General features: G+C 59.3%; 60 protein-coding genes and 2 pseudogenes (1 of these 62 only partly in view). 51 read left to right on the top strand and 11 right to left on the bottom strand.

Annotated elements, in window-relative coordinates:
* Together AC07RO_RS18960 and AC07RO_RS18955 are read right to left on the bottom strand one after the other, a co-directional pair.
* On the bottom strand, window positions 1-552 hold the 5' portion of the coding sequence (locus tag AC07RO_RS18960) for a phage portal protein (RefSeq protein ID WP_495086805.1). It extends 489 nt beyond the left edge of the window; 552 of the gene's 1041 nt are visible here — the first part of the coding sequence; its start codon is at window positions 550-552; its stop codon lies beyond the left edge, outside the window.
* Window positions 552-2312, bottom strand: a complete 1761-nt coding sequence (locus AC07RO_RS18955; protein WP_495086804.1) for a terminase ATPase subunit family protein — start codon at window positions 2310-2312, stop codon at window positions 552-554. The genes AC07RO_RS18960 and AC07RO_RS18955 overlap by 1 nt, the downstream gene beginning before the upstream one ends.
* A gap of 155 nt (window positions 2313-2467) precedes the next feature.
* Here AC07RO_RS18955 and AC07RO_RS18950 point away from each other — a divergent pair, with 155 nt between their 5' ends.
* From AC07RO_RS18950 to AC07RO_RS18830, 25 genes and pseudogenes are all read left to right on the top strand, one after another.
* Window positions 2468-3334, top strand: a complete 867-nt coding sequence (locus tag AC07RO_RS18950; protein WP_495086803.1) for a GPO family capsid scaffolding protein — start codon at window positions 2468-2470, stop codon at window positions 3332-3334.
* 37 nt (window positions 3335-3371) lie between these two features.
* On the top strand, window positions 3372-4376 hold the full coding sequence (locus AC07RO_RS18945) for a phage major capsid protein, P2 family (RefSeq protein WP_110950443.1): 1005 nt from the start codon (window positions 3372-3374) through the stop codon (window positions 4374-4376).
* Window positions 4377-4378: 2 nt separating this feature from the next.
* On the top strand, window positions 4379-5083 hold the full coding sequence (gene gpM / locus AC07RO_RS18940; RefSeq protein ID WP_495086802.1) for a phage terminase small subunit: 705 nt from the start codon (window positions 4379-4381) through the stop codon (window positions 5081-5083).
* A 99-nt stretch (window positions 5084-5182) separates the two neighbouring features.
* A complete protein-coding gene (locus AC07RO_RS18935; protein WP_192130774.1) occupies window positions 5183-5650 on the top strand; it encodes a head completion/stabilization protein in 468 nt (155 codons plus the stop codon).
* The gene (locus AC07RO_RS18930) at window positions 5650-5862 is read left to right on the top strand and encodes a tail protein X (RefSeq protein ID WP_346628038.1); all 213 of its coding nucleotides are present in this window, start codon (window positions 5650-5652) and stop codon (window positions 5860-5862) included. The genes AC07RO_RS18935 and AC07RO_RS18930 overlap by 1 nt, the downstream gene beginning before the upstream one ends.
* Window positions 5863-5924: 62 nt before the next feature.
* Window positions 5925-6239: a phage holin, lambda family gene (locus tag AC07RO_RS18925; RefSeq protein ID WP_110950439.1), complete on the top strand. Its 315-nt coding sequence runs from the start codon at window positions 5925-5927 to the stop codon at window positions 6237-6239.
* Window positions 6236-7075 carry an N-acetylmuramidase domain-containing protein gene (locus AC07RO_RS18920; RefSeq protein ID WP_495086801.1) on the top strand — a complete coding sequence of 280 codons (840 nt, stop codon included), beginning with the start codon at window positions 6236-6238 and terminating at the stop codon, window positions 7073-7075. The genes AC07RO_RS18925 and AC07RO_RS18920 overlap by 4 nt, the downstream gene beginning before the upstream one ends.
* A complete protein-coding gene (locus tag AC07RO_RS18915) occupies window positions 7072-7278 on the top strand; it encodes a hypothetical protein (protein ID WP_495086800.1) in 207 nt (68 codons plus the stop codon). The genes AC07RO_RS18920 and AC07RO_RS18915 overlap by 4 nt, the downstream gene beginning before the upstream one ends.
* Window positions 7275-7718, top strand: coding sequence for an Rz-like lysis system protein LysB (lysB, locus tag AC07RO_RS18910; protein ID WP_495086799.1), 444 nt, complete (start codon window positions 7275-7277; stop codon window positions 7716-7718). Before AC07RO_RS18915 ends, lysB begins: the two co-directional genes overlap by 4 nt.
* Window positions 7633-7827 (top strand): annotated as a pseudogene (gene lysC / locus AC07RO_RS18905) (Rz1-like lysis system protein LysC); the annotation flags it as partial. The gene lysB and the pseudogene lysC, both read left to right, overlap by 86 nt.
* Window positions 7824-8306 (top strand): phage tail protein, encoded by a 483-nt coding sequence (locus AC07RO_RS18900; protein WP_495086798.1) that lies wholly within the window; start codon window positions 7824-7826, stop codon window positions 8304-8306. The pseudogene lysC and the gene AC07RO_RS18900, both read left to right, overlap by 4 nt.
* Complete coding sequence (locus AC07RO_RS18895; RefSeq protein ID WP_495086797.1) at window positions 8303-8755, top strand: phage virion morphogenesis protein; 453 nt, start codon at window positions 8303-8305, stop codon at window positions 8753-8755. Before AC07RO_RS18900 ends, AC07RO_RS18895 begins: the two co-directional genes overlap by 4 nt.
* 74 nt (window positions 8756-8829) lie before the next feature.
* A complete protein-coding gene (locus AC07RO_RS18890; RefSeq protein ID WP_495086796.1) occupies window positions 8830-9375 on the top strand; it encodes a phage baseplate assembly protein V in 546 nt (181 codons plus the stop codon).
* Complete coding sequence (locus tag AC07RO_RS18885; RefSeq protein ID WP_110950433.1) at window positions 9372-9725, top strand: GPW/gp25 family protein; 354 nt, start codon at window positions 9372-9374, stop codon at window positions 9723-9725. The genes AC07RO_RS18890 and AC07RO_RS18885 overlap by 4 nt, the downstream gene beginning before the upstream one ends.
* Complete coding sequence (locus AC07RO_RS18880) at window positions 9722-10636, top strand: baseplate J/gp47 family protein (protein WP_495086795.1); 915 nt, start codon at window positions 9722-9724, stop codon at window positions 10634-10636. Before AC07RO_RS18885 ends, AC07RO_RS18880 begins: the two co-directional genes overlap by 4 nt.
* The gene (locus tag AC07RO_RS18875) at window positions 10633-11244 is read left to right on the top strand and encodes a phage tail protein I (RefSeq protein ID WP_495086794.1); all 612 of its coding nucleotides are present in this window, start codon (window positions 10633-10635) and stop codon (window positions 11242-11244) included. The genes AC07RO_RS18880 and AC07RO_RS18875 overlap by 4 nt, the downstream gene beginning before the upstream one ends.
* Window positions 11241-14222 carry a phage tail-collar fiber domain-containing protein gene (locus AC07RO_RS18870; protein ID WP_495086793.1) on the top strand — a complete coding sequence of 994 codons (2982 nt, stop codon included), beginning with the start codon at window positions 11241-11243 and terminating at the stop codon, window positions 14220-14222. Before AC07RO_RS18875 ends, AC07RO_RS18870 begins: the two co-directional genes overlap by 4 nt.
* A gap of 22 nt (window positions 14223-14244) precedes the next feature.
* Window positions 14245-14934, top strand: a complete 690-nt coding sequence (locus tag AC07RO_RS18865; RefSeq protein ID WP_495086792.1) for a tail fiber assembly protein — start codon at window positions 14245-14247, stop codon at window positions 14932-14934.
* A gap of 116 nt (window positions 14935-15050) precedes the next feature.
* Window positions 15051-16223: a phage tail sheath protein gene (locus AC07RO_RS18860; RefSeq protein ID WP_346628048.1), complete on the top strand. Its 1173-nt coding sequence runs from the start codon at window positions 15051-15053 to the stop codon at window positions 16221-16223.
* A 50-nt stretch (window positions 16224-16273) separates the two neighbouring features.
* The gene (locus AC07RO_RS18855) at window positions 16274-16789 is read left to right on the top strand and encodes a phage major tail tube protein (RefSeq protein ID WP_192130761.1); all 516 of its coding nucleotides are present in this window, start codon (window positions 16274-16276) and stop codon (window positions 16787-16789) included.
* Window positions 16790-16846: 57 nt separating this feature from the next.
* Window positions 16847-17182: a phage tail assembly protein gene (locus AC07RO_RS18850; protein WP_192130760.1), complete on the top strand. Its 336-nt coding sequence runs from the start codon at window positions 16847-16849 to the stop codon at window positions 17180-17182.
* 8 nt (window positions 17183-17190) lie between these two features.
* Window positions 17191-17310, top strand: coding sequence for a GpE family phage tail protein (locus AC07RO_RS18845; protein WP_495086791.1), 120 nt, complete (start codon window positions 17191-17193; stop codon window positions 17308-17310).
* The gene (locus AC07RO_RS18840; RefSeq protein ID WP_495086790.1) at window positions 17303-20527 is read left to right on the top strand and encodes a phage tail tape measure protein; all 3225 of its coding nucleotides are present in this window, start codon (window positions 17303-17305) and stop codon (window positions 20525-20527) included. Before AC07RO_RS18845 ends, AC07RO_RS18840 begins: the two co-directional genes overlap by 8 nt.
* Before the next feature lie 6 nt (window positions 20528-20533).
* Window positions 20534-20974, top strand: coding sequence for a phage tail protein (locus AC07RO_RS18835; RefSeq protein WP_110950424.1), 441 nt, complete (start codon window positions 20534-20536; stop codon window positions 20972-20974).
* A complete protein-coding gene (locus tag AC07RO_RS18830) occupies window positions 20971-22260 on the top strand; it encodes a phage late control D family protein (RefSeq protein WP_495086789.1) in 1290 nt (429 codons plus the stop codon). Before AC07RO_RS18835 ends, AC07RO_RS18830 begins: the two co-directional genes overlap by 4 nt.
* Before the next feature lie 30 nt (window positions 22261-22290).
* Here AC07RO_RS18830 and AC07RO_RS18825 read toward each other — a convergent pair whose 3' ends face one another.
* Both AC07RO_RS18825 and AC07RO_RS18820 read right to left on the bottom strand, forming a co-directional pair.
* Window positions 22291-22464 carry a hypothetical protein gene (locus AC07RO_RS18825; protein ID WP_346630013.1) on the bottom strand — a complete coding sequence of 58 codons (174 nt, stop codon included), beginning with the start codon at window positions 22462-22464 and terminating at the stop codon, window positions 22291-22293.
* 137 nt (window positions 22465-22601) lie between these two features.
* Window positions 22602-22958: a helix-turn-helix domain-containing protein gene (locus AC07RO_RS18820; RefSeq protein WP_346630012.1), complete on the bottom strand. Its 357-nt coding sequence runs from the start codon at window positions 22956-22958 to the stop codon at window positions 22602-22604.
* A 103-nt stretch (window positions 22959-23061) separates the two neighbouring features.
* On the opposite strand from AC07RO_RS18820, the gene AC07RO_RS18815 reads away from it, so the two are divergent.
* The 19 genes and pseudogenes from AC07RO_RS18815 (at window position 23062) to AC07RO_RS18725 (ending at window position 39465) form a co-directional block, all read left to right on the top strand.
* Window positions 23062-23262: a DNA-binding protein gene (locus tag AC07RO_RS18815; protein ID WP_346628107.1), complete on the top strand. Its 201-nt coding sequence runs from the start codon at window positions 23062-23064 to the stop codon at window positions 23260-23262.
* Between the two features lie 29 nt (window positions 23263-23291).
* Window positions 23292-23765: a YmfL family putative regulatory protein gene (locus AC07RO_RS18810; protein WP_110950421.1), complete on the top strand. Its 474-nt coding sequence runs from the start codon at window positions 23292-23294 to the stop codon at window positions 23763-23765.
* A gap of 76 nt (window positions 23766-23841) precedes the next feature.
* Window positions 23842-24123, top strand: a complete 282-nt coding sequence (locus AC07RO_RS18805; protein ID WP_346628053.1) for an Ogr/Delta-like zinc finger protein — start codon at window positions 23842-23844, stop codon at window positions 24121-24123.
* Window positions 24123-24497 (top strand): hypothetical protein, encoded by a 375-nt coding sequence (locus AC07RO_RS18800; RefSeq protein WP_110950419.1) that lies wholly within the window; start codon window positions 24123-24125, stop codon window positions 24495-24497. The genes AC07RO_RS18805 and AC07RO_RS18800 overlap by 1 nt, the downstream gene beginning before the upstream one ends.
* 64 nt (window positions 24498-24561) lie before the next feature.
* Window positions 24562-24795, top strand: coding sequence for a hypothetical protein (locus tag AC07RO_RS18795; RefSeq protein WP_495086788.1), 234 nt, complete (start codon window positions 24562-24564; stop codon window positions 24793-24795).
* Between the two features lie 2 nt (window positions 24796-24797).
* Window positions 24798-27602 (top strand): toprim domain-containing protein, encoded by a 2805-nt coding sequence (locus AC07RO_RS18790; RefSeq protein ID WP_495086787.1) that lies wholly within the window; start codon window positions 24798-24800, stop codon window positions 27600-27602.
* Window positions 27603-27642: 40 nt separating this feature from the next.
* The gene (locus tag AC07RO_RS18785) at window positions 27643-27939 is read left to right on the top strand and encodes a hypothetical protein (protein WP_495086786.1); all 297 of its coding nucleotides are present in this window, start codon (window positions 27643-27645) and stop codon (window positions 27937-27939) included.
* A gap of 38 nt (window positions 27940-27977) precedes the next feature.
* The gene (locus AC07RO_RS18780) at window positions 27978-28115 is read left to right on the top strand and encodes a hypothetical protein (protein ID WP_495086785.1); all 138 of its coding nucleotides are present in this window, start codon (window positions 27978-27980) and stop codon (window positions 28113-28115) included.
* A gap of 470 nt (window positions 28116-28585) precedes the next feature.
* The gene (locus tag AC07RO_RS18775; protein WP_495086784.1) at window positions 28586-28789 is read left to right on the top strand and encodes a hypothetical protein; all 204 of its coding nucleotides are present in this window, start codon (window positions 28586-28588) and stop codon (window positions 28787-28789) included.
* The gene (locus tag AC07RO_RS18770; protein WP_495086783.1) at window positions 28786-29934 is read left to right on the top strand and encodes a site-specific integrase; all 1149 of its coding nucleotides are present in this window, start codon (window positions 28786-28788) and stop codon (window positions 29932-29934) included. Before AC07RO_RS18775 ends, AC07RO_RS18770 begins: the two co-directional genes overlap by 4 nt.
* A 350-nt stretch (window positions 29935-30284) precedes the next feature.
* Window positions 30285-30938, top strand: a complete 654-nt coding sequence (locus tag AC07RO_RS18765; protein ID WP_495086782.1) for an NYN domain-containing protein — start codon at window positions 30285-30287, stop codon at window positions 30936-30938.
* Between the two features lie 652 nt (window positions 30939-31590).
* Window positions 31591-31881: a DUF6124 family protein gene (locus AC07RO_RS18760; protein ID WP_369318293.1), complete on the top strand. Its 291-nt coding sequence runs from the start codon at window positions 31591-31593 to the stop codon at window positions 31879-31881.
* Between the two features lie 503 nt (window positions 31882-32384).
* Window positions 32385-33332, top strand: a pseudogene (locus tag AC07RO_RS18755) (integrase domain-containing protein).
* An 806-nt stretch (window positions 33333-34138) separates the two neighbouring features.
* Entirely contained in the window at window positions 34139-34873 is a 735-nt protein-coding gene (locus AC07RO_RS18750; RefSeq protein ID WP_495086781.1) for a hypothetical protein, read from the top strand.
* Entirely contained in the window at window positions 34870-35340 is a 471-nt protein-coding gene (locus AC07RO_RS18745; protein WP_495086780.1) for a hypothetical protein, read from the top strand. The genes AC07RO_RS18750 and AC07RO_RS18745 overlap by 4 nt, the downstream gene beginning before the upstream one ends.
* 10 nt (window positions 35341-35350) lie before the next feature.
* The gene (locus tag AC07RO_RS18740; RefSeq protein WP_495086779.1) at window positions 35351-37153 is read left to right on the top strand and encodes a DEAD/DEAH box helicase; all 1803 of its coding nucleotides are present in this window, start codon (window positions 35351-35353) and stop codon (window positions 37151-37153) included.
* Between the two features lie 438 nt (window positions 37154-37591).
* On the top strand, window positions 37592-38083 hold the full coding sequence (locus AC07RO_RS18735; protein ID WP_495086778.1) for a P-loop nucleotide/nucleoside kinase family protein: 492 nt from the start codon (window positions 37592-37594) through the stop codon (window positions 38081-38083).
* Window positions 38084-38254: 171 nt separating this feature from the next.
* Window positions 38255-38575 (top strand): hypothetical protein, encoded by a 321-nt coding sequence (locus AC07RO_RS18730; RefSeq protein ID WP_037016364.1) that lies wholly within the window; start codon window positions 38255-38257, stop codon window positions 38573-38575.
* A 140-nt stretch (window positions 38576-38715) separates the two neighbouring features.
* Window positions 38716-39465 carry a substrate-binding periplasmic protein gene (locus AC07RO_RS18725; protein WP_495086777.1) on the top strand — a complete coding sequence of 250 codons (750 nt, stop codon included), beginning with the start codon at window positions 38716-38718 and terminating at the stop codon, window positions 39463-39465.
* A 36-nt stretch (window positions 39466-39501) separates the two neighbouring features.
* On the opposite strand, the gene AC07RO_RS18720 is transcribed toward AC07RO_RS18725, so the two are convergent.
* From AC07RO_RS18720 to AC07RO_RS18690, 7 genes are all read right to left on the bottom strand, one after another.
* Window positions 39502-40461: a quinone oxidoreductase family protein gene (locus AC07RO_RS18720; protein ID WP_495086776.1), complete on the bottom strand. Its 960-nt coding sequence runs from the start codon at window positions 40459-40461 to the stop codon at window positions 39502-39504.
* 39 nt (window positions 40462-40500) lie between these two features.
* Window positions 40501-40674: a DUF1427 family protein gene (locus tag AC07RO_RS18715; RefSeq protein WP_133773621.1), complete on the bottom strand. Its 174-nt coding sequence runs from the start codon at window positions 40672-40674 to the stop codon at window positions 40501-40503.
* Between the two features lie 133 nt (window positions 40675-40807).
* Window positions 40808-41584, bottom strand: coding sequence for an AraC family transcriptional regulator (locus AC07RO_RS18710; protein ID WP_495086775.1), 777 nt, complete (start codon window positions 41582-41584; stop codon window positions 40808-40810).
* Window positions 41585-41726: 142 nt separating this feature from the next.
* Window positions 41727-42995, bottom strand: a complete 1269-nt coding sequence (locus tag AC07RO_RS18705; RefSeq protein ID WP_495086774.1) for an OprD family porin — start codon at window positions 42993-42995, stop codon at window positions 41727-41729.
* 243 nt (window positions 42996-43238) lie between these two features.
* Entirely contained in the window at window positions 43239-43469 is a 231-nt protein-coding gene (locus AC07RO_RS18700) for a hypothetical protein (protein WP_192171319.1), read from the bottom strand.
* A 180-nt stretch (window positions 43470-43649) separates the two neighbouring features.
* Window positions 43650-44756, bottom strand: a complete 1107-nt coding sequence (aguA, locus tag AC07RO_RS18695) for an agmatine deiminase (RefSeq protein WP_346629470.1) — start codon at window positions 44754-44756, stop codon at window positions 43650-43652.
* 163 nt (window positions 44757-44919) lie between these two features.
* Window positions 44920-47838: an aminotransferase gene (locus tag AC07RO_RS18690; RefSeq protein WP_495086773.1), complete on the bottom strand. Its 2919-nt coding sequence runs from the start codon at window positions 47836-47838 to the stop codon at window positions 44920-44922.
* A gap of 294 nt (window positions 47839-48132) precedes the next feature.
* On the opposite strand from AC07RO_RS18690, the gene rfbB reads away from it, so the two are divergent.
* The 7 genes from rfbB (at window position 48133) to AC07RO_RS18655 (ending at window position 55241) form a co-directional block, all read left to right on the top strand.
* Window positions 48133-49212: a dTDP-glucose 4,6-dehydratase gene (gene rfbB, locus AC07RO_RS18685; RefSeq protein ID WP_346628074.1), complete on the top strand. Its 1080-nt coding sequence runs from the start codon at window positions 48133-48135 to the stop codon at window positions 49210-49212.
* Entirely contained in the window at window positions 49209-50084 is an 876-nt protein-coding gene (gene rfbA / locus AC07RO_RS18680) for a glucose-1-phosphate thymidylyltransferase RfbA (protein ID WP_282365720.1), read from the top strand. Before rfbB ends, rfbA begins: the two co-directional genes overlap by 4 nt.
* Window positions 50081-50626 (top strand): dTDP-4-dehydrorhamnose 3,5-epimerase, encoded by a 546-nt coding sequence (rfbC, locus tag AC07RO_RS18675; protein WP_192171324.1) that lies wholly within the window; start codon window positions 50081-50083, stop codon window positions 50624-50626. The genes rfbA and rfbC overlap by 4 nt, the downstream gene beginning before the upstream one ends.
* The gene (rfbD, locus tag AC07RO_RS18670) at window positions 50623-51504 is read left to right on the top strand and encodes a dTDP-4-dehydrorhamnose reductase (RefSeq protein WP_495086772.1); all 882 of its coding nucleotides are present in this window, start codon (window positions 50623-50625) and stop codon (window positions 51502-51504) included. Before rfbC ends, rfbD begins: the two co-directional genes overlap by 4 nt.
* A gap of 89 nt (window positions 51505-51593) precedes the next feature.
* Window positions 51594-53408: a sensor histidine kinase gene (locus AC07RO_RS18665; RefSeq protein WP_495086771.1), complete on the top strand. Its 1815-nt coding sequence runs from the start codon at window positions 51594-51596 to the stop codon at window positions 53406-53408.
* The gene (locus AC07RO_RS18660; RefSeq protein ID WP_192171327.1) at window positions 53405-54781 is read left to right on the top strand and encodes a sigma-54-dependent transcriptional regulator; all 1377 of its coding nucleotides are present in this window, start codon (window positions 53405-53407) and stop codon (window positions 54779-54781) included. The genes AC07RO_RS18665 and AC07RO_RS18660 overlap by 4 nt, the downstream gene beginning before the upstream one ends.
* Complete coding sequence (locus AC07RO_RS18655; RefSeq protein ID WP_495086770.1) at window positions 54774-55241, top strand: YiiD C-terminal domain-containing protein; 468 nt, start codon at window positions 54774-54776, stop codon at window positions 55239-55241. Before AC07RO_RS18660 ends, AC07RO_RS18655 begins: the two co-directional genes overlap by 8 nt.
* Window positions 55242-55464 lie beyond the last annotated feature (223 nt).

Here is a 55464-nt window from a genome sequence, read left to right as displayed (position 1 = left end):
CGGAAGGCCGTAGATTTCCTGATTGATATCAGCCTCACGCTGATGAAAAACGGTCCCCTTCTTGAACTCGTGTTCATCGCTCCACCCACGAACCTGGTAATAGGTGTCCAGGTCAACGCCGCGCCGCATGTACTTGCCCAAGGCAGGCTGCAGGCCGAGCGTGCTTCGCATCATACTGTCGCGCTTTTCGAGATAGCCGTTGCCGCACCAGAGGAAGTCCAGGGCGAACTGCTCGAACGTTTGCCGTGTGAGCAACTTGTGAGGGATGAAGGTGCGAGCCAGCATATTCCGCTTGAAGTTCAGCCCCGACTGCAGGAACACGCTGGCCCTGGACGACTTCGCAAGACCATCAAGTGACATGGGCGGCTCGTACCATCGCCCGTTTAGCCAGCACTCCAGGTAATCCAGTATTCCCCGCTCATCAAGCACGGGCGTGGGATCGCCGAAAGTGAACGCCTCCATCTTGCCGCCGGCCGCCGGCAGCAGATCCCCCTCGATCGGGGGCTGGGTCGCGGCGCTGGTTGGCGTGTTTCTGCTGCGGCGGTTGCTCATCAGTAAATCTCCATGAAGCCAGTATTCGTTGAGGTCTGGCCCTCAAGCGGTTCGTTCTGCAGTGCGTGGAAGAGCGCCCAGGCGAGATCCGCATGTCCGGTCTCGTCGTTGCGGCCCGCGGTATAAGTGAATTGCCGGCCGCTGGCCGTGATGGTCTTGCGGATCGCCATCAACGACTGCGCCATGTCGGTCCAGCCGGCATCGAATTCGAGGCGCCCCTTGTGAATCACGTCGTATGCCTTGAGCACCAAGCGCGTCTTCACCTCGGGCGAGTAGCTGAACGTGGTGACGTTCGGAAAGAATTGGCGCACCAGCTGGGCCACGCCCGAGCCCATGCCGGTAACGTCGACGCCGATGTAGGTGACCCAGTACCGCAGCGTGACCTGACGGATCGCCTCGGCCTGCGCCGCGAAATCCATCCCCCGGAACTGATGGCGCTCGAGCACGCGGAATTTACCGCCCGGCACAAGCGGCGGAGCAACAACGACCAGGCCGGAGCTGTCGCCTGTTTCCGCCGGGTCATAGCCCACCCAAACCTGCCGATCGGCAAACGGCCGCGACGCGAATGGCTTGTAGTCCTCGGACCACTCGACCCAGCTGTCGACCATGCACGGCTGCAGGACATTGAGCGGGAAGATGCTGGCCCCGTCGTCGACGAACTGACACATGAGCAGATTCGCGAACGCATCCGCGTTGTATTCAAGCCGCAGCTCTTCCAGGTCGAAGAGATCGCAGCCCCGCTGTTCGGCGTCCAGGATGGTGACGATCTGACGCCAGATCCGGTCCTCGCACAGCCTGCCCTGCTGCAGCGCGTCGTGGGACACGTCCAGATTGAGCCGCTGCGCCGCCGGCTTGCCTTTGTTGAACCGCTCACCGGTCCAGAACGTGTACGCCTCATGCGCCATGCTCGATGGCGTTGAAAAGTAGGTGCGTCGGTACTGTTTCTGCATCGCCATGCCGCTGGCGACCTTGTTCAGTTCGTTGAACTTGAACGTCCAGAAAAATTCGTCGAAGTAGAAATTACCGTGATAACCCTGAGCGGTTCGGGCGTTCGTGCCGAGGAAATGCAGCTCGGCGCCGTTGGCAAGAATGATTGGATCGCCAGTCAGTTCAACGCTACACACTTCACGCGCAAACCCTTGAATGTAAGCCTTGAAGATGTGCGCCTGGTTCTTCGAAGCCGACAGGAATATCTGGTTACGGCCAGTAACCAGGGCGTCAATGAATGCCTCCCGGGCAAAGTAGTAAGTCGCGCCGATCTGCCGACTTTTGAGGATTGCCCTGGTGCGCTGATTGCTCGCCCGGTACCAGTCCAACTGATAGCCAAAACACCCGTCCTTGAACGCCTCGGTCAGCTGCTCGATCTGCTCCTCGCTGAACTCGTTGCGCGCCGCCTTCTTCTTCGGTCCCTCGTTACGCTTCGAAAGATTCGGATTGAGATCAGTGTCGGTGCCGCCCGCCTTGTACCGCTCGATGCGAGCCTGCCGTTCCAGCTGACGATGGAGCAGGTCAATTTCCTTGAAGTCCCCGCCGGTCTTTCCGTCTTTCAGGATCAGCTGCACCAGGCGCGCTTCGAGAGCCCCGCCGATCCGCTCGACGTTGTCGGCCCGGTCCCACTCGTCGCGGGTCTTCCAGGCGTGAACGGTCTTTTCTTTCTCCCCCAACATTTCGGCGATCGCGCAGATCCGCAGGCCGGTCCAGTAAAGGAATTTGGCCTGACGGCGGTTATCGCGGATGGGAGTGGCTTCGGTTGTAGTCATGGAGGCGATGCTGACGCCACGCGCGCGTGAAGGCGTAGTGACGGGCCATGTAGCGCCCCGGCTTACAACTGGCGCCGATTGCTCATAAAAGCGCCAATGTCGACGATGCACCTCAACGCAACTGCACCCGCAGCAACGCTTTGAGGACCCGCTCGATGAGTAAGAAATTTCGATCCAAATGGTTTCGCGTCGCCGTAGAAGGCGCGACCACCGACGGCCGCCAGATTGAGCGCCAGTGGCTGGTCGACGCTGCCGAGACCTACAACCCGAACACCTATGCAGCACGCGTCTGGATGGAGCACTACCGCAGTGTTCTGCCTGACAGCCCGTTCCGTGCTTACGGCGACGTGCTGGCAGCGAAGACTGAAGAAGTCGACGTCAACGGCGTGAAGAAGCTGGCCCTGTTCGTCCAGATCGAACCGACGGCGGACCTGATCGCCATGAACAAGGCGCGTCAAAAGCTGTACACCAGCATCGAGATCGCGCCGAAGTTTGCCGACACCGGTCGCGCTTACCTGGACGGGTTGGCCGTCACCGATTCGCCGGCGAGCCTGGGCACTGAAATGCTGACGTTCAGCGCGCAGAACCCGGACGCATCTCCGCTCAAGGCACGCAAGAGCAAGCCGGACAACCTGTTTTCCGAGCTGCTGGAAGCGAAGCTTGAATTCGACGAGATCGAGGAGACACCCGGCCGGTTCGAAGAGCTGTTCTCACGCATCGCCGAACTGCTCGGCGCGACCAAAGAAAAAGACAAGCCGGTGGAAATCGAGAAGCCCGAAACCGACGACGGGAAGTTTTCGAAGCTGAACGACGCCGTGGGTGCGCTTGCCGGCCACGCTGCCGAGCAGTCCCGGTTGTTTACCTCGATCGAGGAAGCCCACAGCTCCCTGCAGGGCAGTTTCGACAAGCTCAGCACCGACTTCAACGACCTGATCAAGCGCTTGGGCGAGACCCAGGACCACAGCCAGACGAGCCGTCCACCCGTAGTCGGCGGCGACGGCGCTGTGCTGACTGCCTACTGATCGAACCGCTCACCCAAAGATTTACCTGGAGAACACCATGCGTAACGAAACACGACTTGCCTTCAACGGCTTCAGCAAGCAGGTGGCACTGCTCAACGCCGTCGCCTCGGCGGCTGAGAAATTCACCGTCACTCCGACGGTGCAACAAACCCTCGAAACCGCCATCCAGGAATCGAGCGATTTCCTGAAACAGATCAACGTCATCGGCGTCGATGAGCAGGAAGGTGAAGCGATCCTGCTGGGCGTGGGCTCGACGATTGCTGGCCGTACCGATACGTCGGTCAAGGCTCGCGATCCGCGCAGCGTTGGCGCGCTGAAGAGCGACACCTACAGCTGCAAGAAGACCGACTTCGACACCTACGTGAAGTATCAACTGCTCGATGCCTGGGCAAAGTTCAAGGATTTCCAGGCACGCTTGTCGGGCGCGATCGTCGGGCAGCAAGCACTCGACCGCATCATGATCGGCTTCAACGGGAAAACCGTTGCCGCCGACACCGACCGCGCCGCCCATCCATTGCTGGAAGATGTAAACATCGGCTGGCTTGAGAAGTACCGCACCAAGGCACCAGAGCGCGTTCTGAGCAGCGGCAAAGTTGCCGGCAAGATCACGATTGGCCCGAACGGCGACTACAAAACCCTCGACGGTTTGGTGTACGACGCGATCCAGTTGCTGGACCCGTGGCACCGCAAGCGCCCAGATCTGGTTGTTTTGGTCGACCGCAACCTGCTGCACTCCAAGTTCCTGGCGAACATTGAAGGCGCAGCAGACAACGAAAACGAGCTGGCTGCAGCCCGCATCCTTGCGAACGGCACGCTGGGAGGTCTGCCCTACGTCGATGCCCCGTTCTTCATTGACGGCGGTGTGTTCGTGACCACCCTCAAGAACCTGTCGATCTACTTCCAGATCGGCGCTCGTCGCCGTATGACCCGCGAAGAACCGGAGCGCGATCGCATCGCGGACTACCAGTCGTCGAACGAGGCTTACGTGGTCGAAGACTTCGGCCTGGGCGCTCTCGTCGAACACATCGAAGAGGCCAAGTAATCATGGGCCTATCTCTCGCTCAACGTCACCGGCTGCAGGCGCTTGCGTCACAGGAAGCCGCTGCTGCTACGCCGTTGGTATCGATGGCGGGCGGGACGGCCTACGAAATGCAGTTGGCCCAGCTTCTCCAGGATCGTCTGCGCCTCAAGCAGATCCAGTCGAATGAAGGGAAAGCCGCGCTGAAGTTGCAGCTTCTGCCGGCCTACATCCCCTACGTCGACGGTGTGTTGTCTGCCGGCAACGGCGCCCAGGACGAAGTGCTGACCACGATCATGATCTGGCGCGTGGACGCCTCGGATTATGCCGGCGCGCTCCAAATTGCAGCGTATGTGTTGCAGCACAACCTGCTCATGCCTGACCGCTTCGAACGCACCACCGGCTGCCTGATTGCTGAAGAAATCGCGGAAGCGGCTTTGAAGGCACAGAAGACCAACGGGACGTTCGACCTCGCCATCTTGCACCGCGCAATGGAGTTGACCGAAGACCACGACATGCCCGACGAGGCCAGGGCGAAGCTGTACCTCGCCACCGGCCGCGCCACTGTGGCAGGTCTGGACGCAGATAACCCCGGCCAACCCGGTCAGGTAATGGCCGGCATTGAGCTGCTCAAACGGGCCATCGAGCTGAACAGCAGCTGCGGTGGCAAAAAAGACCTGGAAGGCGCTGAGCGCCTTCAGAAAAAGATTGCTCCCCCACTAGGGAGCTGACCGAGCGTACCCCGCAACCCCGGCGGCCCGAGGCTGATCAGCAGGTTCTCTCCTTTCCTTGCTGTGACGCCTCGGCCACCGCCGACTTAGGGCAGAAGCATGAGCGGATTCATTGCCACTGGCACAAACACTACTGCCCCGTACCCCATCACGAACGACGGATTCTGGCCGGACATCGATGGCGCCCATGTGCGCGCATCTTTGAGGATCGATGGCAGCGTTACCGACGCGCGTCTTGAGGTAGCGATTGTCAACGCGCTGATTCAAGTGAACGGCGAGTTGAGCGCAGTCAAGAAAGGCTACAAAGCCGAAGGACACGACACGCTGGAAGCGGTACCAGCGGACGAGATCAAGGGCATCAGCCTGCTCGTCCACCTTTATCGCCGATCCATCTATTGCAGTGCCGGCGCCGAACTCACCGAGCGGTACCGCAGCTATGACACCTCGACCGAAGGCAACAAAAACGCTGACGAACTGACGCCGTCAGTTGACGAATACCGCCGCGATGCCCGGTTCGCGATTCGCGATCTGCTGGGTGTTCCGCACTCGACAGTGGAGCTCATCTGATGGCGACGACCGTGTATGCCCAACAGCACGACACCGTCGACGCGCTCTGCTGGCGGGTATACGGCCGCACTGCCGGCGTCACCGAGGCGGTACTGAACGCGAACCCCGGCCTTGCCGATCTGGGCCCCGTCCTGCCGCACGGCACGGCGGTGATCCTCCCAGACGCGGCCCCCCAGGCTCAGGTCCTGCAAATGGTGAATCTATGGGACTGATTCATCACACGACATTCACGGATGAACCCCCCATTCCACCCTCAGATAGCGGATCAAAGCGCATGCCTGACAAACCGGATTCATGGGCCTGGTTCGCTGCCTGGCTCCAACAAAACTGGCCTGCGTTTTACGCAGGTGGACTGGCCGCCGTGATCGCGGCCCTACGAATCATGTACGGCGGCGGCACATGGCGACGGGTTCTGCTGGAGGCTCCTTTGTGCGGGCTGCTGGCCCTTTCGGCGAGCCACGGTCTGTCGCTGCTGGGCATCCCCACGACGACAGGCCCGTTCTTCGGCGGCGTGATTGGCCTGCTGGGCGTTGAAACCACGCGCGCCATTGCCAAATCCTTTCTGAATCGCAAGGTGGAACAAGTATGAGCGTCTTACGTCATGGGGATCGCGGCCAGGAAGTCCGCGTGCTGCAGCAACGCCTGAACCTTAAAGGCGCGGGGCTTAATCCTGACGGCATTTTCGGGAATAGCACGGAGGCTGCAGTGCGCGATTACCAGCGCAAGGTTGGCTTGGTAATCGACGGTATTGCAGGCCAGAAAACTGTCATCGCCTTGTCCGGCGGCGATTGCTCCAACCTCCTGCAGCACGCCTCCCTGGTAAGCGCGGCGGCGAGACTCGGCGTCGACCTCGCCGTAGTGATGGCAGTGAACGAAGTTGAAAGCCAGGGCAGCGGCTTCCTGGATAACGGCAAGCCGAAGATCCTATTCGAGCGCCACATCATGTACCGCCAGCTCGAAACCCCGCGCACGCCTGCAGACGACGCAGCGGCGTTGAAAAAACATGCTGACCAATTAGCTGCGTCCCAGCCCAACCTGGTTAATCCCAAGGCCGGCGGGTATGCCGGCGGATCCGCCGAGCATCAGCGCCTGGCGAACGCGCGATTGATCGACGACGTGTGCGCGTTGGAATCGGCCAGTTGGGGCGTGTTCCAGGTAATGGGGTATCACGCGGTGCGGCTCGGCTATGGCAGCGTCCAGGACTTCGTCACGCGCATGTCCAAGAACGAAAACGAGCAGTTCGAAGCCTTCGTGCGCTTCGTTGAAGCGGACGCGGGGCTGCTGAAGTCGTTGAAGGGCAAGAAGTGGGCGGCGTTCGCCAAGGAATACAACGGCCCGGACTACGCCCGGAATCTGTACGACACCAAGCTCGAACGCGCTTATCAGCGTCACGCGCTCGGTTGCCCTGTGCCGGAGGCGGCATGATCGATCATCACCAGGTCCGCAAGCTGAGCCCCGTCGACGGCGATATCTTCACGCTGCCGGCAGATACCCCCTTTGAACTGGCTCAGCAGCTCGGTGAAGCGATCACGATCGCCAAGCCTGGCATTAAGGCCGTCGTGATCTGCGCCGACCTTCGCCAAGCCGACGAGTCCGTGATGAACGCCGCCGGCTGGTACCGAAAATGAGCACGCTGCGCCAGGCGCTGTACGGGCTGGCGTTGCTCTGCGCTTTGGGGTTGTTGCTCTGGGCCCAGTCCGAGCGGATTGAGGTCGCAGACAAAACCGTCGAGCTGGCCCAAGGCGCCACCACCGCCGCGCTCGGCAGGGCTACCCGCAGCGAAGCTGTGGCCGCCCAAATGACCGGCGCGCTGGATGCGGAGCGGAAGGCGCAAGCGGCGCTGCGCCTCCTGCAGAACGACCTTCGCAAAGCGCTCTCCGATCGGAAGCAGACAATTGAGGACTTGAAACGTGAAAACGAAGAGCTTCGGCTATGGGCTGATCAGCTTCTCCCTGACGCTGCTCGCCGGCTGCGCGACCGCCCCGCCATCACCGGAGCCGCTGCTTATCGAGACTGGTTGTCCGGCAGTCGTGCCGTGCATCCTGCCGGCAACGCGACCGCTCAGTAACGGCGCGCTTCTGGACGACCAGGACGTGATCGAGACGGCGTGGGCGGATTGTGCGGCGCAAGTCGATACCGTCTATCAGCATCAGCTGGAACAGGCCCGAAAACCATGAACAAACACGAATCACTGCGCGCGCACCTGCTCGCGGCAGTTCCGGATCTGGCGCAGAATCCTGACCGGCTGATGATCTTCATCGACAACGGGAAAATCCGGAGTACCGCCGCGTTTGGCCTGTCCTTCGAATACATCTACACGCTCAATCTGATTCTGACCGACTACGCAGGCCACCCGGACGCCGTCGCCATCCCGCTGCTTGCGTGGGTGCTGGTGAACCAGCGTGAACTGATGGAAAACGTCGATCGCAGCAAGGATTCGATCGTTTTCGAGGCGGATGTCCTGGACAACAGCAAGGTCGACCTGTCGATCAAACTGCCGCTAACCGAGCGGGTAATCGTCAAACGCCAGGACGATGGAGCCCTGCAGGTCAGTCATCCGCCCGAGCCCGTCGTTGCCGACGACCCGTTCGACCTCGAAAGCCTCGAGCTCTTCACATCAGACGGGGTGTTCATCACGCGCTGGAACCGCCCATGAGCCAGGACCTTCACGCCCTGGAACAATGGGCCAGCGTACTACTGGCGAAATTAAGCGATTCCGAGCGCCGAAAACTGCTCGGCACGATGGCCCGTGATCTGCGGCGCAGCCAGCAGAAACGGGTGACAGCCCAGCGCAATCCGGACGGCAGCTCGTTTGTTCCTCGCAAGCCCAAGGATCTGCGCGGAAAGAAGGGGCGGGTCAAAACTAAGATGTTCACCAAGCTCAAAACCGCGCGATACCTGCGCACGGAAAACAATGCCGGCGGCTTCTCGATCGGATTTGTCGGTCGCGTCGGGCGTATCGCGCGCATCCACCAGTACGGACTGCGCGACCGGCCGGCCAAAGGTCAAGCAGACGTGCAATACGACAGCCGGGAATTGCTGGGTTTCTCCGGAGACGAACTGGATACGATCCGGAATGCGCTGATCGATCATCTCGCCGGCTAACGCCACCTTGTAGACCCTCCTCCTACACCGTCCCGTGGATGCGGCACGCACGCGCGAGCCGCACCATCTGCGTCATGGACTCCCTCACTGATGTAATTCGACGCCTAGAAAACCTGATCCGCGCCGGCACCATTGCCGCGATCGATCCGGAGCTCCCTCGTTGCCAGGTAAAAACCGGGGGCCTGCTCACGGACTGGTTGCCTTTCTATACGCTGCGTGCCGGCGAGGACAGTGACTGGGATCCGCCAAGCATCAATGAGCAGTGCCTGGTGCTCTCGCTCTCCGGCAATCCAGCCCATGGCTTCGTTATCGCAGGCTTCAACAGCGACCAGTTCCCTGCACCTGATCAGAGCCTCACCCGCCGTCGCCGCCGGTACCGCGACGGCGCGACCGTGGATTACGACACCAAAACCCACACCCTGACCGCAACGCTGCCAGACGGCGGCAAGGCGGTACTGGTTGCGCCCGGCGGCGTACAGATCAAAGGCGACGTGGTGATCGAGGGTCTTGTGACCGTCAGTCAGGACGTTGTGGCAGGTCCGCTCGGGATTAGCCTGGTCAACCACCGAACTGCCGGCGTGAAGCGCGGCAACGAAGTTTCGGATGAGCCCATCCCATGATCGGCATGAACAGCAAAAACGGTAAGACGTTGACCGGCAGCGCGCATCTCGCTCAATCCATCAGCGACATCCTGAGCACGCCGCTGGGCACGCGAATCATGCGCCGGGACTATGGCAGCCAGCTGGCTGACCTCGTCGACTGGCCGTTGAACAACGCAACCAAGCTGCAGGCGTATGCCGCCGTCGCGATCGCGTTGATGCGCTGGGAACCTCGCATCCGATTGAGCCGGGTGCAGTTGTCACTCGGCGAGCAGCCCGGGCAAGCAATCCTCGACATCGAAGGCGCTGTGGTCGACACCAACGAGCCCTTGAGCCTCCGCGTACCCCTGAGCCTGGGAGCGTCTGCATGAATACCTTTACTCCTATCGATCTGACCCTGCTGCCCGACCCGGACGTGGTCGAGCGCATTGATTACGAAGAGATCCTGGCCGAGCGCAAAGCCTATGCCGTCACCCTGTGGCCAGCCGATCAGCAGGCGGAAGTCGCGGCAACCCTGGCCCTTGAGTCGGAGCCACTCACAAAGTTGCTTCAGGAGAATGCCTACCGCGAGACGCTGTGGCGTCAGCGGGTCAACGAAGCGGCACTGGGCACCATGCTCGCCAAGGCCAAAGGCAAAGATCTGGAACAGGCTGCGGCGAACATGGACGTCGAGCGGCTCACCGTGGCGCCGGCTGACCCGAGCACGATTCCTGCGACCCCCGCTGTGATGGAATCGGATGACAGCCTGCGCGAGCGAGCGCAGATGGCATGGGAAGGTTTATCAACGGCAGGCCCGAAAAACAGCTACATCCTGCATGCCCGCAGCGCTGACGGTCGTATCGCAGACGCCACTGCCGAGAGCCCCTCCCCGGCCGTTGCTGTGGTGACAGTGCAGGCACTCCTGGGCGACGGCTCCGTCGACCAGGCCGTGCTCGATATCGTCTATGCCTACCTGAGCGATGAAGACCGGCGCCCGGTGGCTGATCGGCTGACCGTCCAATCCGCCGAGGTGTTGCAGTACGGCGTCGACGCGACGCTGTATCTCGCTACCAATGGTCCCGAAGGCGAGCCGATCCGTGCTGCAGCCGAGCAAAAGCTGTCGGGGTTCGTCACCCAGCGCCGTCGCTTGGGGGTCGAGATTTCGGAATCCGCAGTCCATGCGGCGCTGCATGTTGAGGGCGTCCGCAAGGTCGTCCTGCACAACTGGACAGACATCAAGCCGACGCCATACCAGGCGGCCTATTGCACCAGCGTCAGCGTTGTAGTCGGTACCGAAGCATGACGGGGCTGTTACCTCCCAATGCCCAGTCGCTGGAGCAGCTCGCCGCGTCTGCGCTGACTCAGATCGAGCGCGTCCCGATCCCGATCCGTGACCTGGTCAACCCTGACCGCTGCCCGCTCGCGCTTCTGCCGTACCTGGCATGGGCGTTTTCTGTGGATCGATGGGACGAGCGCTGGCCCGAAGCGATAAAGCGCAAGGTCATCAAATCCTCGTACTTCGTACATTCCCGCAAAGGAACGATCGGCGCGCTGCGCCGGGTCGTGGAACCGCTGGGTTACCTGCTCGATGTCCAGGAGTGGTGGCAGCTCAAACCCGAGGGCGTCCCGGGCACTTTCCAGCTGAAAGTCGGCGTCCTGGACACGGGCATCACTGACGAGATGTACCAGGAGCTGAGCGCGCTGATCGACGACGCCAAGCCCCTCACCCGCCATTTGATCGGGCTGGCTATCAGCCTCGAAACCAACGGCCGCACCTATCTGAGCGCCTCGATCAGCGAGGGCGATGTAATTGACGTTTACCCACCGCAACAGCGAGACATCGATGTCTCGGGTGTGATCGGCCGGGGTGGGCGCGAAACCACTATTGACACCCTGGACGTGTATTCATGACTGACCAAACCTCGCAGTTCTTTGCCATCCTCACGAATATCGGCGTCGCGAAGCAGGCCAACGCAGACGCGCTCGGCATCGCCTGGAAGATCACCCAGATGGGGGTGGGTGATGCCAATGGCACGGATCCGCAACCTGATGCCAAGCAGAAGTCGCTGATCCGGGAATGGCGCCGTGCGCCGCTCAATGAGCTCAAGCAGGACCCAAGCAACCCGGCCATCATCATCGCCGAGCAGGTCATTCCTGCAGAGATCGGCGGCAACTGGATCCGCGAGATCGGCCTCTATGACGCTGACGGCGACCTGGTCGCCGTAGCGAACTGCGCGCCCTCTTATAAGCCAACCCTCGCGCAGGGATCCGGCCGCACACAAGTGGTCCGGATGAACCTGATTGTCAGCAACACGGCCAGCGTCGAGTTGAAGATTGACCCAAGCGTGGTACTCGCCACACGCGAATTCGTCTTGAGCGAGCTCGCCAAGCAGGACTTCAAGAGTTCGGTGATGGCGTGCGCCCCGGGTAGCGTCGTGCTTAGCGGACTGCAGACCATCGACGGCGTGGCCGTTCCGGCGGGCAAGCGTGTTCTCACTCCCTTTCAGACCGCCGCCAAGGATCGTGGGATCTGGGTCACCTCGGCGAATGCGTGGACCCGTGCAACGGATGCGGACACCAGCGACGATGTGACGCCAGGCATGCTGGTTCTGGTGGAGCAGGGCACGCTGTACGGCGACAGCGCCTGGCAATTGGTGACTGACGCACCGATTACCCTGGGCGTAACCGCGCTGACGTTTGAGATGGCCTGGGGCCGGACTGGCATTGCCCCGGGCGAATACCGCAGCGTCACGGTCGACAAGTACGGGCGCGTTCTGGCGGCCAACAACCCGACGACCGTGGCCGGCTACGGTCTGACGGATGTCTACACCAAGACACAGATCGACAGCGCGCTACAGGCCAAAGCGAACACGGCCAGCCCGACGCTAACCGGTATCCCGAAGGCTCCAACGGCGCCCGCGTCGACCAACAGCGACCAGATCGCGACGACGGCGTTCGTACAGGCCATGTTCACCGCGCTGATCGGCGCGGCGCCGGAGACGCTGAACCAGATCAATGAAATCGCTGCGGCAATGGGGAATGATCCGAACTTTGCGGCCACGGTGATGACCGCGATGGCCAAGCTGGCGCCGCAGCTGTCTCCGATTTTTACCGGCGATCCGAGGGCACCGACCCCGGCGCTGGGCGACAACGACACCAGCATTGCCACAACCGCATTCGTGCAGGCGGCTTTGCGCGCTTTCGGCATCGGCTCGTCAGACAACGGAACCGGCAACACGCTGGACTTTAACCAGGCCCCCTGGGGCTCGTTCATCAAGGCCGAAGGCGTCGAGTCTGACGCGGCGCTGTATAACCGGCCGGTAACCGGTGCGGCGGGTAATGCCCCGGTTTGCTTCGACGTGCTGACGTTCGGTCTGGCGGGACGAACTACCCAGCACGCCACGCAACTGTTTGCCCCGGGCGGTCGCGGCCGGACGTTTACTCGCGTGCAGCACGATTCGACGTGGTTTCCGTGGCGCGAAATCGCCATGACCGATTCGCCGGCGCTTCTCGGTGCGCCGACGGCCCCGACGGTTCCGTTCAATACGGAAAATGCCCAGCTGGCTAACATGCAGGCCCTTGGCGACGCTAAGCAAGGCTGGCGAGGAGTGGGCATTGGTTACACTGCGTCGGCAGTGCTTAATCCCACTTCCGTGGGGCGCTGGCACCGGGTGACTGTGGCAGGCGTTACGCTAACGCTGCCGTCCAAGTCAGAAGTGGAGGCGGGTAAGGCTCTGGCTATTCACAACGCCTCGGCCGGCAATATCACGATCAAGGCAACCGGGACGGAGGTTATTGCGATTCCTGGGGGCGGTTCCTCGATGACACTCGCGCCTAACGAGTGGGTGCAGTTTGCGTACAACTCCGACGCCATTTACTTGCCTGGCGGTCGCGGAAAGCTGGTTGAGACCGCTGCGATTGATTCACCGGTGTTCATCGGTGATCCGCGAGCACCGACCGCGCCCGTGGGTGACAGCGACACCACGATTGCTACGACAGCGTTTGTACAGATGGCGCTCGCAGCTTTCGGTGTCGGGGCGTGGACCGGCCCGCTGTCAGCCGATTTGAACACGACCATACTGGGAGGATTCTTTCGTACCAACAGTGCAACGGCAAACTCGCCGCTAGCCGGGAACATGTCGGGGATCGTTATTCCCTACAACAACGGCGGTTGCATGCAGATCGCGTCGCTGCTGTCGAGTAACACGGCCATGGCGAGGATCTACTTCAGGACTCAATCGTCTGGGGCATGGTCGGCGTGGAAAGAGTTCGGGGCTACCGACAGCCCGGTATTGATCGGGAATCCGACCGGCCCGACCCCTGCGCCTGGTGACAGCAGCAAATCGCTCGCCACTACCGAGTTTGTCCGCAGCGCAGCGGGCGACATGGTGGGCATGGTGGGGATGTTCGCCATGCCTACACCGCCCGACGGGTGGCTCAAGCGAAACGGAGCGGCGGTATCGCGCACCACCTACGCGGCTCTGTTCGCGAGAATCGGCACGCTTTGGGGCGCAGGCGACGGGTCGACGACCTTCAACCTGCCCGATGCTCGCGGCTACTTCGACCGAGCGTGGGATGACGCGCGCGGCATCGACCCGAGTCGGGCCTTTGCCACCAATCAGGCCACACAGAACCAAAGTCACGGGCACAGCGGCACCGCCTTGAGCGCGGGAGCGCACACTCATAACACAACGTTTGTCAGGGAAATGATCGACGCACCAAACACGGGTGCCGGCAACGCCGTTTTGGGTGATCAACTGGGAGATGGATATCAATACATGACGTCAGACTCGGCGGGCGCGCACACGCATACCTTGAGCATTGCCGCCTCCGGCGGCAATGAATCGCGGCCGCCTAACCAAGCGTATCTGGCGTGCATCAAGTTCTGATTAACAGCGAATGGAAATTCAAATGACCGAAGATAAAGAGAGCCTGATGCCGCCTGCAGTTGAGGCGCCCGTAGGACGTTGGTGGGAGCAAGACGGCGTTTTCGCCCCCACCGTCTGCCACGTATCGCCGTTGACTGGCGAATTTATGGGCATGGGCGTTGCCGATCCGAGCCCATTAGAACCGGGTGTATGGCTCATGCCGGCGCATACATACCAGGGCGACGCGCCAATCGTGTTTCCAGGGTGTGCAGCGGTCCGAGGCGACGCTGATGGCATGTGGCATCAAGTGCCCGACTATCGGGGCAAAACCGTTTACGACAAAGACACTCGGGCCGCGAGCAAGCATCAAGAGCTCGGCGAGCTCCCGGAACTCTTCACGCTTTCGGCGCCCTCCTCTGACTTCGATGTCTGGCAAGGTGGGCAGTGGGTGCTCGATGTCGCAGCCAAAAATGCGGCGTTGACGAATCGGGCTGGATTGAAGAAAGCGCTGCTGGCCCAGTGCGCCGGCGGCGTGATTTCAACCCTGCAGTACGCGGTGGACAAGGGTATCGCCGATGAGGCGGAGATCGAGCTTCTGGATGCCTGGCGAACGTACACCGTCACATTGAGCCGAGTCGCCCCGGGGCCCGAGGTCGTTTGGCCGAACAGTCCGGATGACCCTGCAACCGCCGCCTTCCTCCAGTCGCGCGGCTACGAGGACGTTGCCGTTTAAGCATCATGGGCTTGCAACTCGCCTTGTGAGCCCTTCCCCTACAAGCCCCCCCGCTACATTCCACGACGCGCGCGCGTCAATCTGCGCTCTACCGCCATCAACGCGCAGGATCCCCCATGCCATCCGATTATCATCACGGCGTCCGAGTCGTCGAAATCAACGAGGGCTCACGCCCTGTACGCACAGTCGCCACCGCCGTGATCGGCATGGTCTGCACCGCCGAAGACGCGGATGCGGCGACCTTCCCGCTCAATAAGCCCGTGCTTCTGACTGACGTGCTAACCGCCAGCGGCAAAGCCGGCGTGAAAGGCACTCTTGCACGAAGCCTGGATGCGATCGCCGATCAGTCCAGCCCTGTCACTGTCGTAGTGCGTGTCGCCGAGGGCGCAGACGCCGCCGCCACCAGCTCCAATGTGATCGGCGGCGTGAATGCCAATGGTCAGTACACAGGTTTGAAAGCGCTCCTGGCCGCAGAGGCCCAGTTGGGCGTTCGTCCCCGCATTTTGGGTGTACCTGGTCTGGACAGCCTCCCGGTGGCTACCGAGCTGGTCGCTATCGCTCAGAAGCTTCGCGGGTTTGCATACGCCAATGCCTGGAACTGCGAAACAGTCTCTGAGGCCATCGCCTACCGCGAGAACTTCGGCGCCCGCGAGCTGATGACCATCTGGCCCGACTTCATCAACTTCGACACCGCGCTGAACGCCGACGCTACCGCATCTGCCGTGGCGCGCGCATTGGGCCTGCGAGCGAAGATCGATCAGCAAGTCGGCTGGCACAAGACCATCTCCAACATCGCGGTCAATGGCGTCACCGGTTTGAGCAAGGACGTGTACTGGGACTTGCAGAGCCCCGACACCGATGCAGGGCTGCTGAACGCCGCTGACGTGACCACGCTGATTCGCCGCGACGGCTTCCGCTTCTGGGGCTCGCGCACCTGCAGCGACGATCCGCTGTTCGCCTTCGAGAACTACACGCGAACCGCCCAGGTACTGGCTGACACGATGGCCGAGAACCACTTCTGGGCCGTGGACAAGCCGATGCACCCGAGCCTGGTGCGCGACATCGTGGAAGGCATCAACGCCGCATTCCGTGACCTGGTGCGCCAGGGGTATCTGATCGGCGGCGAGTGCTGGTACGACGAGGCCGCAAACGACAAGGACACCCTCAAGGCCGGCAAGCTCTTCCTGGACTACGACTACACGCCCGTACCGCCGCTGGAGAACTTGGGCCTGCGTCAGCGCATCACCGATCGGTACCTGGTCGACTTCGCCAGCCGCGTAAACGGCTGATCCCTTATTGAATAGCGCGGCCACGGCCGCGCCTGCAGGAGAGCGCCACTATGGCTCTGCCCAAAAAGCTCAAGAACATGAACCTGTACAACGACGGCGTCAGCTACGTCGGCCAGTGCAAGACCGTCACCCTGCCGAAGCTGGGCCGCAAGCTGGAAGCCTGGCGCGGCGGCGGTATGGATGGCCCGGTGAAGGTTGACCTCGGCCACAGCGACGACGGTATCTCGATGGAATGGACGCTCGGCGGCTGGGACCTCACCGCACTGCGCCAATACGGCGCCGTATCTGTCAGCGGCGTCCAGTTGCGATGGGCCGGATCGGTCCAGCGGGACGATGACGAGCAGGTATCCGCTGTGGAAGTGGTTGTTCGCGGCCGGCATGAAGAGATCGACATGGGCGACTCGGAAGGCGGCGAAGACACCGAGCACAAATTCAACACCGCCTGCAGCTACTACAAGCTGACGATCGACGGAAATGTCGAGGTGGAAATCGACCTGCTCAACTTCATTTTCGTCGTCAACGGCGAGGACAGGCTCGCCGCGCACCGAAAGGCGATCGGCCTGTAAGCACGCCTCAACGCGCCGGCTCTCCCGGCGCTTCACCCTCCCTAACGAGTACCAATCATGACCACCACCGAGACCGCCAACGAAATCACCGCCGTCGAGCCGAACCCGAACACCATCATTCTGGACAGCCCGATCAAGCGCGGATCGTCCGAGATCAACGAGGTCACTCTTCGCAAACCCATGGCAGGCGAACTGCGCGGGGTGACGCTGACTGACCTTCTGCAAATGGACGTCCTGGCCCTGCGCAAAGTACTGCCGCGCATCACGAACCCGACCTTGACCGAACACGAAATCGGCCAGATGGATCCTGCCGATCTGGTTCAGCTCGCGAGTCTGGTAACTGGTTTTTTGTTGCCGAAGTCGGCGAAGGCGGATGCGTCCCTCGTTGCGTAGATGACGCAATGGCGGACATCGCCGTGATTTTCCACTGGGGACCAGCGGCGATGGATCCGCTGTCCCTGACCGAACTGATGGACTGGCGCGAACGCGCCCGCGTGCGAAGTGGGGCTAGGGATGAGTGACAAGCTGCGGCTGGAAGTACTGCTGTCGGCGATCGACAAGGTAACTGGCCCCCTGAAACAGATCAGCGCCGGGAGTACTTCCACCTCGCGCGCGCTCAAAGCGGCTCGGGACCAGCTCAGGGAGCTGAACGCCCAACAGTCCAATATCTCCAGCTACACACGTCAGAAGGAGGCCGTTCGGCAGTCCTCCGAAGAGCTCGCCAAGGCGCAGAACAGATTGCGCGCGCTGCGCGAGCAGCTGCAGGGCATGGACGCGCCCACCGCCGCCTTCCAGAAATCGTTCGTCAACGCGAGCAGCGCTGTCGAAAAGCTGACCAACAAACATACTGCCCAGCGATCCGAGCTGCAGCGGCTTATCCCGCTGATGCGATCGACGGGCGCTGACACCCGCAACCTCGGAGCCACCGAGCGCCGTTTAAAGGGCGAGATCGAGGCGGCGAACATCGCCATCCAATCGCAGAAAGACCGGCTATCCGCGCTCGCCAAGCAGCAGGAGCGCGTGTCACGAGCACAGAAGAACTATTCCAAGGGCAAGGAATTAGCCGGCAATGCGGCCGTAGCGGGCGCGAGTGCGGGCGCAGTCGGCGCCGCCGCTGGCATGCCAATTCTGAGCATGGTCAAAAACTACGCCTCCTACGAAGACGCCATGGCAGGCGTCGCGAAGCAGGTCAGCGGCGCCCGGGATGACAATGGGCAACTGACAGCGACCTATTACGAAATGGGCGCGGCCATCAAGAAGATGTCCGAGACCATCCCCATGGCGACGACCGATATCGCCGCCCTGGTGGAAGGCGGCGCCAGGATGGGCGTCGAAGGTAAGGACAATCTGCTCGAGTTCGCGCGCGTGGCGGCGACAGCGGCAACTGCCTTCGAACTGCCGGCCGAGCAAGTTGGCGAAAACCTTGCCCGAATTGCCCAGCTTTACCATCTGCCGATTAAGAACGTCAGCCAGTTGGGTGATGCGATCAACTACCTCGACGACAACGCCATGTCCAAGGGCAAAGACATCATCGACGTTATGCAACGCACAGCAGGCGTCACTGCTTCGGTCGGGATGTCGTTCAAAGATGCGGCGGCGCTGGGCTCCACGTTTTTGACACTGGGGGCATCATCAGAGATCGCAGCAACTGCAACGAACGCGATGATTCGCGAACTGGCTATCGCCACCCAGCAGCCCAAGCGCTTCGTCAAAGGTCTGCAGGCGATCGGGCTGGAAGCGAAATCCGTCCAGGACGGCATGACCAAAGACGCCACCGGCACGATTCAAAAGGTGCTGGAGGCAGTCAACAAGCTGCCTAAAAACAAGCAGCTGGGGGTCATGACTCAACTGTTCGGTAAAGAATACGGGGACGATGCCGCCAAGCTCGCGTCGAACCTGGGCGAGTATAAGCGTCAGCTCGATCTGGTGAATGGCGCAAAAGCCGCGCCTAAACGCGACGGCTCGATGCAGCGCGAGGGCGACATTCGGGCCGACCTGCTTTCAGCTCGCTGGCAGATGGCACAAAACCGCATGTTCAACCTGAGCAGCGCGCTCGGCGCCACTTTGCGGCCGGCACTGATCGAGCTGGTCAACGGTTTGAACGGTGTCATGGCCCGCCTCACGGCCTGGGCAGACGCCAACCCTGGCCTGGTGCTGGGCATTCTGAAAGTTGTCGCCGGCATCGCCGCTCTGTCGATCGGATTCAGCTCTGTCGCGCTCGCCCTGGCGACCACGCTCGGCCCTTTCCTAGCGGTGCGCTACGGTTTGTCGCTGATTGGGATCAAGCTGCCGTCGCTCATTGGGATGATGATTAACCTGGGGTCAAAAGTGCTGCCCTTTGTGGGGCAGGCTTTCATGTGGCTCGGCCGGCTGTTCTTGACCAACCCGATCGGCCTGGCCATCTCCGCGATCGCACTCGCGGCATACCTGATCTATGCGAACTGGGACAAGGTGAAAACCTACTTCGCAAGCGCCTGGGAGGAAATCAAACAGGGCTTCAGCGGGGGCATCGGAAGCATCCTGAAGACGATCGCAAATTTCAGCCCGATCGGCCTGATCTATCAGGCGTTCGCGGCGGTGATGAGCTACATGGGTGTTGAGCTGCCCAACCGGTTCACTGAATTCGGCGGGATGATCATGACCGGCCTGGTCAACGGCATCCGGAACGCCATGGGCAGCGTGAAGACAGCTATTTCCGATGCCGGTACCGAAACGATCGGGTGGTTCAAAGAAAAGCTCGGGATCCACAGCCCGTCGCGGGTGTTCGCCGAGCTCGGTGGCTTCACCATGGCCGGTCTTGCACAGGGGCTGACTCAGACACAGAGCGGCCCGCTCGAGGCGGTTGCAGCCATTGCAAAGCGCGTCGCTCAAGCCGGCACTATCACGATCGGCACCAACGTGACGCCACCTGCAGCACTGCCAAGGGCGCCGGTGCTTCCTCCTGTTTCAGGGGCTCCTGCCCCGGCTAAATCGCAGGGGCTATTGTCCAGCATCACCGACGCGGGGAAGACGATGGCGAACGCCGGGCTCAGTGCGATCACAGCGCTGTCGTCTGCCGCGTCGCAAGCCGGCCTATCTGACACGCCTGCCGGCATGGTGCTGAGCGTGGTGTCGACCTTGGGCAAGAGCTTGGCGCAACTGGGTGGGACGCCGAGTCAAGCTGCACCCGCCCAAATGATTCTGCCGGTCCAGGGCGCGCCAGAGAGTGCGGCCGGAACGCCGCTGATCCAACCCCAGCCGAGCCTGGTGGCGACACAACCCATCCAGAAACCCCGCGACGGATCTGCTGTAGCGCAGGCCCCGGCCGCACCTAAAACGTCGCCCGACCTGCTCGGGGTGCTCGCAGGCATTGGGAAGCGAGTCGCGCAGGTCGGGCAAATAGCGATCGGGACTGCCGGGGCAGGTCGACCGGCCAGTGCAGCCCCTTTCGAGGCGCCTGAAGGCTTCGCAATGCTCGATGCAATCAGCGTGATGGGCAAGAACCTGGCTCAAGCAGGAGCCATCGCAGTGGGAATGACCGCAGCGCCGGCATCCATTGCCGTCGACAGCCGGCCACCTATCGCCTCAGTCGCACCACAGCCGGTCGTGCAATCGGCCCCGGATCACATCGAAATCAAGATTCACGCAGCCCCGGGAATGGATGCGGCCGCAATCGCCCGAGCGGTTTCTGCCGAGCTGGATAAACGTCAAAACGCGAAGCGGGCTCGGGCACGTAGTTCGCTGTATGACCAGGAGTAAACGACCATGATGATGGCCCTCGGCATGTTCATCTTCAGCCTTGAAACGTTGGTGTACCAGGAGCTGCAGCGGCAAACGGAATGGCGGCACGGTTCCACCTCCCGCATCGGCACCAATCCGGCACGTCAGTTTCTCGGACGCGGCGACGATTCGATCACGCTTCCCGGCGTTCTCCTGCCGGCACTCGCTGGCACGCCGTTGAGCGTCGACACGCTGCGTTACATGGCTGACACCGGCAAGGCTTACCCATTGGTTGAGGGGACCGGCCGCATTCTCGGCATCTGGGTGATCGAAAGCATCAACGAGACGCGCACGCTGTTCTTCCAGGACGGCGCAGCGCGTCGAATTGAATTCACTATCGCGTTGAAGCGCATCGACGACGGCCGCGTTGATTTGCTCGGTTCAGCGGTAAGCAGTGCGGGCAACATCTTGAGGGCCGTCCTGTGATCGATGAAGCAATTGACCAAGTCGACCGCTACCTGGACAGCGCTCAGAAATCCATGCGCGAGGCAAAGGCTTATCCCCGCCCTATCTGCCGTCTGATGGTCGACGGACGCGACATTACAGCGGCAGTGGAAAAGCGCTTGGTTAGTATTGAGCTCACGGACAACCGCGGACTCGAGGCGGACCAGCTGGACGTGACGCTCTCCGACCATGACGGCCTGCTGGTGATCCCACCCAAAGGTGCCACGCTTAGAGTCTGGCTCGGGTGGAGCGATACCGGGCTGGTCGACAAGGGAACGTTTACGGTCGATGAAACCGAACACAACGGCGCTCCGGATCAGCTGAGCATCCGGGCGAGGAGCGTCGATCTGCGCGCGGGGCTCAAGGTCAAACGGGAGCGCAGCTGGCATCGCCAGACGATAGGCGCCGTCATTACGGCCATCGCTGGAGCGTATGGGCTCGCGCCCGTCATCAGCGCGGTATTGAACGTCATCGAGCTGATGCACCTTGACCAGGCGAATGAATCGGATGCGAATTTGCTGACGCGTCTGGGCCAGGAGTACGACGCGATCGCCACGGTCAAGGCTGACAGATTACTTTTCCTGCCGATCGGCAAGGCCACCAATGCGAGCGGGCTGAACCTGCCGCACGTCACACTCACGCGGCTCGATGGTGATCAGCACCGCTTCCTGCAGGCGGACCGTGACAGCTATACCGGCGTGCGGGCGTTCTACTACGACGTCAACAGTGCCGAGAAAAAGAGCGCCATTTCCGGCGGCGGGGAGAACATCAAGGATCTGAGGCACTCTTTCACCGATCGGAAAAGTGCCCTCGTCGCGGCGCGTGCGGAGTGGAACCGCCTGCAGCGCGGAACCGCGACGTTGAGCTACACGCTCGCCCACGGCCGGCCCGACCTTGCACCAGAACTGACGTACACGCTGACAGGGATCAAGCAGGAAATTGCCGACATCATCTGGCTCGGCGGCAATGTGAAGCACAGTTTCACCTCGGACGCCTTCACCACCAGTCTGGAGCTGGAATCGCAACTGCCCGACGGAGATGAAGTTGCCGAGCTTGCAGAGGATGGCAAAAGCTACACGGGCATCATCGCCTGGTATCGGGAATCGAAGACCGCGAAACAACACACTGTCACGGCAGGCGACCAGGCACGGCCACGACGGCTCACGCACCTGTACGAAAGCAAAGCGACGGCGAAGCGGGCAGTTGAAAGGGAATATAAGCGGCTGCAGGCAAAGAACAGTGCGCCTACTACCGGAGCTCCGGCGTGATCAGCCGGAGCGCGGTCGCGAAACTCGGGCCTATTTCGTCCGGGTCAGCATTTCTGCCAGGCGCTGCAGGTGCGCCTGATCGGTTTCCGACATCTGGCGGTATCGCTGGAGCAGCACGCTCTCCAGTTGAGTCAACTTCAAGTCGGGACAATCGTTGTTTCGAGCATCCTGCTCAAGCCTCTCCAAAACGCCTCGATCCAACATGCTTAACACTCCTGGGAAACGGTAAGCATCGACGGTTTCACAGGAATCTAAATAGCCGAAAGGGGCTAGTTTCGGCTATCGGCGATGGGCGATGGGCGATGGGCGATGGGCGGAATGATGGGACAAATGTTGGATACCTAATCGGATTGAGCCGCTGGATTGACACTGCCGGTATTCATTTCCGCCAGCCCAGTCACGACGCGTCGGGCTACAGCCTGATCGGCGGCGCTCAGCGAACGGAAGGAACAAATCATCTCGGCCTCAATTCCTGCTCGCGCCTCGACGGCGTGGTCGCGGCGCCCGAAAAGGACGTACATGACATCGACCCCTACTTTCGCGACGGCCAGCAAATACGCAGTGTCCGGGTTCTGCCGGCCGCGCTCATAGTTACCCTGGGAGTTGCGTTTCACCCCTCCAATATCAGCCAGCTCGTTTTGATTAATGCCAAGCCGGTCGCGCTCTTCCCGGAGCCGCTCGCCCAAAGTTTTTTCCAAGGAATCTCCAGACACACAAATATTTGGCACACGCCGCTTTACACACACAATTTCTTGGGCATAATGATGGCACACACAACACGATTGAACACACATGAACACTATGCCCGTCCTCCTGACAACCGAGCAAGCCCGCGCAGAACTTGACCGAAACGGGGTCACGATCGCCGAGTTCTGCCGGAAACATGCTCTGAACAAAAATTTGGTCAGCGATCTGTTGAACGGTCGGAAGAAAGGCGTTCGAGGCGAGGCACGACGAGCAGCTGTGCTCCTGCGTATCAAAGACGGCGTGATATCAAACTAATTGCAGTTCTGCCGGTGAGAAACCAGAAGATGAAACGCACCGTTCTAGAAACCCGCCGCCAAGTGGTCAGCGCAGTGATCTGTGCTTACCCGGGCGGGCGTGACTGCGCAGCACCGCGACTCGGCATGTCGGTCAAGAAGTTTGATAACCACGCTTATGAAAACGCCGGCAGTCGCCCGTTGACGGATGAGCAGATCTGCCTTCTGGAATCACAGACAGGGACCACCCACCTGCCGGACTTCGTCTGCGGCCTGTACGGCGGGGTTTTCGTCCCCGTTGCCGAGGCAGGTCAGCTGGACAACCTCGATCTGTACGCACGCTCGATCAATACCTCCATCAAGCGCGGTTTGGTCGACGCCATCATTGCCAAGGCCCTCGAAGATGGGGTCATCAACGATAGCGAAGTGCAAGACATCCTCACCGCGCACCGCGCCCACGTCGCGGCCAGCCATGAAGAGATCACCGCCGTGATCGTTTTGCACCGAGAACGCCCGGGCACGTAGGAACCGAAGTAGGCGCAGGAAGCGCCGCCAATTCTCGGCATCAGCCGAAGGCCGCAACTAGCGGCGGGGAGAACAAGTGAGCACCTACAAATTGGTATGTCCGCACTGCCAGGGGCGAATGCGCATCCGAACCAGTGAGGGCACGCACATCTTTTTGCGCATCACATACATGCAGTGCACAAATGAGCCTTGCAGTTGGTCTGTTCGCGCTCAGTTCGAAATGACACATGAAATGAGCGCCTCAGGAATGCCAAATCCTGCAGTCCGACTGCCGGTAGCGCCAGTTGCGATGCGCCGAGAGGCGATGCGAAAGGAAGGCGAAAAACAGATGGATCTACTGGGATTGGAGACGGCCTGATGAAAATCGTACTGAAAGCGCAGAACCCTGAACTGGAGTATCGCTCGACGATGCAGAGCGCCGCCCTGTGCTTCATGCAGCGTCACCAGGGTGAACACCTGGACAACGACCAGCAGCTCTTCGTCCGGGCTGTGACCTATCTGCAGACCTCTCTCGAAGTGCCCCTTTATCTCGCAGAGACGCTCGCGGCCCTTGCCTACAGCGAGCTGCGTTCCACTGGCGATCAGCGCCGGCTGGATCTTGCCAACAGCAGCGAATCCGTGGCGGTGCTCACTGACCCCACCAGCGGCAATGCCTACGCCATCCCCGTCGCCCATATCTTCGAGCAATTGATCGACTTGCCCGGGCAGCGACAGACACCCCCGACCATCTGAACAAAAAGCACGACCCAGAGCGTGTGGGTTTGGGCGAATTGCGCCCGAAATCAGGGATACAGCAATGAACACAGCACTTTCGATCCGGATGGACCTGAGCAAAAGCCTTGCAGAAGCCCTGCAGCACGAGCTGCGAGAGCGGCTGCGCCTCGGAATTCAAGAGCACTGGTATTCGGATGAGTTTAGGCGCGTTCCTGACGGTCTGCGCTCCGGCGCGATCCTTTCCGCTTACCCGGCCCTGGCAGCGCAAAAAACCACTCTCGGCGCCTTACAGGCCGCCATAAGTAAGCAGGCTTGATGATGGAAGACGTAATCCGGGCTGACGTATTGACCCGACTCGAAAATGACTACGGGCTGAAGCATCGTGCCGGCACTAATTTCATGCGCGGCGGTGTATGCCCGGCATGCGGCAAAAAAGAGCTCTACTCCAGCTTCGTAAACCCGTGGTTCATCAAGTGCGGCCGCGAAAGCAAGTGCGGTCAGCAATGGCACGTTAAAGAGCTGTACGACGACATTTTCGACGACTGGAGCAAACGGGCGCCGGCAACTGATGATCAGCCCACTGCCACGGCTCGCGCCTACCTGGAGTTCGCTCGTGGGTTCAAGATGGACCTGGTCGCAGGCCTGTTCACTCAAGAGAGCTACTTTGATCGGGATTTGGAGATCGGATCGGCAACCGTGCGCTTCCCTCTGGAGCGCGGGGGTTATTGGGAGCGCCTGATAGACCGACCTCACCGGTTCGGAAAGAAGAAGGCTCGGTTCAAGCCGAAGGAATCGTACAGGGGCTATTGGTGGTGTTCCCCGCACGTCGACCTCTCCAACACCCGCGAGCTCTGGATTGTCGAGGGGATCTTTGACGCCATTGCCCTGCAGCACAACGATATCGACGCTGTCGCCGCGATGTCGTCCAACGCCTTCCCGGAAGCTTCGCTCAAGGCGCTGATCACGCTAAGGGCTGGCAGTCTCCCAAGGCTTGTATGGGCGCTGGACAATGAACCAGGCGCACATAAGTACACCCGTAAATGGGTGGCAATGGCCCGTGTGATGGGGTTTGAGTGTACTGCCGCGCAGATCCCGCAGCGTGATGCGCGAAAGGTGGACTGGAACGATCTACATCAGCGCTGGGGGTTTATCGACGACGAAGCCGACCGGCAGAAGCGGTTGGACGGCGACCTCGCCGAAGCACGCCACCACGGCGCCCTGCTAATCGCGGAGAGTGCCTCGGAAAAAGCGTTGCTGATGTACGACTGGCGTGAGCGGGAGGAATTTCACTTCGGCTTCGAATCCCGTCTGTACTGGTGGAAGCTGGACATCAGCAAGTTCAACAGCGCCATGCAAGCGCTGGAGACGAGCGAAAACCACGAAGAGCAGCAGCTGAACAACAAGGCAATGCGAGAGAAGGCACTGCGCATGTCCGGCTGCGTGGTCGAGATCGCCAACTGCTACCCGCAGGCCCTGTATTTCCAACGCAACGAGATCACCGACGAGTCCTGGTACTTCTTCCGAGTCGACTTCCCCCACGACGGCGTGTCGGTAAAGAACACGTTCACCGGCGGCCAGGTCGCGGCCGCGAGCGAATTCAAGAAGCGCCTTCTAGGCATGGCTGCAGGCGCCGTGTTCACTGGTAGCGGTCAGCAGCTCGACAAAATCATGAAGGACCAGCTATTTGCGATCAAAACGGTCCAGACGATCGACTTCGTTGGCTACAGCAAAGAGTACGCCTGCTATGTCTACGGCGACATGGCAATCAAGGATGGTCAGGTCGTGGCGGTCAACGACGAGGAGTTCTTTGAGTTCGGAAAACTGCGACTCAAGACTTTGCAAAAGGCCGTGCCGGTCCGCATTCAGCGCGATCCAAAGGAATACAGCGATGAATGGGCAAAGCTGCTGTGGACGTGCTTCGGCGCCCAGGGCGTGGTCGCGCTGACGTTCTGGTTCGGATCACTGTTCGCCGAGCAGATCCGGGCTCGTTACCAGTCGTTCCCCTTCCTGGAAGCAACAGGCGAAGCCGGCGCCGGTAAAACCACGCTGCTCAACCTGCTGTGGAAATTGCTTGGCCGGTCTGGCTATGAGGGTTTCGACCCCTCCAAATCGACCAAGGCCGGCCGGAGCCGGTTGATGGGTCAAGTTTCCGGGATGCCGGTGGTACTGCTGGAATCTGACCGAAGCGGCGATGACAAATCACACGCCAAGAACTTCGAATGGGACGAGCTGAAGGATTACTTCGGCGGCGGCACATTGGCGACCAAAGGCGTCAAGACGGCCGGCAACGAAACCTACGAGCCGCCGTTCCGGGGCACGATCGCGATCAGCCAGAACGCTCCGGTTGTAGCGTCCGAAGCCATCATGACGCGGATCGTTAAGCTTCATTTCGTCCGCCCGGTTGTCACTACGGCGAGCCGCGAGGCTGCTGACAAGCTCACAGCGCTGGACGGCAACAAGCTCAGCCATTTCCTGCTGCAGGCGGTCAAGCGTGAAGCCGATGTCATGTCCACCCTTGCGGACAAGATCCCGGCTCACGAAGCCCGTCTGCGCCGGCTGCATACCCATTGCGTCAGCTGCGATACGGCGTACCCGCCTGATAGCGAAAAGTCTGCGTGTCAGAAGTGCGGCAACCAGTTGCGCGGATACATTCGGGTCGAGCGGATCGTAAAGAACCACGCGCAGCTTCTCGGCCTGGTTGACTGCATTCGTTCGCTGGTCCCACTGACTGACGCACAAATCACCGCGACACAACGCTGCATCGTCGGTATGGCGATTGAGCGCCAGAGCTCAATCAGCGCAGACCACCCGGTAGTGGCCGAATTCTGGGAAGTTTACGACTACCTGCAGAGCCTAGATGCCGAAGGCCCAGTGGTAAACCACAGCAAAAAAGACAACGTCATTGCCATCAACCTCAACGAGTTCGTCGAGCGCGCAGCCGAGCATCGCCAGAAGCTGGCCGACGTCAGCGAGCTGCGCGATCGCCTCAAGGAATCCCGCCGGCACAAGTTTCTGGAATCGAATAAGTCCGTGGACAGCAAAGTCCGGGCTCACCACGCAATACGACACAACAACACGATTACCAAGTCGCCAATCGTCAAATGCTGGATTTTCCAGGCGTAGGGCTGCAACCCACGTCGAACAGCCCTGAAAGGAGAGAACCATGGAGATTCAAGTCGTCGCCGGCACGGCGCAGGCGCAACAAAGCCGCGTTACCGAGCTGCTCGACGAGCTGGGCAAGGACCAGCGCAAAACCGTCCAGGCAGAAGCATATGGCCCCAACGGACTCGTCGACATTTTAGAGGTCCGTGGTGCCGATGGTCAGCGCGAGATCCTGGTGCTCAATTGCACGCGGCGGCAAATTCAATCGGTGCTGGATTGGCAGTCATGTGAGGAAGACAACGACCAGTTTTTAGACGTGGTGTTGTACCTGGTGCGATTGCCAGACAGCGACCTGTAACGCCGGCTGCAACCGGCAACCCCTGAAAGGAGAGAACCATGCGAAACACCGAACCACTTGAACAAGCCGCACGCGGCGCCCTACTGAGGCAGTTGTTGGGAGCAGTACTGACTGTGACGCTGATCGCAGTCGTCGCGGTGCAGGTTCCGGATTTGATGATCTGGATCCTTAGCTAGAAATCCAAATGAAGTCGGTGCCATGGGGCTGCAACCCCGTGGCACCGCCCCCCCCTGAAAGGAGAGAACCATGCAAGCTCAAACCATCAACGGCAGCGCGGCCGAGGCTGCCATGAACACGATTGTGGATGGACAGACGTTCAAGCTGAGCGAGATGCTTGATGCCTAAGCAAGCCGCTGCCCGCCAACGACCAACGATGGCGAGCCACCGACTCGACTTGCCGAGCATTTGCGACATTTGCGGTAGAGCGCGATCGACTCGCACCCATCAAAGCTGCAGCCGCATTAGGCAAAAAATAAAAGAAGATGAATGGACGGAACTGATGGCTGAGAAGGTCGCTGCGAGATTGGCCCGAGGCCGACGCTATTCCCGGTAGGCTTTCCTCCAGAAGATCGCTCACTTTTTTCTAACAACTATGCCCCGGCACACTGACTACACTGACCGGGGCGTAAGAGATCCTGAGGCAACCATGTCGAGCAATGTCTTGATATTCGAAGACCTGCAGCGCATCACCGGATACCAACGCCGGTCCGATGTAGAACGGTCGCTCATCGAACAAGGTGTACGCCTGTTCAGAGGGCGCACCGGTCCTTGGACCACGTTGGACCTTATCAACCAAGCGGCTGGACTTACTCCAGCGTCAAACGATAGGTATGAAGCCGACATATTATGAGGCGAGCAAGGAAGCGTAAGCATAACCCCCATATCCCTTCCCACATCGATCAGGCTGCTCTCCCAGCGACTATTTACTTTGATCATCGCAGCGCTGGCGTCTGGTACACGCTGCATTACGACGAGACCGGGAAACAGCGCCGGCGCAATGTGGCAGCTGCTGATGTAACACTCGCTGAGCTGCACCAGATCATGGAGCGAACATGGTGCGTGGACCGAGGCACTTTGCGTTACGTCTGCGCGCAGTTTCACCTGAGCGATCGTTACAAGAGACTTAGCCTCAAGACTCACGACGACTATTGCTATTCGCGGGACGTACTGCTGGGCATCCCGACACGGTTGGGAAAACCGCTGGGCGATCTGCTGGTGAAAAAATTCACGGCGGCATTGATCCAGCGAATTGTCGATCGTCTGGCTGACGAAGGCACGCCGTCAAAAGCGGCGCATGTCCTGCGCTACTTGCGTCGAGTGCTGCAATGGGGCCGCAACCGGGGCTATCTCGAGAGCAATCCGGCGCAGGGTATTGAAGCGCCGGTGGAGCGAAAGCGTCGGCGTTTGCCAGACCATCTAGTAATGAGCGCGCTGGTCGACCGAGCTTTGGCATTCGGACGGCTGCTCAGGAACGAAAAAGGGGGCTGTCCGGAGTACCTAAGCTACGTCATGGAGATCGGTTACCTGTGCCGCTTACGGGGCATTGAGACCATCACCTTGACCGATGCCCATGAACTGGCCGAAGGAGTTATGACCAACCGACGCAAGGGTAGCCGGGACAACATTGTGCGCTGGACGCCGCGCTTGCGCGCTGCTTGGGAGGGGGCGAAGGCCTACCGGGCCAAAGTGTGGGCAAGCAAATCAACGGTCGTTCCGATTCGTCCCGACCGACGCTATATCATCGTGGCCAGCCACGGCGGTGCTTTACGCAAATCAAGTCTGGATACAGCTTGGCAGCGGTTTATCACTTCAGCCATCGATGATGGCACCATTACGGCAGAGCAGCGCTTCGGACTTCATGACCTTAAGCGGCGTGGTATCACCGACACCGCGGGCAATCGGGCGGACAAGCAGGAGGCCAGCGGTCACCGTGACGGGGCGATGATGGACGTCTACGACCTCAGCGTCCCGCTGGTCAATGCCTCCCAAACGTAGACCCTGACCTCAAACTTCAACCCGCAGTGCTTTCACCCTAGATTTCGGTAAATCGACCCCATAGCTGTTGCAACTGGCCTGTGGCCTCCAACGGTCGCAATAAGCCCCTCGGATCCATCCGAGGGGCCGACTCGTGTTGTAGGAGCCGCTAGCTACGATCCAACGCGCGCATCCGGATGTCTTTTTTGGTGACCCATTAATTTATCAATTATTTTGACAATTACGTTGACACGCATGTCACTCCGTCGGTAGGATTCGCCCATCAACTAACCCACGGCGTGCCGTGGGCCCAGAAGCCCCGAAATGTAAGTTTCGGGGCTTTTTGCATTCTGCACCGGACGCATTAGGCAATGAAGACGATTGTTTATGTAGATGGCTTCAACCTCTACTACCGCGCGCTCAAAAAAACGAAATTTAAATGGCTTAACCTGATGGCGCTTTGCCAGGCTTCGCTGCCAAAGGACTGTGAGATCGTAGGGATAAATTTCTACACCGCACGTATCTCAAGCAGAATCGACCCAACATCGCCGAAAGATCAGCATATTTACCTAAAGGCGCTGGCCACGATACCTGGTCTAAATCAGCATTTTGGCTCATTCCAAGTCTCAGACAAGCTGATGTTCCTATCCCAGCCGCTCGTCTTTAGCCCTAAAGCGAAAACGCCGCAAGCACCTCCCCCGAGATTCGCTTCAATCGTCAAAGTTGAGGAGAAAGGTTCCGACGTTAACCTTGGAGTGCATCTTGTGCGAGATGCTCTGCTCAAGAAAATGGAGCACGCGGTAGTCATTACCAACGATACTGATCTTTGTGAGCCACTCAGAATTGTCGTGGAGGATGCCAAGCTTCCACTCACACTACTTTCCCCAGTCCCGAAACCAGCCAAAAGTTTAGAGAAATTGGCGACCTATGTCCGCCATCTGGATCCTTATCTGGGCGTATCCCAGTTCCCGGACCCAGTAGTGACAAGCGCTGGCGAGAAAATACCCAAGCCTGCAGGCTGGTAATTGAACGCGAACAAAAACTGGTGTCCGGCGCTCACAGGACGCGTAATAAGGGCAAAAAGTGGAGCGGAAATTCGGCGTTCAAACGACGAACGCACGTAATTAAAAAACCTGTAACCTATTGATTTCATTGTTAAAGGCATATTACTTGTAATCAGTAGGTCCCGGGTTCGACTCCTGGTGCCGGCACCAGATTTAGCAAAAAGGCTCACCGAAAGGTGGGCCTTTTTTGTTTGTGCAAAATGCCACACCTCCAATCCCCGTAGGAGCGCGCTTGCCCGCGAAAGCGCCATCGCCGCACTGCCGTCCTACTTCCCCGCTCAACCCACACAAAAAGTCCGAAATCCCGTAGGACGCTTCTGAAATTAAGCGATATTCTCCCGACCGCTTGAACGTGTCTGATCCGGCGACTACCTTCCCGCGTGTCGTTGCAAACAACGACCGGGTTTAGTCGCCCGAACACGTCAGGCGCGTAACGCCCCATAACCTGAGCCGCTGTCATCGACATCGGTTCTGTCCTTTTATGGTGGCTGTACGAGGGGCACCTTCGGGTGCGCCGGGTGCCTGACTTCCCGGTCGACTAACCCGCGTACAGCCGCCACCTATTCGTTTAGTCGCGAACGGTGTCGGTCTCATCCAAGTCAGGAGAGACACCATGATCAGATCCACCCCTCACCCACCCGAAACACCCGCCCCCCAATCAACCTGCACCAACGCCAACCTCGGCAACCTGAGCCTGTTCTCGGTCAAGCCCGGCGTCAGAGCTGAGGACGCATTGCTCACCGCCTCCGAATACCTCGCCTGCGCCGCAGCCACCGCCTACGAAGTCGCAGATAACTGCACGCTGGAATTCCGCCCGTTGGCGCGCTCGGTGGTGCATCAGCTTGATGCAGCGCGGGCGTTGATTGAGGTGTCGATCGCCAAGGTGGGAGGTTCGTCTTTGTAGCTGCCCTGCTGCGATCTATTCGCGTAGGCATTTCCTTGCGCCAACCTGCGCCCGTCTCTTTCTCCCGGAAAGAGACGGGCGCTCCTACCGCTGCTGCAGCCCACCACGTAGAAGACATTGCGGCATTTCCCCTCGCGACAATCGGCGTGACAAACACCGAAGTCACCAGCAACAGCGATGCAGACGATGGTGCCGGCCCAGGGAATGGACTGCACCTGACTGACAGTCAGGCATGCCCCGGTTATCGCATTGCTGCTTTCACCCGGCTCAGGATCTCGCGGCGCTGGTCTCGTCAGCCAGTGCAGGCTACGTCCGCCCACTTCCTCGGAAGTGCTCGGGAGGCCAGATCATGAGATGCCCACGCTCCCGGTCGTGAGGAGCCGCCAGTCCCGCGTTAGTGGACAACCCTCACCGGTCGCAGGGGCCTTGATCCCTGATAACACTCGACATTCTTGGTGGGATGACATCGGGCGAAGAACGGGAAAGTAGATGAGGTAACAGTCATGGCACTATTGGGTAGGCACGATGGCCGTAACTTCGGCTACGGCAGGGTCAAGACCCAAAGTGATCGGTGGCTGGCATTCGTGAAGTGGTGTCGGTCTGAAGCGGCGCCCAGGGTTAACGATGCGCGGCAGATTGATCGCAAGGTGTTGTCGGACTATGCAGCATACTGATTCGGCCTGGTCGAGGACGGCGACCTAGTTATCAGCACTGCACAAAACCGGCTATCCAGTGTTAACAGAACTACGGCAGCGCTTCGCGGAGATCAGAACGTGAAGTTGCCAAGTCCGAGCAAGGCGTTGGGTATGCAGCGCACCGGGGTTCATCAATCAATGGAGCAGGGCCAAGACCGCGAACAGGTACGCAGTTCGTTGATGCGCTTGCAGACATCATCAGCTACGCGTTGCCACGATCGTTATGTTGGGACAAGCCACTGGCATGTGAGGCCATCTTGGATGATCTGCCGCGGTTGAGCGGTGACGCTGAAGACTTAGGCAAATCAACATTCAGAATGGTACCAAAGGCAGCCGCGCCGGGGCTTCGGCACCACGCTGGATTGCGGTGGATGACCAAGTTCGAAGCGCGCTGGGATTCGCACATCAGGGGTCGCCAACGGGAAGCCGCTAGCTGATAGCTCCAAACGAAAGCTACTGAGCGTTCTTCATGAAATCATCCGCCCGGCGCTGGACATCCCGCATGCACTCAACCTCAGAGGCTTTCATGAACTACCGGCCGCGCTCGCGTTTGAGCGTTATGAACAGAACACCCAACACCACGCGTCTCTCAACGGTGGTATATGCGGCCACGTAGACCAGCGCCTTGACGGCGAGTCGACTAGCCAAATCAGTTATGAGCTAGGGCGCGGCCGGCCTGACGTAGTTGCCGCCTACCTTGGACGCCGGGCATTAGTAAGCAATTCGATATGGATCTGTTTCTCGCGGGAGTCTTGAAAGATGTCGCATTCAATGAGTCGACGTCATCCGCGCCAGGTAAGCAGAATTCAAACTGCAATCGTTAGCCATTGGCAATTCGATAACCCATGGACGTGGCAACGAAAAAATATTGCGTGGTTTTTAAGAAAAGAGCTCGCCTACCACTCGACCTACACGCGCTATTACTATCTGATCACGATAAGCCTGCTAATCTTACGCCTAGGAATGTCTTGGGATGTCAGGACCTAGGCGTCAGCGGCGCTCCAAGAGCGCCACCTGTCCAGCTTGAGGTAGACATGATGTCGGCATCAGCCCAACTACCACGTCCACTGGTTAAATAAACAGTTATCGCCCTTCACTGCATGACCTCACTGGTTTGTGGGACAGATGGAGCATTTCTGTATGCTCTTTCAGCAATGATTTACATAGCTCGCGCTTCACGATAGCCTTGGGCCATGACGTAAGGCTATGAATGGAAGCCAAGGAGTTGAAATGGAACGCCGTATACTAGAATTGCCATGCACACTAACTAAAGAAAAAATGCGAAGCTATTTAATCGCAAGTAGACCTGCTTACCGCAGTAAAAACTGTAGAAATTGTGAAGCAAATAATACTTTCGCAATGTCCTTAACAATCCTACTCCAACTCACACACGACATTACAGCACCATCTGAAAAATACTTTAAAACAAGAGACCGGCCAAATAAAATATTAACCGCACACTGCACAATTCGCAGGTACCGTAAAAAAACGCTCCCCCAAGGATCTTCGATTACATCTTTGAGCGAATTCCGTTTTATGGATTGTTATTCTGGTGCAGCCAAATGACTAACATCCCGTCTTTTGGAAGCGACATAGATGATCTTGATTGGGGGTGTACCCATACAGAAATATTATTCAAAACAGCCTGCAGCGCGGTTAAAATATGTCATGTCAAGATAAGCGATGTGAAACAAATTGCGTTAGAATTATCAAACTCGGTTGTCGACACGTCATGGATGATGGATCTCGACTCTGGTGCTCGTAGACCATATCAAAAAACTGCAGCAGAAACGGCCCAACTTTTAGTTGAAATATTTGATAACACTGCAAAATCAGGTACGGTAGCTGGGGAGTTTGGCGAGGTGATGGTCTCAATCGGATCAGCAAGAGCTTTAGAGCTTATCTTTGACCACAGTAGAATACCTATAGCGGAATTATGGAAGCCTCAGTCTAAGCAGAATGAAGGCTTCGACTTTCACACAACATGCAAAGCCAGCTTAGTAAACTTTGGAGAGGCGAAATACTCATCATCCATCAGTCCTCACGGGAACGCCCTGTCACAAGCCTCGAATTTTATAGAGGCCGAAAAACACTACCGAGACAGGGTACACCTTGTAAATCTAGTTCCCAAAGATATGATTGAAAACCTAGACAACGAGAAATTTGGCGTGATTGCAGCTTTCTCTGTCAACGCTGTCAATCCAGCAACCATCTTCCATAACGCACTCCTTTCTGCAAGCAAATTATTGGCGCTCGGTAAAATATCAGCTATTTATCTCGTAGGGGTTAGCAATTGATAATTGAGCAGATAAAAAACAGCCTGGACCCGCACGAAGATCTAGCTAAAATTTTGGATACCCTACATAAGATAGGGCCTGTTGATCCGTTTATATTAGAGACTTTAAGCTTTTACAAAGAATTCCACAGCGAGGTTTTCAGTACCATTGAAGAGCAGATAATTTCTGCGCTAGGTCTGTTCTACAAGGTAAAAAATCCTAGTAATTTATATTCTTTCCTGCTGTCGGCCTTCGGGGATCAGCACAAAGAGGAATTTGGCGAGTTTTTGACTCCAGTCCAAGCAAGCGTGCGAAGAGCTGTCGAGGACAAGCAGTTTGTTTCGATATCTGCACCGACTAGTGCTGGGAAATCATATTCGATTCGAGATTTCATTGCGGATCAAGAAGGGGATGCTGTTGTTATCGTGCCCTCCAGAGCATTAATTGCCGAATATGTAAAACGCTATGAGAAGGAAATTCAACGGTGACAAAGGCGTAATGATTACCGCTTTTGTGGACAATATTTTTACAAGCCGTAATCTGAGGCGTATATTTGTACTAACACCGGAAAGAGCACGAGACTTATTCCTCAGCAACTTAAAACTAAACATACGAGTGTTCTTCTTCGATGAAGCACAAGTTTCTGAAGAAAAAGTACGCGGCATTATGTTCGACGTATTAGTACGAAGAATTCAAAAAACATTCCCCCTTGCCAAATTGATATTTGCGCACCCATTTGTAGACAATCCGGGCGCACAATTCAAGAAGCACAGCATTTCGTTATCAAACAGTTACGCGCGATCCTATACTCATGGCGCTGTTGGAAAAATTTGCGTTCAACGCCATGCAAATGGAAAGACCTATTATTTTTCGCCTTACATTGAACATGGACACACCCTGAAAAATTGCTATGAATTTCAAGATGGATTCGAAAGTTTCGCATTTAACGGTCGCCATTCAATTTTAATCTACGTTTCGAAATCGTCAATTTACAACGGGTCATTCGTTGATAACTTTAAAGATCATATATCAAAATTCCCAGAAGTCGCCGACACCAGAGCGCTTGAACTAATAGAAATCGTAGAACACCTCCTGGGTGCTGACCTGAGTGACCACAGATCGAGAATGGTTTCACTTTTGAAAAAAGGTATCGTCATTCATCACGGATCGGTACCTTTAGAGGTTCGTTTTCTACTTGAGGACTTCATAAGGGAGGGATATGCAAGGATATGCTTTGCCACAAGCACCTTGGCGCAAGGTGTTAACATGCCCTTTGATATAGTATGGCTAGAGAACATGCGTTTTTTAGGCGATGGAAATAGCGATAAATCTTTAGCTTTCAAAAATCTCATAGGCAGATCTGGCAGGCTGTCGACGAAAAAGCAGTTTGACTATGGTTACGTATACACGGGCAATCCCAAGCTCTTTATTGAGCGGATAAATGATAATTTTCGCCTGAATGAGAAATCTGTTATTGACCTCCCCTTGGACGATGAAAATTCTGACTCTAAAGAGCTCATCGATGCAATTAGAGATCAGACTTTTGACGACGACCTACACCTTCCTAAATCAAAAGCAGAAAGACTGGTAACAACCGAAATTTTAGCTCATGCTAAAAGACTGCTAGACATAATATACGCCACTTCAGGGACTATCAAAGAGAATATTGGGGGAGTTGCTAAGGCTGAAATTAGAGCTGAAATAGTTCAACGGCTAAAGTATATATTCGAAACATCTCTAGACCGCAGCCTAAATCCCGGTGAAAATGCAGTATTTGAAACCGCTATAAAAATATTCCTGCACTCTATTCAAGGAAGATCTTTCAGAGAAATTGTGGGCATCCGCTACAGTTACCTTTCAAGAAGGGATGCAGGAAAGATTGGGAGCGCACCATTCTCGCAGCCAGCGAATAAGCTCCCTGACAGTGCTCTCAAAAAAACATTCTCGCTATTTCCAAACATTCCAGCAAGAGATGTGAGCTATGATGCCATAGTCTTTGACACCTATGACTACATGGATCAGGTGACATCTTTTTCGTTATCTGACACCTTTACCGGCACGTTCAAAATCTACCTAAAACAAACCCGCGACTCTCGCGCGCAAAAAATTATCGAACTTTTGCGATTCGGAACCAACAATGTTATGCATACCTTGTTAATGCGCTACGGATTTCCACCAGAGGATGTGGCTGAGATAACGCCCTACATTCAAACCATTAATGAAGCCAACATTATCTTCAAGAAAAATATAGATGACGCTCCTAGCTACATCAAACAACTAGCGGAGTGGTACCGGAATTAGAAAATTAGTTGCTCAGACACAACTTCAGCTGAACTGAGTGCTGGCATCAGCTAAAACTCAAAAACTAGCGGCTCGCCAGCCTACTCTTTTTCCGTAATGGGATTGATCGGATTAATCCGAAATCTTTTTGGATACAATCGCGACCTGAAGTACTGACCAACTTTCTCCGCTGTATCTATGAGCGCATCCATTTTTGCCTCTATTCCTAAATCCTTGTAAGCCGTCGAGTGGTCATTCTTAGGCTACGGTAAAATCTGGGTTTGATGTTAAGCATGGAAAGACTCACCGGACGGCGGGCTTTTTTTGCTTGGGCGTTTCAAAATGGAGTTGCGTAAGGCATTTACCAACTGAAAAATCTCAGCTGTCTCGACAATGCCCTTCATTGTCCCGGCCTCAATCCACAGGCATCATCATGCTTCGACATAAGGACGCGTCTCCATGGCCAACCCCGCCCTCCACCTCCTGTGCGGAAAGATCGCCTCCGGGAAATCCACGCTCGCGAACTCTCTAAAAGCTGAACAAGCAGCGATCCTGCTAACCGAAGACCATTGGCTCTCAAGGCTCTACCCAGACCAGATCAACTCGATCGCCGACTACGTAAAGCTCTCAAAAAGACTCCGAGATGTCGTAGGCCCTTTGGTGATCGACATGCTAAAGGCCGGGATCAATGTGGTTCTCGATTTCCCCGCCAACACGCCCGCAGACCGCCACTGGTTACGCAGTCTGGCGGATACCGCCCAGGCCTCTCACAGCCTTCACTTCATCGATGTCGACGACGAAACCTGCCGCTCCCGGCTGCACCGGAGAAATGAAGGCGGTGAACACGACTTCGCAGCGACTGACGCTGAGTTCGATCTGATCACCAGCTACTTCGTCGCCCCAGATAAGGCAGAAGGCCTCAACGTAGTCATTCACCGGGATCACGCCTAAACGACTGCCACCATGAGAGAACCAAACCGTCAGGTTCAAATGGCGCCCTAAGATTCAGAGCGCCCCCTCCCCCATCCCGCCCCCATCGAGTAACGTATACCCATCCAACGGGCCCTCGCGTCTGCGTCAGGACAGCGACCCGCCATCAGAATCACGATAGAAGGCCCAACCGTGCACAAAGTCCGATTGATCAAGTACGTCTGGACCCACCAGACCCCGGAGATTTCGTCTGAATGGTCCAAGCTGCTCTACGAAGTGGAGCTGCCGTTCGTCCCTTTCCATGGCTTGAACATTCAGCTGCCGATGCAGCGCGTCTGGCGGATTCGGGATGTGGAGTGGAACGTCGAGGAGCAGACCTTTCGGTGCCATATCGAGGACCAGTTCATGAATTTGCTGGATGTGGATGACTCGTATGAGGACTGGATCGAGACGTTGCTGGAGTGTGGCTGGGTGCTGAGCGGGCGCTACACCAATGAGCACAACAAGACCTGATTCGCCTTCGCTCAAATATTCCCCCGGAATCGACGCTGGATGCGCACTGCGCCCGGCAGAGATGACAAACCGATGCCAGACTGGAACACACCTGGCACAAGGACTGTCCCGGCGCCCTATTCCCTTTGAGCATGACTGCCATGAAATGGATTTCTCGTTGTATCCATTACGCGGCCAGCGCGCTGTTGGCGTGCTCGTCAGCAGCGTTTGCGCTGCCGACCGTCGACCTGTTCGTGGCCGAAGCGCCGCCGCTGACGATGGCCAGTCAAGGCGACCGGCACGGAATCGCGGGCGACATCAGCCTTCAGGCCATGGCGATGGCGGGGTATTCCGCCCACTTGCTGTCGCCGCCGTGGCCGCGCGCGCAACGCGATGTGGCGCTTGGGGCGAACAAGCTCATTGCGCCGGTGACCCGCACTCAAAGCCGGGAAGACAGCTTCACCTGGATCGCTCCGCTGATGACGATGGACCGAGCGTTTTTCAGCCTTGATCGTCACGTCGAGAGTTTTGAAGAGGCGCGCAAGACCTTCAAGATGATCGCCGTCGGCAGTGGCTCGGCGCAGGAGACGCGTCTACGTGAGGAAGGTTTTTCAGCGGCTCAGATTTATCCGCTGAAGATCGGCGAGAACCCGGCGCTGATGCTGCTCAAGGGCCGGGTAGATGCGTGGTTTAACGGCGTCCCGGAAACGCTCTACATCTGGAAGCAGATCAGCGATCGCCCGCTGATGATGAGCCGAGCGTTGATGACCGCCGATCTGTATCTGGCGTGCTCGAAGGACTGCGACCCCCAGATGGTCGAGAAGCTGAAGGCAGCGATCGACACGCTTCAGGCAGACGGGTCGATCAAACGCGTTCAGCATGACTATCTGAAAGGGCTGCCCGTCCAGTGATCGGGTCAGCCCTGCACTAACGCCCATGCTCGCCTGTCACGGCAGCAGAATCACCTTGTCAGCACCGCCCTGATTCACTTCGGCGTAACGCGCCAGGCCTTCTTCCAGCGGCGATTCAATCAGCCCGGTTGGCAGCGGCAGAGTGCCGTCGTCGAACTGTTTGCCGAATTGCTCCAGCATTCGCGCGCAGGCTTCAACGCCGTACAGCAGCGAGTTGATCCCCACCACCGAACCGCCCTTGCGGTACAGCGCCAGCGCCGGCAATTGCACGTGGCCGTCTACCGGAGCGGCGATGATTGCGATGCGACCGAATTGCGCCAATGCAGGCACAGCCGCCGGCAGCCAGAAGCCGGTAGTGTCGAAGATCACGTCGGCGCCGCCTGGAAAAACAGCGTTCACTTGAGCACCCAGGTCTTCTGGCTTGTCGAGTTGGATCGCGTTGAAGCCTTGCTCTTGCAGCGCTTTCAGTTGATCCGTTTTACGCACCGCCGCCAGCACCTGGGCGCCGCGCACTTTCGCCAGTGCGATGGCGGCGCTTCCCACTGCGCCATTGGCACCGATGACCAGCAGCCGAGTGCCGGCCTGCACGAGGCTGCGCTCAAGTGCGTCCCACGCCGTGGTGTACGGGACGCCCAGACTGGCGGCCTGAGTGAAGCTCAGCGACGCCGGCTTGATCGCCACGCCCTTGGCCGACAGCGTGATGTAGCCGGCGTGGGAGCCGTCGCGGACAAAGCCGATCTCCTTGCCGGTGCCCCACACTTCTCTGCCGATCAGTTCCTGCGGGCCTTCGACAACAACGCCCGCAAAGTCACGGCCCGGAACGCGCGGCATCGTGGTGTAGGGAAAGCGGCCAAGGACGTTTTTGACGTCGCTGGGGTTCAGGCCTGCGGCTTTGATCTGCACCAGAACTTCGCCGGCCGCGGGGACAGGCGTGGGCAGATCGACGACTTCCAGCGCAGCCAGGTCGCCGGTGCGGGAGAATTGCAGTGCTTTCATGATGGGTTCATCCGAAGTGGGGAAAGGGAGGTCGTCGATTCAGGACGCCAGGTTGGAAAAGAACTGCTTGCCCACTGGCCACAGCCATTCACCAGCCTGCATGCCGAGCAAGCCAACCAGTGCGACCAGAGGCGGTGCCGGTGAGCGGAAGTCCAGCAGGCCATACAGCAAGCCGACGGCGATACCGATTGCGAGGGAAATGACGTAGCTCATGACAAACTCCGGTGCGTGGGACGCGCGGCTCGATGGCGGCGCGACTGCGTTAAGCGATGACCAGAGTGTAAGGAGGGCCGGCGAGCGCTACCGGCCAAGAGCTTCTGAATTTCGGACAGAGTCGGCGCAGGCGTTAGTGGGATGGATCAACGACCGGGTACTGGGAAGGCGCCAAGCCCAGTTCGCGGCGGAACATGTCGCTGAAGCTGCTCGGTGAATACCCCATTGAGCGAGCAATGGCATTGACCGGCACGCCCTGGATGATCTCCGCCACCGAGGTCGCCAGTTGCACCTGCCGCCGCCATTCGGCGAAACCCATGCCGAGCACCGCCTGAAACAGCCGGGACAGGGTTCGCACACTGGCGCCGGCGTTTTCCGCGTGCTGTTCGAATGACACATCGATGGACGGCTCGATCATCACCGCCTGACAGACGTTCATCAGCCTGCGGTCGCTGTCATCGGGCATCGGCACTTTCAGCAGCGAACGCCGGGCGCGCTTGAGTTCGAGCAACGCCAGATTGACCACGGCATCGTAGTAGTCCGATTCCTTGTCCTGCTCGGCCACCAGACCGACGATCAGCTCGCGCAACAAGCGCCCGACTTCCAGGACCTGAACCGTGGTGTCGAGGGTTCGGGCGAGCGCCGGGCGCAGGTAGATGTTGCGCATTTCCAGATCCGACACCACGCGGATGCCATGGGGCACGCCGGGCGGCAACCAGACCGCGCGCTGCGGTGGCACGACCAGCGCTTCATTGGGCGTCTCGACCCACATCACGCCAGACATCGCGTACAGCACCTGCCCCCACTCATGCTCATGGGGCTCGATGTACAAGCCGCGCGGATACGTCCGTGACAAAGGCTGCACGGGGACGGCGGTATTGGAGAGGTCGGGTGGCGCGGCGATTGCCATGATGAAACCGGCTGGAGTGGATGCAGCGATGGAAGCGGGAGAGCAGACTAGATCGCCAGTTCGGTGAAGGCTCATAGCAGAACGCCCCGATCTTGCGACCGGGGCGTCAGGGTAAATCAGTCAGCTCTTCAGCCGATCAACATCAGAACACGTTGATCGGGTAATCGACGAAGATCCGGGTTTCGTTACCGCCAACGTTGTATTGATCCACATCGTTGGAGACGCGCAGGAACGAGTTACGCAGGCGCACCGACAGGTCTTTGACCGGGCCGCTCTGGACCACGTAGGTCAACTGGCTGAACAATTCGCGCTCTTCGCCACGGCCCCGACCGCTGCCGTCGTCGATGTTGTCGCCGCGCACGTAGGCCACGCGGTAGCTCAGGCCCGGAGTCACAACGGTGCCCAGGTTCACGCCATAGCCCACCTGCCACGACCGCTCGTCTTTGCCGTTGAAGTCCGACCAGTAGGAGTTCGCCAGGTAGATGGTGTTACCGCCATCGCCGGTGCCGCCTGCGTTGCGGTAGCCGCCGTAGGTGTAACCGGTCTCGCCGGTGCTGCGCTGATGCGCGATCGTAAACGAGTGGATACCCACAGCCCAGGTCGCTGCCAGGCTCCAGATCTTGTTGTCGCGAGCGTCATCGACGGCGAAGTCTTTGTCCAGCTTGGTCTTGTAGCCGTTAAAGTCGAAGGTCAGCGACTGATCTTTCGGCATCGCCCAGACGTAGTTCAGGTTCACGTACTGCTTCTTCAGCACGTCTTCGTCGTCGGAGGCGTAAAACGCGGCACTGAGGGCCTCGGTGAATTTGTAGCTGCCGCCGTAGACGTTGATGCTCTTCAGATCACCGCTGTCGCGGCCTTCGGCGCTCTTGCGGGTTTCGGCGGTAAAGCGGCCGGCCACCAGCGTGAGGCCCTTGATCTCTTTGGAGGTGATCATGGTGCTGGTGTACGACTCAGGCAGCAGGCGAGAGTTGTCGTAATTGAGTACCGGCAGCTCTGGCATCATGTCGCCGTACTTCAGTTCGGTATTGGACACCCGGAATTTGACCGCGCCGCCAAAGCGCGACAGGTCGTCCGCCGCGTTGCCGCTGTCGCCCTGCTTGAAGAAATCAATGCCGCCCGCGCCGCTCTTGCCCTTGCCACCGTCCAGACGCGCGGCGTACAGACCGAAAGCGTCAACGCCAACGCCCACCAGGCCTTGGGTAAAACCGGATGTGTAGCCGGCCATGAACGCCTGACCCCATTCCGAGCGGTCCTGCGGTCCGTTTTTGTAATCGCGATTGATGTAGGCGTTGCGCAGGTTGATCTTCAGGCTGCTGTCTTCAACAAATCCTTTGGAATCTGCCTGACCGTCCGCCATGGCGTGAGTGGCGGCGAGGATGCCCAGAGCGAGCAGGCCGATACGCTGTTTCATCTTGTTGTCCTTGTGAGCGGATTAATCGCGCGCTGTGGCAAATGCCCGGGGTGGGCAGTTGCGTCTTCCGGGACTGGAACCGTTCCGGAAGCCCGCACGAAATCATCGCAGTGGACTACTGATGCACGTACATGGCGCTAGGCCACAGGCGGTGGAGGCGCGAATGCTATCCCCCGTCTGCCGAGGGTGTCAATTTGATGGGAGTCAAACGGAGGCCCTGTAATGCCTGTTGCTCTAACTTCGTCAGCTGTGGAGCACGCCCAGCAACGCTTCGATCTCGGCGTCGTTGATCAGCCCGCTGGGGTACCGCTTCGTTAGCATCTTGCGAAAATCGCCCCGTTGTTTCAGAGCCTGTTCGTCGTGCATGGGCACCATCGGGATCCGGGTCGTCCGTAACCAGTCCGCCATCATCTGCCGTGCTTCACTGCTCGCAGAAAAACCTCGAGTCACTCGCAACTCATGACCTGCGTTCATAAGGACAACCTCTTATGTCGTGGACTGCGAAATCTACGGAGCTTTTGTTACAGACGGACGACCTTGCGGGGGCATTTACGCGCCGCTGGGATCCCATCTTCCTACGGCTGACCGGAAACGGTCCGCCCATAAAAAAGCCCATCGTCTGATGGGCTTGATGACAGCAAGAAGCGAACCAACTCAGCCCCGGTGGGGGGCCGGTTGCTGCTGCGTCAGGCAGTGAATGTTGCCTCCGCCCAGTAGCATTTCGCGGCCCGGGACCATGACCACCTCGTGTTCCGGGAACAGCTGCTGGAGGATCTGGCGGGCCGTGTCATCCATCGGATCGTCGAAACACGGGGCAATGATCCCGCCGTTAACGATCAGAAAATTCACGTACGAGCCGGCCAGACGCACCGATGGGTTGCGCTCCTGACTGCCGTGCACCTGATCCACCCCGGCGCACTCTTCTTCGGTGGCATACAGCGGACCCGGGATCGGCATCTTGTGTACGACAAACGGACGTCCCTTGGCGTCGCGGGCATTTTCCAGCACCTTCATGGCTGCCTGGCAGCGCGGGAAATTGGGGTCTTTCGGATCATCTGTCCAGGCGAGTAACACTTCACCGGGGCGTACGTAGCAGCAGAAGTTATCCACATGCCCGTCGGTCTCGTCGTTGTACAAACCATCCGGCAGCCAGATGATTTTTTCGACCGACAGGTGATCGCGCAGCACCGCTTCAATGTCTTCGCGAGACAAGTGCGGGTTGCGGTTGCGATTGAGCAGGCATTCTTCGGTGGTGATCAGCGTGCCCTCGCCATCGACGTGGATCGAACCGCCTTCCAGCACGAAACCTTCGGTGACATAGCGCGGGCAGCGCTCGATTTCCAACACTTTGCTGGCGACCTGTTCATCCAGGTTCCAAGGCGCGTAAAGCCCGCCGTCGAAACCGCCCCAGGCATTGAAGCCCCAATTGACGCCGCGAACCTCGCCCGCGTCATTGATGACGAAGGTCGGACCGGAGTCGCGTACCCAAGCGTCGTTACTGCTCAGCTCGACGACGCGAATGTTGGGCACGTCCAGCCGTGCGCGGGCGTTGTCGTACTGTGCGGCCGAGACGCCAACGGTGACAGGCTCGAAACGGGCGATGGCCTTGGCCACTGCGACGTGATCGTTCTGCACGGGCTTGCCGCCCAGACGCCAGTTGTCAGGGCGCTCGGGCCAGATCATCCAGGTTTGCGTCTGCGGCGCCCACTCGGCAGGCATGTAGAAGCCATCGGCGCGGGGGGTGCTGTTGAGAGTGGTCACAGTAATCAGAACTCCATGAAACGACGAGGGCGTCTACGGCAAAATAAGAGAGACGTTATAGACGATAAAAATCGGATTTAAAAACATTAATAAAGCTTTCTGCACTTGCCATGGCATTTAACGCCGATATATATCGGCCAATTCAAATCAGGGGATAGCCAACTCAATCCTCTAGCTCACTCATCACCTTCGACACGCTCTCGACAAAGAAGTCCACGCTCCGGCGGCTGGTCACCATCGGCGGCTTGATCTTGAGGATGTTCAGATAATCCCCCGTGGGCTGCATGAAAATTCCCAGTTCACGGAGACGGTCGCACAAGCAGGTCGTTTCCTCGGTCGCGGGTTCCAGCGTCTCGCGGTCGCGTACCAGTTCCAACCCCAGATAGAACCCCGAGCCGTGAACAGCCCCGGCCAGCGGATGTTTGTCGATCAGCGCCAGCAGGCGCTCCTTGAAATAGCCGCCCACCACGCGGGCGTTTTCCCACAGCTTTTCTTCCTCCATGACGTCGAGCACTGCCATGCCGATGCGGCAACTCACCGGGCTGCCGCCGGACGACGAAAAGAAATAGCCCTCGGCCTCTAGCGCCTCCGCGATCTCGCGACGGGTGATGACGGCGCCGAGGGGATGACCGTTGCCCATGCCTTTGGCCATGGTGATGATATCCGGCACCACGCCCTGCTCCTCAAAGCCCCAGAAGTAATGACCGAGACGGCCGTAACCCACCTGCACTTCATCGGCGATGCACACCCCGCCCTCAGCGCGGACTTTGTCGTACACCTGCTGCAGATAACCCGGCGGCAACGAAATCCCGCCGGCGTTGCCGTATACCGGTTCGCAGATGAAGCCCGCCACTTGCCGACCTTGCTCCTTTAGCGCGGTCAAGTGCGCGTCTACGCTGCGCAGGTAGAACGGCGTGCTGTCCGCGCCACGAAACTCGCCACGATAGGTATTGGGCGCGACCACAGGATGGACCCAGTCGGGACGCGTGCTCAGCGCTTGCGGGTTGTCGGCGATGGATGTCGAAATGGCATCGGTCGCCACCGACCAGCCGTGATAAGCCTCCAGCACGCTCAGGACATCGCGCCCGCCGCTGTAGGCCCAGGCCAGACGAATCGCCAGATCATTCGCCTCGGTGCCGCTGTTCACCAGAAACACCCGGTCCATACCGGCGGGCGCCAGCTTCAGCAGCCGCTCGGAGAACTCGGCGATCGCTGCGTAATGGAAGCGTGAATTGGTGTTGAGCAGCGACCACTGCCGCGCCGCAACCTCAGCCATGCGTGGATGGCCGTGACCGAGCACCGCGACGTTATTGAGCATGTCCAGATAAGAACGGCCCTGCATGTCGATCAGGTGGTTGCGCCAGCCGCGCTCGATCTGCGGCGGGGCTTGGTAATAATGCTTTTGCGAACGGGCAAAACTGGCGTCGCGACGGGCGAGCAACGCGGCGGAATCTGCCAGTGCTGGCGCATCGCAATCAAAACCCAGCAGCCCTTTGGGGGACGGACACAACGCACGCCAGGCGGCTGCCCGCGAAGGCGTGGTGAACAGCGGCGGGCTCACATCCGGCTCCGAACACAGCTGCACGATCAACGCGCCGCCGCCCTGCCCGATCACGTCGCCTGCACCGAACTCGACGCCGGAGTCGAAATCAGAACGCACGCCCCACAGGCGCAGACTCACTTCGGCGCCCACCAACTGCAACGCGCCGTCGGCGGTGTGGCGCAAACTGCCGGCAAATGGCGCATGAACAGCGGTGCCGTGGGGGATCTGCAATTCAGTGTGCAGCGCGAAGGTGTCCGGCTCTTTCGCGCTGTCGGGCAGCGTGCGGGACAGCCGGTATTCGCCATAGCGGCTGGCCGCCAGGCCGTGGTGTTGAGCCGCGTCTTTCAGCAGTTGCTCATCGATACCACTGTGTTCCCAGTTGCCCGCCACGAAATGCTCGCTGAGCACACCCAGATCGATAAGGGTAAAACCTTGCCCGCTCAAGCTCGGCAACAGCGGCGAAAACGTCTCGGCCTCTTCGTCCGCTTCCCACTCACCCACCGCGTCGAGAATCGCCGCTTCCATCAGCGCAATCGGCACGGAGGTGGCGACGTCGAAGATGTTCCACTCGCTGGCCAGATTGGCCTGGATGTAACCGTTGTCTGGCTCGATGCTCGCCTGTTGCTCGCTGCTCAAGACCAGAACAGCCGAGCGCGCGACGATCAACGGCCACAGCGCCAGCAGCTCCTCGCTCTGAAGCGGGTTGATTTGGTGGTAAGCCTGAATGGCGGACAGGATGAAAAACGGATCGCCGTCGGCATGGTGCAGCAGCGCGGCGCAGGTCACCGAGAGGTCGGCGATGCGCCACGTGCGCACCAGATCACCGAAGTCGATCAGCCCTTGAAGCTGCCACTGGCGGTGGGCGTCTCGGGCCCAGACCACGTTGTATTCGGTGATGTCCATGTGAATGGCTTGCACCGGCAGCGACGCCACCAGCGGCAGCAAATAGGCCTGGGCCTGCTCGGCGGCCTCGGCGATGCAGGCGCGCTTGTCGGCATCGGCGATGACCGGGAGCAGATGCTCAATCAACGCAAACGCGTGCCGCGGGTCCCACTGCAACACACGGTCCAGGCCTGGATGCTCGAACCCAGCCAGCGCGACATCAACACGGGCGCAGAGCTGCGCCAATCCGGTCACGACGTGCCGATTCAGATGCGCGACGTGGGCCAGTGATTGTCCGTCGATAAACTCGAGAACGCGCAGGTGCACGGCGTTGCCGTTGTGATCGACGGACAACAAGTCTTCACCGTTCAGCCCTGGCATCACTGCCGGAACGCGCACCTGCGGCTCTGCGCCCAGATGCCGCAACGCTGCATGCTGGGCGGCAAGCTCGGTGGTTGAGTAAGCGCCATGGCAGATCTTCAGGACGAAACGGCGTCCGTCACCGCAGTCCAGCAGGAAGTTTCGGTCTTGATGGCTGCCCAACTCCTTTAATGTTCCCGACAGCCCGTAATATGTCGTCAGCCATTCAGCGGCCTGCGCGGCGTCAACGTCCGGGCATGGCAGGCTGGAACGACGAATCAAGGTGTCGAGCGACATGAAAGAAGTCCTGAGAGAGAAAGGCGCGAACAATATCGCCAGTTGCGCGACCGTTAATCAACCCCGCGCCATTTGCCAGTAAAGAAATGCGTTAACGCACCGATAGATAGGCCAGGCGTTAAACCCGTGAAACACCCGCGGCGGTTTAATGGCGCTGATCGCCATGGGCCATCAATTAATTTCATCGCTTGTTGGCGGATTGCTCCTTGCGTCAGTCAGCAAGGCCCCACAAGCTATGCTCCATCGTCCTACGCCTTTATCGTCTTACGTCTTTCCAGGGAAGAAGGTTTATCCATGCGAATACTTGTTACCGGTGGCGCCGGCTTTATCGGCTCTGCGCTGATCCGTCATTTGATCAACAACACCGATCACGATGTCCTCAATTTCGACAAGCTGACCTACGCCGGGAATCTTGAATCGCTGCAGGGCATTGCGAACAACACTCGGTATGAGTTCGTGCAAGAGGACATCGTTGATCAGGCTGCGGTGAGCAAAGTCCTCGCGCGCTTCAAGCCTGACGCGATCATGCACCTGGCGGCTGAATCCCACGTTGACCGTTCGATTGACGGCCCGTCGGAGTTCATTCAGACCAACATCGTCGGCACCTACAGTCTGCTGGAAGCGACCCGCAGCTATTGGCTGACCTTGCCCGAAGCCGAGCGCGCCGCTTTCCGCTTCCATCACATCTCTACGGACGAAGTGTATGGCGACCTGCACGGCGTGGACGATCTGTTCACTGAAACCACGCCCTACGCGCCAAGCTCGCCGTATTCGGCCAGCAAAGCGGCGTCGGACCATCTGGTTCGCGCCTGGCAGCGCACCTACGGGCTGCCGGTGGTCGTCACCAACTGCTCGAACAACTACGGCCCGTTCCACTTCCCCGAGAAGCTCATCCCGCTGGTGATTCTCAATGCCCTGGCCGGGAAGCCGCTGCCGGTGTACGGCAACGGCTTGCAGGTGCGTGACTGGTTGTTCGTCGAAGACCACGCCCGCGCATTGCTTAAGGTGGTAACCGAGGGCCAGGTTGGCGAGACCTACAATATCGGCGGCCACAACGAACAAAAGAACATCGACGTCGTGCGCGGCATCTGCGCGCTGCTTGAAGAGCTGGCGCCGGAGCAGCGCAAAGGCGTGGCCCATTACGCGGACCTGATCACCTACGTGACCGATCGCCCGGGCCATGACATGCGCTACGCCATCGACGCCAGCAAGATCGAGCGCGAACTGGGCTGGACACCGGAAGAGACATTCGAATCCGGCCTGCGCAAAACCGTGCAGTGGTATCTCGACAATCTTGAATGGTGCCGCAACGTGCAAGACGGCAGCTATAAGGGCGAACGCCTGGGCACCAACGTGAAGGAACTGATCGCATGACTAAAGGAATTGTACTGGCCGGCGGCTCGGGCACACGCCTGCACCCGATCACCCTCGGGGTCTCAAAACAGCTGTTGCCGATCTACGACAAACCGATGATCTATTACCCGATCTCGGTGCTGATGCTGGCCGGGATCAAGGACATCCTGGTCATCTCGACGCCGCTGGACCTGCCGCAGTACCGGGCGCTGCTGGGTGACGGCAGTCAGTTCGGCGTGCGCTTTCATTACGAGGAGCAGCCCAAGCCGGACGGCCTCGCGCAGGCATTCCTCATTGGCGAAGAATTCATCGGCGATGACTCGGTGTGCCTGATTCTCGGCGACAACATCTTCCACGGTCAGCACTTCAGCGAGCAGCTCACGCGTGCGGCGGCCAACACCTCCGGCGCGACCGTGTTTGGCTACTGGGTGAAGGATCCAGAGCGTTTCGGCGTGATCGACTTTGATGAGCACGGCCACGCGCTGTCCATCGAAGAGAAGCCCAAGGCGCCGAAGTCCAGCTACGCCGTGACCGGTCTGTATTTCTACGACAACGAAGTCATTCAGATCGCCAAGGACGTCAAGCCGTCCCCGCGCGGCGAGCTGGAGATTACCGACGTCAACAACGCCTACCTCAAGCGCGGCGACCTGCGCGTCGAGCGCTTTGGGCGCGGCTTCGCCTGGCTCGATACGGGTACTCACGACAGCCTGCTGGACGCGTCGCAATACGTGCAGACCATCGAGCACCGTCAGGGCCTGAAGGTCGCGTGCCTGGAAGAAATCGCCTATCAGAACGGCTGGATCGACCGCGCCCACCTGTTGAACAGGGCTGACTATTTCGGCAAGACCGGCTACGGTCAGTACCTGTTCAAGATCGCAGGGGAAAGTCAGTGAAAGTGGTTGCCAGCAAGTTGCCTGAAGTCCTCATCATCGAACCCAAAGTGTTCGGCGATGAGCGTGGCTTCTTCTACGAAAGTTTCAACGCCCGGGCTTTTGCCGAGGCCACCGGCGTCGCCGATCAGTTCGTTCAGGACAATCACTCGCGCTCGCAGAAAGGTGTCCTGCGCGGGTTGCATTACCAGATCGAAAACCCACAGGGCAAACTGGTGCGCGTGACCGTCGGCCGCGTGCTGGACATCGCTGTCGACATCCGTCGCAGCTCGCCACAGTTCGGCCAATGGTTCGGTCTGGAGCTGTCTGCCGAAAACGCGCGTCAGCTGTGGATTCCCAAGGGTTTCGCCCACGGCTTCGTGGTGTTGAGCGACTACGCCGAGTTCCTCTACAAGACCACCGACTACTACACGCCGTCGGCCGAGCGCTGCATTCGCTGGGACGATCCTGAGCTGGGCATCGACTGGGGCTTGAGCGAAGCACCTCAATTGTCGGCCAAGGATCAGGTCGGCAAGCTCCTGAAAGACGCGGACCTGTTCCCGTGAGTGCGCCGCTGCGCATTTTGATCAGCGGGCAACACGGCCAGGTCTCCCATGCGCTGCAGCAACGCCTGCAGAACACGGGTGAGCTGATCGTGCTGGGCCGTGATCAGCTGGATTTGAGTCAGCCGGAATCCATCCGCCCGGTGGTTCGCGACATCAAACCGGACCTGATCATCAACGCTGCCGCGCACACGGCAGTGGATCAGGCCGAAAGCGAGCCGGACCTGGCCTTCGCCATTAACGCGACGTCCCCCGGTGTATTCGCTGAAGAAGCTGCGGTACTGGGCATTCCGCTGATTCACTACTCCACCGATTATGTGTTCGACGGCAGCAAGGCTGGTGCGTGGGTTGAGTCCGACGCGCCGAATCCGCTGGGCGTCTACGGCAGCAGCAAACTGGCGGGCGAGCGGGCCATCGCCGCAGCGGGCGGGCAGCACCTGATTTTGCGCACCAGCTGGGTGTACTCCCTGACCGGGCGCAACTTTCTGCTGACCATGCAGCGCTTGCTGCAAGAGCGCGAGAAGCTGTCGATCGTTGCCGACCAGATCGGCGCACCCACCTGGGCCGGCACCATCGCCGCCAGCACCGGTGCGCTGATCGAACGCTGGCGTGACGGTGCGCCAGGCGCCTGGGGTGTTTATCACCTGACGGCCAGCGGCGAGACGTCGTGGTTCGGGTTCGCTGAAGCCATTGGTCAGCAGTTGATCAACAGCGGCAAACCCTGCGCGACGCTTGAGCCGATTGCTTCCAGCGCTTACCCGACGCCGGCTGCACGCCCGCTCAATTCGCGTCTGGATTGCAGCCGATTGCAGCGCGAGTGGGGCGTCAGTCAGCCGGACTGGCACGAAGCGTTGCTGGAGTGCTTAGCGCAGCAGCGGTAGGCATAATGGGCCGACTCGATGTTGAGCGGCTGCGGAATACTGAATCATCCGCAGCCGCTCTACACCGCAACGAACCCACCGGCGATTCCATGATCAGCACTAACGCCCTTCCCCGCCGCCCTCGCTGGCGCAGCCTTGCCTTGCTGGCGCTGATCCTCGCCCCGTTGCTGTGGCCGCTCGAACGCCTGGCCGAACACTATTACCGCAATGAGCTGCTGAGCCAGAATCGCCAGACCCTCGACCTGTACGTCGCCAACCTGCTGGGCACGCTGCACCGCTATGAAGTTCTGCCACAGATTCTCGGCGACCTGCCCGGGCTGCGTGCCATGTTGGCGAACCCCCAGGACAAACAGGCGCAAGCCCAGGCCAACGTGCTGCTGATGAACACCGCCCGGCAGACCGGCGCCGAGGTGATCTACCTGATGGCGCCCAATGGCGACACCCTCGCCGCGTCGAACTGGGACAAACGCGACAGCTTCGTTGGCCGCAACTTCGCCTTCCGCCCGTATTTCAGCAATGCCATGGCTGGCAATCTCGGCCGCTTTTTCGGCCTGGGCACAACGTCAGCCAAACGCGGCTACTTCTTCGCGGCCGCCGTGCGCGACGGTGACACCGTGATCGGTGTGCTGGTGGTCAAGGTCGACCTGGACCTCACTGAAACCTTGTGGGGCAAAACGCCGGAACAGTTGCTCGTCACCGACCACAACGGCGTGGTGATCCTGACCTCCAACCCGGCCTGGCGTTTCCGCGCCACGCGCCCGCTCAGTGAGGAAGAAAAGCAGGCCATCGTCGCCATCCAGCCCTACCCGACCCGCGATCCGCGCCCGCTGGAGCTGGATGAAAACGGCTGGCTCAAGCAAACCCAGCAGATCGACGAGACCGGCTGGAGCGTGAACATCCTCGCCCCCCAGATGCTGGTGTCGAGGCCGGTGCGGACGGTGGTTGCCATTGGCGGTGGTGCGTTGCTGGTGCTGATGCTTCTATTGGGGCTGATGATGCAGCGCCGCCGCCATTATCTGGATCGCATCAACTTCGAGGCCAAGGCGCGCCGGGAGCTGGAAGTGCGAGTCGCCGAGCGGACCTGCGATCTGGAAGGCGTCAACCAGCGACTGCGTCAGGAAGTTCTCGAACGCGAGCAGGCGCAGCAGGAACTGTTTCGCGCCCAGGACGAACTGGTTCAGGCCGGCAAGCTGTCAGCGCTGGGCACGATGTCGGCGAGCATCAGCCATGAACTCAACCAGCCGCTGGCGGCGATTCGCAGTTACGCCGAGAACGCCGAAGTGCTGCTCGATCATCAGCGCACCGAAGACGCCCGCGGCAACCTCAAGCTGATCAGCGAACTCACCGGGCGCATGGCGTCGATTATTGCGCACCTGCGCGCCTTCGCCCGGCGTGACCGGCATGCGCCTGAAAGCGTGGCGCTGCAGCCAGCGCTGGACGATGCGCTGGCCCTGCTCGCCAAGCGTCGGCGCGCGATGGAAGTGGAGCTGATTCGTGACCTGCCCGCCGCAACCTTGTGGGTGCAGGCCGGCGAGACGCGGCTGCGTCAGGTGCTGGGGAATCTACTGGCGAACGCGCTGGATGCGCTGACCGAGAAAGGCCCGCCACGCAAATTGTGGATCAGCGCCGAGTACAACGCCGAGGGCGTCAATCTGTACATTCGCGACAACGGCCCGGGGTTTTCCAAAGAAGCGCTGGAGCACGCCCGCGAGCCATTTTTCACCACCAAGACGCGCACCCAGGGTCTCGGCCTGGGCCTGGCGATCTGCGATACGCTGATGCGCGCACTGGGCGGCGAGCTGCTGTTCGCCAATCACCCGGAAGGCGGTGCGCTGCTGACGTTGCGGATGCGCACCGGCGCCTCGGGCGTCAACCTTCAACCGTCTGAGGACTTATCTGCATGAGCACCGACGCCATCGACAGCCGGATTCAGGTGGTGCTGATCGACGACGACCCGCACCTGCGTCAGGCCCTGAGCCAGACGCTCGATCTCGCCGGCCTGAAAATCCTGCCGCTGAGCGACGCCAAAGGCCTGCAAGCGCGCATCGAGCGTGACTGGCCGGGGGTAATCGTCAGTGACATCCGCATGCCGGGCATCGACGGCCTCGAACTGCTCCACCAGCTGCACGCCCAGGATCCGGAGTTGCCGGTGCTGCTGATCACCGGACACGGCGACGTGCCGCTGGCGGTGCAGGCCATGCGCGCCGGCGCCTACGATTTTCTGGAAAAACCCTTTGCCAGCGACGCACTGCTCGACAGCGTTCGGCGCGCCCTGGCGCTGCGCAGGCTGGTGCTGGACAACCGGAGCTTACGGCTTGAGCTCAGCGACCGTCAGCAACTGAGCACGCGACTGGTGGGGTTATCCGCCCCCATCCAGCGCCTGCGCGATCAGATCGGCGCGCTGGCCGCGACCAAGGCTGACGTGTTGATTCTTGGCGAAACGGGCGCCGGCAAAGAAGTGGTCGCCCGCGCACTACACGATTTGTCCAACCGCCGTAATGGTCCGTTCGTGGCGATCAACGCCGGGGCGCTGGCCGAGTCGGTGGTGGAAAGCGAGCTGTTCGGCCATGAGTCGGGCGCCTTCACCGGCGCGCAAAAGCGGCGCATCGGCAAGTTCGAATTCGCCAACGGCGGCACGTTGTTTCTGGATGAAATCGAAAGCATGAGCATGGACGTTCAGGTCAAGCTGCTGCGTTTGCTGCAAGAGCGCGTGGTTGAGCGGCTGGGCGGGAATCAGCAGATCCCGTTGGACATCCGGGTGATCGCGGCGACCAAAGAAGACCTGCGCCAGGCGGCGGACCAAGGGCGTTTCAGGCCCGACTTGTATTACCGCCTTAATGTCGCGCCGTTGCGCATTCCTCCGCTGCGCGAGCGTGGCGAAGACGCGTTGGTGCTGTTCCAGCATTTCGCCGATACCGCCAGTTTGCGCCACGGTCTGCCCCGCCATGAATTGCAGCCGGGGCATCGGGCGCTGCTGCTGCGCCACACCTGGCCGGGCAACGTACGTGAACTGCAGAACGCCGCCGAGCGTTTCGCCTTGGGCCTTGAGCTGGAACTGGAAGGCGAGGCGCAGCCGGATCTGGTGGCGTCCAATGGCGGGCTGAGCGAGCAGGTCGAGGCGTTCGAGCGAGCGTTGATCGCCGCCGAACTGACCCGTCCGCACAGCTCGGTCCGCAGCCTCGCCGAAGCCTTGGGCCTGCCACGCAAAACCCTGCACGACAAACTGCGCAAGCACGGGCTGACCTTCAACGGCGCGGGGTCCGACGACAATGACTGACCGGCAACGTTTGTCTGCTGAAGATCTGGAAGCGGTGCTGCACCGGGACATTCCCCTCACCCGGGAAATGGGTGTCAAGGTGCTGGGCTGGCGAGACCATCAACTTCGTCTGCACCTGCCGTTGGCGCCCAACGTCAATCACAAGAACACCTTGTTCGGCGGCAGCCTGTATTGCGGCGCGGTACTGGCGGGCTGGGGTTGGCTGTACTTGCGGCTCAAGGAAGCCGGGATCGACGACGGGCACATCGTGATTCAGGACGGCCAGATCAGTTATCCCCTGCCGGTCACCCGCGATGGCATCGCTATTTGCGACGCACCGGATGAAGCGAGCTGGGAGAGATTCGTGAAGCTCTACCAACGCCGCGGCCGAGCGCGCCTGACGCTGCATACCCGGATCGTGGCTGATGGATCAGAAGAAACAGCAGTGGAATTCGTCGGGCAGTTTGTGTTGCATCACTAAACAAAGCTGCCCGACACGCCTTGCCTATGTGGGAGTGACCGGGGTGGCGCTCCACCTTGCTCGCGAAGAAGGCATTCCAGCCGCTGAAAATTGCGTGGATATATCGACCTATTCGCGAGCAAGCTCGCTCCCACAATCCGTATTCAGCAGAGACATCTGCAGCGTCTTCTGACACCGCGCTTTCTCGCAGCAGACACAGCCCCTGTGGGAGTGAGCTTGCTCT

The organism is Pseudomonas sp. GW821-FHT07F05, from assembly GCF_059418765.1.
This window is presented reverse-complemented; position numbering and strand designations above follow the sequence as displayed.

What these genes read in the sequence shown, in the direction of transcription:
- AC07RO_RS18725 (WP_495086777.1), top strand. Translation starts at nt 38,716, where the DNA reads ATGAAATGGATTTCTCGTTGTATCCATTACGCGGCCAGCGCGCTGTTG.
- AC07RO_RS18845 (WP_495086791.1), top strand. Translation starts at nt 17,191, where the DNA reads ATGGCGGACATCGCCGTGATTTTCCACTGGGGACCAGCGGCGATGGAT.
- AC07RO_RS18720 (WP_495086776.1), bottom strand. Translation starts at nt 40,461, where the DNA reads ATGAAAGCACTGCAATTCTCCCGCACCGGCGACCTGGCTGCGCTGGAA.
- AC07RO_RS18740 (WP_495086779.1), top strand. Translation starts at nt 35,351, where the DNA reads ATGATTACCGCTTTTGTGGACAATATTTTTACAAGCCGTAATCTGAGG.
- AC07RO_RS18875 (WP_495086794.1), top strand. Translation starts at nt 10,633, where the DNA reads ATGACGGGGCTGTTACCTCCCAATGCCCAGTCGCTGGAGCAGCTCGCC.
- rfbA (WP_282365720.1), top strand. Translation starts at nt 49,209, where the DNA reads ATGACTAAAGGAATTGTACTGGCCGGCGGCTCGGGCACACGCCTGCAC.
- AC07RO_RS18900 (WP_495086798.1), top strand. Translation starts at nt 7,824, where the DNA reads ATGAACAAACACGAATCACTGCGCGCGCACCTGCTCGCGGCAGTTCCG.
- AC07RO_RS18735 (WP_495086778.1), top strand. Translation starts at nt 37,592, where the DNA reads ATGGCCAACCCCGCCCTCCACCTCCTGTGCGGAAAGATCGCCTCCGGG.
- AC07RO_RS18865 (WP_495086792.1), top strand. Translation starts at nt 14,245, where the DNA reads ATGACCGAAGATAAAGAGAGCCTGATGCCGCCTGCAGTTGAGGCGCCC.
- AC07RO_RS18950 (WP_495086803.1), top strand. Translation starts at nt 2,468, where the DNA reads ATGAGTAAGAAATTTCGATCCAAATGGTTTCGCGTCGCCGTAGAAGGC.
- AC07RO_RS18780 (WP_495086785.1), top strand. Translation starts at nt 27,978, where the DNA reads ATGCGAAACACCGAACCACTTGAACAAGCCGCACGCGGCGCCCTACTG.
- lysB (WP_495086799.1), top strand. Translation starts at nt 7,275, where the DNA reads ATGAGCACGCTGCGCCAGGCGCTGTACGGGCTGGCGTTGCTCTGCGCT.
- AC07RO_RS18945 (WP_110950443.1), top strand. Translation starts at nt 3,372, where the DNA reads ATGCGTAACGAAACACGACTTGCCTTCAACGGCTTCAGCAAGCAGGTG.
- AC07RO_RS18700 (WP_192171319.1), bottom strand. Translation starts at nt 43,469, where the DNA reads ATGAACGCAGGTCATGAGTTGCGAGTGACTCGAGGTTTTTCTGCGAGC.
- AC07RO_RS18715 (WP_133773621.1), bottom strand. Translation starts at nt 40,674, where the DNA reads ATGAGCTACGTCATTTCCCTCGCAATCGGTATCGCCGTCGGCTTGCTG.
- AC07RO_RS18860 (WP_346628048.1), top strand. Translation starts at nt 15,051, where the DNA reads ATGCCATCCGATTATCATCACGGCGTCCGAGTCGTCGAAATCAACGAG.
- AC07RO_RS18750 (WP_495086781.1), top strand. Translation starts at nt 34,139, where the DNA reads ATGACTAACATCCCGTCTTTTGGAAGCGACATAGATGATCTTGATTGG.
- AC07RO_RS18815 (WP_346628107.1), top strand. Translation starts at nt 23,062, where the DNA reads ATGCCCGTCCTCCTGACAACCGAGCAAGCCCGCGCAGAACTTGACCGA.
- rfbB (WP_346628074.1), top strand. Translation starts at nt 48,133, where the DNA reads ATGCGAATACTTGTTACCGGTGGCGCCGGCTTTATCGGCTCTGCGCTG.
- AC07RO_RS18895 (WP_495086797.1), top strand. Translation starts at nt 8,303, where the DNA reads ATGAGCCAGGACCTTCACGCCCTGGAACAATGGGCCAGCGTACTACTG.
- AC07RO_RS18825 (WP_346630013.1), bottom strand. Translation starts at nt 22,464, where the DNA reads ATGTTGGATCGAGGCGTTTTGGAGAGGCTTGAGCAGGATGCTCGAAAC.
- AC07RO_RS18930 (WP_346628038.1), top strand. Translation starts at nt 5,650, where the DNA reads ATGGCGACGACCGTGTATGCCCAACAGCACGACACCGTCGACGCGCTC.
- AC07RO_RS18850 (WP_192130760.1), top strand. Translation starts at nt 16,847, where the DNA reads ATGACCACCACCGAGACCGCCAACGAAATCACCGCCGTCGAGCCGAAC.
- AC07RO_RS18775 (WP_495086784.1), top strand. Translation starts at nt 28,586, where the DNA reads ATGTCGAGCAATGTCTTGATATTCGAAGACCTGCAGCGCATCACCGGA.
- AC07RO_RS18925 (WP_110950439.1), top strand. Translation starts at nt 5,925, where the DNA reads ATGCCTGACAAACCGGATTCATGGGCCTGGTTCGCTGCCTGGCTCCAA.
- AC07RO_RS18870 (WP_495086793.1), top strand. Translation starts at nt 11,241, where the DNA reads ATGACTGACCAAACCTCGCAGTTCTTTGCCATCCTCACGAATATCGGC.
- AC07RO_RS18920 (WP_495086801.1), top strand. Translation starts at nt 6,236, where the DNA reads ATGAGCGTCTTACGTCATGGGGATCGCGGCCAGGAAGTCCGCGTGCTG.
- AC07RO_RS18855 (WP_192130761.1), top strand. Translation starts at nt 16,274, where the DNA reads ATGGCTCTGCCCAAAAAGCTCAAGAACATGAACCTGTACAACGACGGC.
- AC07RO_RS18770 (WP_495086783.1), top strand. Translation starts at nt 28,786, where the DNA reads ATGAGGCGAGCAAGGAAGCGTAAGCATAACCCCCATATCCCTTCCCAC.
- AC07RO_RS18655 (WP_495086770.1), top strand. Translation starts at nt 54,774, where the DNA reads ATGACTGACCGGCAACGTTTGTCTGCTGAAGATCTGGAAGCGGTGCTG.
- AC07RO_RS18885 (WP_110950433.1), top strand. Translation starts at nt 9,372, where the DNA reads ATGATCGGCATGAACAGCAAAAACGGTAAGACGTTGACCGGCAGCGCG.
- AC07RO_RS18840 (WP_495086790.1), top strand. Translation starts at nt 17,303, where the DNA reads ATGAGTGACAAGCTGCGGCTGGAAGTACTGCTGTCGGCGATCGACAAG.
- AC07RO_RS18790 (WP_495086787.1), top strand. Translation starts at nt 24,798, where the DNA reads ATGGAAGACGTAATCCGGGCTGACGTATTGACCCGACTCGAAAATGAC.
- AC07RO_RS18785 (WP_495086786.1), top strand. Translation starts at nt 27,643, where the DNA reads ATGGAGATTCAAGTCGTCGCCGGCACGGCGCAGGCGCAACAAAGCCGC.
- AC07RO_RS18795 (WP_495086788.1), top strand. Translation starts at nt 24,562, where the DNA reads ATGAACACAGCACTTTCGATCCGGATGGACCTGAGCAAAAGCCTTGCA.
- AC07RO_RS18690 (WP_495086773.1), bottom strand. Translation starts at nt 47,838, where the DNA reads ATGTCGCTCGACACCTTGATTCGTCGTTCCAGCCTGCCATGCCCGGAC.
- AC07RO_RS18760 (WP_369318293.1), top strand. Translation starts at nt 31,591, where the DNA reads ATGATCAGATCCACCCCTCACCCACCCGAAACACCCGCCCCCCAATCA.
- AC07RO_RS18705 (WP_495086774.1), bottom strand. Translation starts at nt 42,995, where the DNA reads ATGAAACAGCGTATCGGCCTGCTCGCTCTGGGCATCCTCGCCGCCACT.
- AC07RO_RS18660 (WP_192171327.1), top strand. Translation starts at nt 53,405, where the DNA reads ATGAGCACCGACGCCATCGACAGCCGGATTCAGGTGGTGCTGATCGAC.
- AC07RO_RS18810 (WP_110950421.1), top strand. Translation starts at nt 23,292, where the DNA reads ATGAAACGCACCGTTCTAGAAACCCGCCGCCAAGTGGTCAGCGCAGTG.
- AC07RO_RS18880 (WP_495086795.1), top strand. Translation starts at nt 9,722, where the DNA reads ATGAATACCTTTACTCCTATCGATCTGACCCTGCTGCCCGACCCGGAC.
- AC07RO_RS18765 (WP_495086782.1), top strand. Translation starts at nt 30,285, where the DNA reads ATGAAGACGATTGTTTATGTAGATGGCTTCAACCTCTACTACCGCGCG.
- AC07RO_RS18835 (WP_110950424.1), top strand. Translation starts at nt 20,534, where the DNA reads ATGATGATGGCCCTCGGCATGTTCATCTTCAGCCTTGAAACGTTGGTG.
- AC07RO_RS18935 (WP_192130774.1), top strand. Translation starts at nt 5,183, where the DNA reads ATGAGCGGATTCATTGCCACTGGCACAAACACTACTGCCCCGTACCCC.
- AC07RO_RS18915 (WP_495086800.1), top strand. Translation starts at nt 7,072, where the DNA reads ATGATCGATCATCACCAGGTCCGCAAGCTGAGCCCCGTCGACGGCGAT.
- AC07RO_RS18665 (WP_495086771.1), top strand. Translation starts at nt 51,594, where the DNA reads ATGATCAGCACTAACGCCCTTCCCCGCCGCCCTCGCTGGCGCAGCCTT.
- AC07RO_RS18710 (WP_495086775.1), bottom strand. Translation starts at nt 41,584, where the DNA reads ATGGCAATCGCCGCGCCACCCGACCTCTCCAATACCGCCGTCCCCGTG.
- AC07RO_RS18955 (WP_495086804.1), bottom strand. Translation starts at nt 2,312, where the DNA reads ATGACTACAACCGAAGCCACTCCCATCCGCGATAACCGCCGTCAGGCC.
- AC07RO_RS18890 (WP_495086796.1), top strand. Translation starts at nt 8,830, where the DNA reads ATGGACTCCCTCACTGATGTAATTCGACGCCTAGAAAACCTGATCCGC.
- gpM (WP_495086802.1), top strand. Translation starts at nt 4,379, where the DNA reads ATGGGCCTATCTCTCGCTCAACGTCACCGGCTGCAGGCGCTTGCGTCA.
- AC07RO_RS18800 (WP_110950419.1), top strand. Translation starts at nt 24,123, where the DNA reads ATGAAAATCGTACTGAAAGCGCAGAACCCTGAACTGGAGTATCGCTCG.